The sequence below is a fragment of the Cytobacillus sp. Bva_UNVM-123 genome (assembly GCF_046351715.2).
Taxonomy (GTDB): Bacteria; Bacillota; Bacilli; order Bacillales; family Cytobacillaceae; genus Cytobacillus.
On the sequence record NZ_CM177772.1, the window covers coordinates 5124735 to 5182405 of the forward strand.

General features: G+C 36.6%; 56 protein-coding genes, 3 tRNA genes and 1 pseudogene (1 of these 60 only partly in view). 7 read left to right on the top strand and 53 right to left on the bottom strand.

The genetic code is table 11. The features are described from left to right. The 3 genes and pseudogenes from KDN24_RS25955 to KDN24_RS25965 all read right to left on the bottom strand — a co-directional run. On the bottom strand, positions 1 to 103 hold the start of the coding sequence (locus tag KDN24_RS25955; protein WP_409971059.1) for a DNA-3-methyladenine glycosylase family protein. Its footprint begins 815 nt before the window's first position; 103 of the gene's 918 nt are visible here — the first part of the coding sequence; the start codon lies at positions 101 to 103; the stop codon falls past the left edge of the window. Continuing rightward, positions 90 to 662 carry a bifunctional transcriptional activator/DNA repair enzyme AdaA gene (locus tag KDN24_RS25960; RefSeq protein ID WP_409971060.1) on the bottom strand — a complete coding sequence of 191 codons (573 nt, stop codon included), beginning with the start codon at positions 660 to 662 and terminating at the stop codon, positions 90 to 92. Before KDN24_RS25960 ends, KDN24_RS25955 begins: the two co-directional genes overlap by 14 nt. 23 nt (positions 663 to 685) lie before the next feature. After that, positions 686 to 925: pseudogene (locus KDN24_RS25965) on the bottom strand (isocitrate lyase/phosphoenolpyruvate mutase family protein); the annotation flags it as partial. 427 nt (positions 926 to 1352) lie between these two features. On the opposite strand from KDN24_RS25965, the gene KDN24_RS25970 reads away from it, so the two are divergent. Beyond that, positions 1353 to 1844, top strand: coding sequence for a hypothetical protein (locus KDN24_RS25970; protein ID WP_409971061.1), 492 nt, complete (start codon positions 1353 to 1355; stop codon positions 1842 to 1844). Between the two features lie 275 nt (positions 1845 to 2119). Here KDN24_RS25970 and KDN24_RS25975 read toward each other — a convergent pair whose 3' ends face one another. The 3 genes from KDN24_RS25975 to KDN24_RS25985 all read right to left on the bottom strand — a co-directional run bounded on the left by KDN24_RS25975 (position 2120) and on the right by KDN24_RS25985 (position 4253). Then, a complete protein-coding gene (locus KDN24_RS25975; RefSeq protein ID WP_409971132.1) occupies positions 2120 to 2992 on the bottom strand; it encodes a TRM11 family SAM-dependent methyltransferase in 873 nt (290 codons plus the stop codon). 170 nt (positions 2993 to 3162) lie between these two features. Then, positions 3163 to 3519, bottom strand: a complete 357-nt coding sequence (locus tag KDN24_RS25980; RefSeq protein WP_409971062.1) for a nucleotide excision repair endonuclease — start codon at positions 3517 to 3519, stop codon at positions 3163 to 3165. Positions 3520 to 3581: 62 nt separating this feature from the next. After that, positions 3582 to 4253, bottom strand: coding sequence for a transcriptional regulator YeiL (locus tag KDN24_RS25985; protein ID WP_409971063.1), 672 nt, complete (start codon positions 4251 to 4253; stop codon positions 3582 to 3584). Between the two features lie 80 nt (positions 4254 to 4333). Here KDN24_RS25985 and KDN24_RS25990 point away from each other — a divergent pair, with 80 nt between their 5' ends. Further along, positions 4334 to 5515: an MFS transporter gene (locus KDN24_RS25990; protein WP_409971064.1), complete on the top strand. Its 1182-nt coding sequence runs from the start codon at positions 4334 to 4336 to the stop codon at positions 5513 to 5515. A 137-nt stretch (positions 5516 to 5652) separates the two neighbouring features. Here the strand turns inward: KDN24_RS25990 and KDN24_RS25995 are convergent, their stop codons facing one another. From KDN24_RS25995 to KDN24_RS26015, 5 genes are all read right to left on the bottom strand, one after another. Further along, on the bottom strand, positions 5653 to 5805 hold the full coding sequence (locus tag KDN24_RS25995) for a hypothetical protein (RefSeq protein ID WP_409971065.1): 153 nt from the start codon (positions 5803 to 5805) through the stop codon (positions 5653 to 5655). Positions 5806 to 5874: 69 nt separating this feature from the next. Then, entirely contained in the window at positions 5875 to 6597 is a 723-nt protein-coding gene (locus KDN24_RS26000) for a sulfite exporter TauE/SafE family protein (protein WP_409971066.1), read from the bottom strand. Positions 6598 to 6903: 306 nt separating this feature from the next. Then, the gene (locus tag KDN24_RS26005; protein WP_409971067.1) at positions 6904 to 8028 is read right to left on the bottom strand and encodes a DHHW family protein; all 1125 of its coding nucleotides are present in this window, start codon (positions 8026 to 8028) and stop codon (positions 6904 to 6906) included. 18 nt (positions 8029 to 8046) lie between these two features. Further along, a complete protein-coding gene (locus KDN24_RS26010) occupies positions 8047 to 9438 on the bottom strand; it encodes an MBOAT family O-acyltransferase (protein WP_409971068.1) in 1392 nt (463 codons plus the stop codon). Continuing rightward, a complete protein-coding gene (locus tag KDN24_RS26015) occupies positions 9438 to 9986 on the bottom strand; it encodes a DUF4358 domain-containing protein (RefSeq protein ID WP_409971069.1) in 549 nt (182 codons plus the stop codon). The genes KDN24_RS26010 and KDN24_RS26015 overlap by 1 nt, the downstream gene beginning before the upstream one ends. Positions 9987 to 10199: 213 nt before the next feature. Here KDN24_RS26015 and KDN24_RS26020 point away from each other — a divergent pair, with 213 nt between their 5' ends. Further along, positions 10200 to 12521, top strand: a complete 2322-nt coding sequence (locus KDN24_RS26020; RefSeq protein WP_409971070.1) for a M20/M25/M40 family metallo-hydrolase — start codon at positions 10200 to 10202, stop codon at positions 12519 to 12521. Between the two features lie 69 nt (positions 12522 to 12590). On the opposite strand, the gene KDN24_RS26025 is transcribed toward KDN24_RS26020, so the two are convergent. The 5 genes from KDN24_RS26025 to KDN24_RS26045 all read right to left on the bottom strand — a co-directional run bounded on the left by KDN24_RS26025 (position 12591) and on the right by KDN24_RS26045 (position 17285). Then, the gene (locus tag KDN24_RS26025; protein ID WP_409971071.1) at positions 12591 to 13382 is read right to left on the bottom strand and encodes a CPBP family intramembrane glutamic endopeptidase; all 792 of its coding nucleotides are present in this window, start codon (positions 13380 to 13382) and stop codon (positions 12591 to 12593) included. A 108-nt stretch (positions 13383 to 13490) separates the two neighbouring features. Further along, a complete protein-coding gene (locus tag KDN24_RS26030) occupies positions 13491 to 14285 on the bottom strand; it encodes a MerR family transcriptional regulator (RefSeq protein ID WP_409971072.1) in 795 nt (264 codons plus the stop codon). 60 nt (positions 14286 to 14345) lie between these two features. Continuing rightward, positions 14346 to 15428, bottom strand: a complete 1083-nt coding sequence (locus tag KDN24_RS26035) for a helix-turn-helix domain-containing protein (RefSeq protein WP_409971073.1) — start codon at positions 15426 to 15428, stop codon at positions 14346 to 14348. 196 nt (positions 15429 to 15624) lie between these two features. Continuing rightward, complete coding sequence (locus KDN24_RS26040) at positions 15625 to 16122, bottom strand: LURP-one-related/scramblase family protein (protein ID WP_409971074.1); 498 nt, start codon at positions 16120 to 16122, stop codon at positions 15625 to 15627. A 200-nt stretch (positions 16123 to 16322) separates the two neighbouring features. After that, positions 16323 to 17285, bottom strand: coding sequence for a helix-turn-helix transcriptional regulator (locus KDN24_RS26045; RefSeq protein ID WP_409971075.1), 963 nt, complete (start codon positions 17283 to 17285; stop codon positions 16323 to 16325). 110 nt (positions 17286 to 17395) lie between these two features. Here KDN24_RS26045 and KDN24_RS26050 point away from each other — a divergent pair, with 110 nt between their 5' ends. Both KDN24_RS26050 and KDN24_RS26055 read left to right on the top strand, forming a co-directional pair. After that, complete coding sequence (locus tag KDN24_RS26050; RefSeq protein WP_409971076.1) at positions 17396 to 17881, top strand: GyrI-like domain-containing protein; 486 nt, start codon at positions 17396 to 17398, stop codon at positions 17879 to 17881. Positions 17882 to 17902: 21 nt separating this feature from the next. Beyond that, positions 17903 to 18367, top strand: a complete 465-nt coding sequence (locus KDN24_RS26055) for a DUF8821 family protein (RefSeq protein ID WP_409971077.1) — start codon at positions 17903 to 17905, stop codon at positions 18365 to 18367. Between the two features lie 179 nt (positions 18368 to 18546). Here the strand turns inward: KDN24_RS26055 and KDN24_RS26060 are convergent, their stop codons facing one another. The 11 genes from KDN24_RS26060 to KDN24_RS26110 all read right to left on the bottom strand — a co-directional run bounded on the left by KDN24_RS26060 (position 18547) and on the right by KDN24_RS26110 (position 28199). Then, positions 18547 to 19194 (bottom strand): helix-turn-helix domain-containing protein, encoded by a 648-nt coding sequence (locus tag KDN24_RS26060; protein WP_491348236.1) that lies wholly within the window; start codon positions 19192 to 19194, stop codon positions 18547 to 18549. A gap of 160 nt (positions 19195 to 19354) precedes the next feature. After that, entirely contained in the window at positions 19355 to 19990 is a 636-nt protein-coding gene (gene ytaF / locus KDN24_RS26065; RefSeq protein WP_409971079.1) for a sporulation membrane protein YtaF, read from the bottom strand. 112 nt (positions 19991 to 20102) lie between these two features. Further along, positions 20103 to 21185, bottom strand: coding sequence for a sensor histidine kinase (locus KDN24_RS26070; RefSeq protein WP_491348237.1), 1083 nt, complete (start codon positions 21183 to 21185; stop codon positions 20103 to 20105). Continuing rightward, positions 21182 to 21862, bottom strand: a complete 681-nt coding sequence (locus KDN24_RS26075; RefSeq protein WP_409971081.1) for a response regulator transcription factor — start codon at positions 21860 to 21862, stop codon at positions 21182 to 21184. Before KDN24_RS26075 ends, KDN24_RS26070 begins: the two co-directional genes overlap by 4 nt. Before the next feature lie 101 nt (positions 21863 to 21963). After that, complete coding sequence (locus tag KDN24_RS26080; protein ID WP_409971082.1) at positions 21964 to 22779, bottom strand: ABC transporter permease; 816 nt, start codon at positions 22777 to 22779, stop codon at positions 21964 to 21966. Beyond that, the gene (locus KDN24_RS26085; RefSeq protein WP_409971083.1) at positions 22776 to 23804 is read right to left on the bottom strand and encodes an efflux ABC transporter ATPase subunit, DrrA-related; all 1029 of its coding nucleotides are present in this window, start codon (positions 23802 to 23804) and stop codon (positions 22776 to 22778) included. The genes KDN24_RS26080 and KDN24_RS26085 overlap by 4 nt, the downstream gene beginning before the upstream one ends. Before the next feature lie 325 nt (positions 23805 to 24129). Further along, the gene (locus KDN24_RS26090; RefSeq protein ID WP_409971084.1) at positions 24130 to 24672 is read right to left on the bottom strand and encodes a GNAT family N-acetyltransferase; all 543 of its coding nucleotides are present in this window, start codon (positions 24670 to 24672) and stop codon (positions 24130 to 24132) included. A 214-nt stretch (positions 24673 to 24886) separates the two neighbouring features. Next, positions 24887 to 25666 (bottom strand): nitroreductase family protein, encoded by a 780-nt coding sequence (locus KDN24_RS26095; protein ID WP_409971085.1) that lies wholly within the window; start codon positions 25664 to 25666, stop codon positions 24887 to 24889. A gap of 131 nt (positions 25667 to 25797) precedes the next feature. After that, a complete protein-coding gene (locus tag KDN24_RS26100; RefSeq protein WP_409971133.1) occupies positions 25798 to 26646 on the bottom strand; it encodes an MBL fold metallo-hydrolase in 849 nt (282 codons plus the stop codon). Between the two features lie 69 nt (positions 26647 to 26715). Beyond that, entirely contained in the window at positions 26716 to 27123 is a 408-nt protein-coding gene (locus KDN24_RS26105; RefSeq protein ID WP_409971086.1) for a VOC family protein, read from the bottom strand. Between the two features lie 302 nt (positions 27124 to 27425). Continuing rightward, positions 27426 to 28199 carry a YheC/YheD family protein gene (locus KDN24_RS26110; RefSeq protein WP_409971087.1) on the bottom strand — a complete coding sequence of 258 codons (774 nt, stop codon included), beginning with the start codon at positions 28197 to 28199 and terminating at the stop codon, positions 27426 to 27428. Positions 28200 to 28581: 382 nt separating this feature from the next. Here KDN24_RS26110 and KDN24_RS26115 point away from each other — a divergent pair, with 382 nt between their 5' ends. Together KDN24_RS26115 and cuyB are read left to right on the top strand one after the other, a co-directional pair. Then, positions 28582 to 29916, top strand: coding sequence for a YheC/YheD family endospore coat-associated protein (locus KDN24_RS26115; protein WP_409971088.1), 1335 nt, complete (start codon positions 28582 to 28584; stop codon positions 29914 to 29916). 1 nt (position 29917) lies between these two features. After that, the gene (gene cuyB / locus KDN24_RS26120) at positions 29918 to 30616 is read left to right on the top strand and encodes a cysteate racemase (RefSeq protein ID WP_409971089.1); all 699 of its coding nucleotides are present in this window, start codon (positions 29918 to 29920) and stop codon (positions 30614 to 30616) included. A gap of 132 nt (positions 30617 to 30748) precedes the next feature. Here cuyB and rlmH read toward each other — a convergent pair whose 3' ends face one another. From rlmH to KDN24_RS26255, 26 genes are all read right to left on the bottom strand, one after another. After that, entirely contained in the window at positions 30749 to 31228 is a 480-nt protein-coding gene (gene rlmH, locus KDN24_RS26125) for a 23S rRNA (pseudouridine(1915)-N(3))-methyltransferase RlmH (RefSeq protein ID WP_409971090.1), read from the bottom strand. An 80-nt stretch (positions 31229 to 31308) separates the two neighbouring features. After that, complete coding sequence (locus KDN24_RS26130) at positions 31309 to 31470, bottom strand: CxxH/CxxC protein (RefSeq protein ID WP_409971091.1); 162 nt, start codon at positions 31468 to 31470, stop codon at positions 31309 to 31311. 175 nt (positions 31471 to 31645) lie between these two features. Then, positions 31646 to 32875: a S1C family serine protease gene (locus tag KDN24_RS26135; RefSeq protein ID WP_491348238.1), complete on the bottom strand. Its 1230-nt coding sequence runs from the start codon at positions 32873 to 32875 to the stop codon at positions 31646 to 31648. 302 nt (positions 32876 to 33177) lie between these two features. Further along, a complete protein-coding gene (locus KDN24_RS26140) occupies positions 33178 to 33972 on the bottom strand; it encodes an MBL fold metallo-hydrolase (protein WP_409971093.1) in 795 nt (264 codons plus the stop codon). Between the two features lie 6 nt (positions 33973 to 33978). Next, complete coding sequence (locus KDN24_RS26145; protein ID WP_491348239.1) at positions 33979 to 34782, bottom strand: two-component system regulatory protein YycI; 804 nt, start codon at positions 34780 to 34782, stop codon at positions 33979 to 33981. Beyond that, a complete protein-coding gene (locus KDN24_RS26150; RefSeq protein WP_491348240.1) occupies positions 34763 to 36106 on the bottom strand; it encodes a YycH family regulatory protein in 1344 nt (447 codons plus the stop codon). Before KDN24_RS26150 ends, KDN24_RS26145 begins: the two co-directional genes overlap by 20 nt. Then, positions 36103 to 37935 (bottom strand): cell wall metabolism sensor histidine kinase WalK, encoded by a 1833-nt coding sequence (gene walK / locus KDN24_RS26155; protein ID WP_409971096.1) that lies wholly within the window; start codon positions 37933 to 37935, stop codon positions 36103 to 36105. The genes KDN24_RS26150 and walK overlap by 4 nt, the downstream gene beginning before the upstream one ends. A 9-nt stretch (positions 37936 to 37944) precedes the next feature. Continuing rightward, complete coding sequence (gene vicR, locus KDN24_RS26160) at positions 37945 to 38655, bottom strand: cell wall metabolism response regulator VicR (RefSeq protein ID WP_491348241.1); 711 nt, start codon at positions 38653 to 38655, stop codon at positions 37945 to 37947. A gap of 363 nt (positions 38656 to 39018) precedes the next feature. Continuing rightward, entirely contained in the window at positions 39019 to 40494 is a 1476-nt protein-coding gene (locus KDN24_RS26165) for a peptidoglycan DD-metalloendopeptidase family protein (RefSeq protein WP_409971098.1), read from the bottom strand. A gap of 422 nt (positions 40495 to 40916) precedes the next feature. Further along, positions 40917 to 40989, bottom strand: a tRNA-Phe gene (locus KDN24_RS26170). Positions 40990 to 41226: 237 nt separating this feature from the next. Then, positions 41227 to 41298 (bottom strand) — tRNA-Glu (locus KDN24_RS26175). 8 nt (positions 41299 to 41306) lie between these two features. Continuing rightward, a tRNA-Lys gene (locus KDN24_RS26180) sits at positions 41307 to 41382 on the bottom strand. A gap of 600 nt (positions 41383 to 41982) precedes the next feature. Continuing rightward, complete coding sequence (locus KDN24_RS26185) at positions 41983 to 43275, bottom strand: adenylosuccinate synthase (protein ID WP_409971099.1); 1293 nt, start codon at positions 43273 to 43275, stop codon at positions 41983 to 41985. A gap of 187 nt (positions 43276 to 43462) precedes the next feature. Then, complete coding sequence (gene dnaB / locus KDN24_RS26190) at positions 43463 to 44827, bottom strand: replicative DNA helicase (protein ID WP_409971100.1); 1365 nt, start codon at positions 44825 to 44827, stop codon at positions 43463 to 43465. A gap of 136 nt (positions 44828 to 44963) precedes the next feature. Next, entirely contained in the window at positions 44964 to 45413 is a 450-nt protein-coding gene (rplI, locus tag KDN24_RS26195) for a 50S ribosomal protein L9 (protein WP_409971101.1), read from the bottom strand. After that, on the bottom strand, positions 45410 to 47383 hold the full coding sequence (locus KDN24_RS26200) for a DHH family phosphoesterase (RefSeq protein ID WP_409971102.1): 1974 nt from the start codon (positions 47381 to 47383) through the stop codon (positions 45410 to 45412). Before KDN24_RS26200 ends, rplI begins: the two co-directional genes overlap by 4 nt. 39 nt (positions 47384 to 47422) lie before the next feature. Then, positions 47423 to 48361 carry a YybS family protein gene (locus KDN24_RS26205; protein WP_409971103.1) on the bottom strand — a complete coding sequence of 313 codons (939 nt, stop codon included), beginning with the start codon at positions 48359 to 48361 and terminating at the stop codon, positions 47423 to 47425. A gap of 183 nt (positions 48362 to 48544) precedes the next feature. Continuing rightward, a complete protein-coding gene (locus KDN24_RS26395; protein ID WP_525931264.1) occupies positions 48545 to 50500 on the bottom strand; it encodes a methyl-accepting chemotaxis protein in 1956 nt (651 codons plus the stop codon). Positions 50501 to 50703: 203 nt separating this feature from the next. Further along, on the bottom strand, positions 50704 to 51792 hold the full coding sequence (locus KDN24_RS26220) for a GerAB/ArcD/ProY family transporter (RefSeq protein WP_409971104.1): 1089 nt from the start codon (positions 51790 to 51792) through the stop codon (positions 50704 to 50706). A gap of 5 nt (positions 51793 to 51797) precedes the next feature. After that, positions 51798 to 52976 (bottom strand): Ger(x)C family spore germination protein, encoded by a 1179-nt coding sequence (locus tag KDN24_RS26225; protein ID WP_409971105.1) that lies wholly within the window; start codon positions 52974 to 52976, stop codon positions 51798 to 51800. Further along, positions 52973 to 54556 (bottom strand): spore germination protein, encoded by a 1584-nt coding sequence (locus KDN24_RS26230; RefSeq protein WP_409971106.1) that lies wholly within the window; start codon positions 54554 to 54556, stop codon positions 52973 to 52975. The genes KDN24_RS26225 and KDN24_RS26230 overlap by 4 nt, the downstream gene beginning before the upstream one ends. Before the next feature lie 226 nt (positions 54557 to 54782). Further along, complete coding sequence (gene rpsR, locus KDN24_RS26235) at positions 54783 to 55019, bottom strand: 30S ribosomal protein S18 (RefSeq protein ID WP_409971107.1); 237 nt, start codon at positions 55017 to 55019, stop codon at positions 54783 to 54785. Between the two features lie 59 nt (positions 55020 to 55078). Further along, entirely contained in the window at positions 55079 to 55582 is a 504-nt protein-coding gene (locus tag KDN24_RS26240) for a single-stranded DNA-binding protein (protein WP_409971108.1), read from the bottom strand. Between the two features lie 68 nt (positions 55583 to 55650). After that, the gene (gene rpsF, locus KDN24_RS26245) at positions 55651 to 55938 is read right to left on the bottom strand and encodes a 30S ribosomal protein S6 (RefSeq protein ID WP_409971109.1); all 288 of its coding nucleotides are present in this window, start codon (positions 55936 to 55938) and stop codon (positions 55651 to 55653) included. 211 nt (positions 55939 to 56149) lie between these two features. Further along, positions 56150 to 57250 (bottom strand): redox-regulated ATPase YchF, encoded by a 1101-nt coding sequence (gene ychF, locus KDN24_RS26250; protein WP_409971110.1) that lies wholly within the window; start codon positions 57248 to 57250, stop codon positions 56150 to 56152. Positions 57251 to 57416: 166 nt separating this feature from the next. Further along, positions 57417 to 57614, bottom strand: a complete 198-nt coding sequence (locus KDN24_RS26255; RefSeq protein ID WP_409971111.1) for a DUF951 domain-containing protein — start codon at positions 57612 to 57614, stop codon at positions 57417 to 57419. Between the last annotated feature and the right edge of the window lie 57 nt (positions 57615 to 57671).

The following is a 57671-nucleotide window of genomic DNA, read 5'->3' on the forward strand; positions in this document are numbered from 1 at the left end:
GTACTTCCGTGTCTGACCTGCCTAAAAAAATTAAACACTCAGCAAAATTAAATTCCTTTGGTGGATAAATCTCGATATAAGATTCATGTTCAATCCAATTCATTTAAAAATTCCTTTCGATATTCACTTGGTGAACAGTTTTTTAAGCTTCGAAACACTTTATAAAAATTGGAAGGACTCTGAAATCCCACCTCATAGCATATCACTAGATTCGTCATAGCCGTGTATTTAAGAAGATAGGCTGCTTTATCGATGCGGATTTTTTCTAAATAAGTGCGCGGGGTTTCAGTGGTTTCCTGTTTAAATAATCGTTCCAAATAATAAGGACTTAAACCGACTTGTTCTGCTATATCTTTTAATATCAAATTTTGTTTATAATGATTGACTAAGAACGTAATGACATTTTTGACCACCCCAACATTTGGAGAATGCTCCACTTCTGGCTGACATCTTTTGCAAGCACGATAACCCGCTTTTTCAACTTCATTTATATCATAGTAAAATTCCACATTCACTTTTTTAGGCTTTCTTGATCTGCAGGAAGGACGGCAGTATATTTTAGTTGTTTTTACAGCAGTAAAAAATAGGCCATCATACTTTCGATCACAAGCCATTATTTTTTCCCACATTTCTTCAAACGAAAAATTTAAATTCGTCACCATTGTACTGCACTGTCCTTTCTACATTACTTCTCATATAAATGGGCTGTATCTTTATATGCTAATAATTCGCCAGCATTCTTTTCCAGAAAAGCAATCATTTTATCAGATAGGGCATTTAAGAAACTAAAACGTTTAACTCCTAATGTTTTTAGCTTATTACAATTTGTGAGAGTAGGTAAAGATAATACATTTAGTGGAGCATTACTATTCATTGCGATTTCTTTCATCTCATCATCTTCGCTCAAACTGGGAACAAATATCCCGCTGGCACCACTTTCTACATACGCCTTTGCTCGTTCTAATGTTTCTTGTAAAGGGTTTTGACCTTGTTCATTTTATTTCCTCCCAATGTTCATTGGACCCATTTTAACAAGTAATCATCCTCCATTTCGTCCTCATTCTTGCGCTTATGGTCTGTATATGAGACAAAAAAAGAAGCTGTATTGTGCTTCTCTTCTAGTCTTTTTGCGTATTTTGTTAATATCATCCACTTATGAATAAATCACCACTTAGGCGATAGTCACATAAATTGTTTAAAAGGATAGCACAAGCAATCCTAATAATTAGGCTCTGTTAAACGAAGCTGTTGATTTCCGCTCCAATCAACAGGTGTAAAAATCAATACTGTCCTTTAACAGAGAGTCAGTAATTAAAGGAAAATTGATCTCAGATAGGATTGGAGGGATGAAAATGATCAGATTTCTATCTTTTCGTGGCACAGTGACCATGATTAATGATTTTAATATCGGACAAAATGGTGAATCGGATGGTTGTTATAAATTAATGTCTGTTGAAAATGAAACTGGAGCATTAGTGAATTTCGTTGTATCGCCAAATACTTACTTTGTAGACCATGCTATGGTGACAACAGGTGATCAAGTAACTGGATATTATGATGGAAATGCACCTGTTCCTTTAATTTACCCTCCACAGTATCAAGCACTGGTCATCGTAAAAGAAAGCCCCTATCAAAATGTAAAAGTAGACTATTTTAACAGTCAGTTTGTGAGCAGTGATGGCCTATTAAAGTTAACTATTTCTCCCTATACTCCAATTGTTTTAAAAAATGGGCAACCCTTTACAAAAAATCCCGCAAACAGAAATTTAATTGTTACTTATGGACCAACTACAAAAAGTATTCCTGCTCAAACCACACCATATAAATTAATCGTTTGGTGTTAAGCATACAGAAGCTGCTAATTAATAAAGATAGTAGAGAGCGTCCTCTACTATCTTTTTATATTAAGTCTATTTTAAGGGCTCTGTTTAATCTTGCTTGTTGATTTCCGTTCCAGGCACCCGCTTTCCGCGGGCGGTCCGGGAGCCACCTCGGTGCTCTATCGCTCCTGTGGGGTCTCCCCTGTCCCTTCCTCCCGCAGGAGTCTCGTGCCTTCCACTCCAATCAACTTAGTAAAAAGACCAACATTAAGCTTTAACATAGCCATAATAAAAGGAATTTACATACATACAATCAATTCGCGAGCAAATGATCCTTTCTTAATGACAGATCGATCGATCATGACAAATCCCACTTTTAGGAGGATTTCATCGATTGGTTCAACCGTTACCACTACGACTTTTTTAGCAAACCTTCGGGCACTTTGGAGCATTTCGGTCTGCTCTTCAGGGGTGATAACAGAACATAAATTATAGGGCAAATCGATTATCGCTACATCATAATCATTTGTAATTTCACGGATGTCCTTTAATTTTACTTCTCCATTAAGCCCGAAATGGGCGATATTCTCTCTCGTTCCAGCAAGAATAAGAGGATTCTTATCGCTCCCTACTATATCAATCCCCATTGATAAAGCTTCCACTAATACAGTCCCAATTCCACAGCAAGGGTCAATTGCCTTTATTCCATTTGGATTAGGAATAGCGATATTCACAACCGCTCTAGCCACACGTGTGTTAAGCGCAGTGGAGTAACTATGCGGCCTTTGCTGATGTCGAAGCCAAACAGACTCACTTTTAACATAATCACCGAATACCCATCTTCCATTGACAACTATGACACCAAACAAGCGATCCGGATGTTGTAGATTAGCTACCCCATTCATATGTAAACCTATTTCCTTCTCTATTGCACGCCTTTCTCCAAATTCTACCTTTTCCGTTTTTGAAGGTCTTCCGTTTTTTACATAAATCACTTTAAACGTTTCACCGGTTATTTGTAGAGCTGTTACTTTTTTGAGAAGATTTTGCAGGCTTTCCTCCTCATACAAGACAGAAATTCTTTCCTTCATAAACGGACTTCGGCTTGGATCAATCTTTACATGGCTTTCCACAATGCCAGCTTGAGGCTCAACCCCAAATAATGAGCGCATTTCCAAAACACATAATGAACGCTCCTCCTCATAACAGTTGTAAGTATATAAATAGTTCGTTATTTTTTTATATTTACTATCCAACAATTGTCATCCTTTTTCTATCGAATTATAAAAGGCAATAGGTACGATCTCATTTGACTGTACCTATTGCCTCTCTTAATGAAATTTCACTTAAAAAACACCTTGTCTATATTGTACTTCGACTTGAGTTCATTAATAATATACGTTTCATAAATTTCTCTATGTACAGGGTCTTCAATCACACAAACTTCAATTTTAGTGACTTCATCTCTATACATTTTGATTGGAGATACAGTATCCTCAAAATGTTTTTTAATTCTTGGTCTCAACTTCCTTGCTTTACCAACGAATAATAGCTCTTTATTATTGTTATAAAACATAAAGATACCGCCCTTATCTCTAGGGATAAGATGAAAGTCTGTAAATCCATAAATATTACTTAGCTCAGGATTTTTCTGTTTTGTAATGGTAACAGATGGTTTTGGAATAGTTATATTTATCACTTACGTTCAAGTCCTCCTTCAATATCTCTTTAAATCCTATCATAAAATCAGTAAAGGATCTGTTATTCATTCTTCAATATGACCGAAAGCTCGTTTAATTTATGGGGCTGTTGAATACGATAGTGACGTCCTTCTTTTATCAAATAGCCTTTATCACAAAATTGTGCAAGGACATACAATAAATGGCGATATGATACGCCAAGAAAATCACATACGGTTACGTGTTTCTCTTTATATACTCCTTCATCAGCGGTTTGCAAAATAAAATCTGCTAGCCGGTTTTCAAGCGGAAAGGCGAGACTTTGTGAGTATTTTTCGGACATATATGTTGCTTTCATACTTAAAGATTTCGTTAGTTCACGAAGAAATGTCGTATCTTCGAGCATTTGTGTGCGACATTGATGAATCGATATCGCATAACAAACGGTCTTCGTAGAAGTCTGGATCCCTTTTGTGTAGTACACCTCATTTAATAGCTCCATTTCCCCAATATAATCATGTGCATTAATAAAATTGATTAAGGAAACTTTCCCATTTTGATACGTTACGTAAATTTTAGCCTTTCCCTCAATGACATAAAATAAGTAATCCGGCCGCATTCCTTCGCGAATAATCCATTCATCACGCTTATACTCACGGACTTCAATAAACGGTTCAATTGGAAAGGAAAATAAATGTGAAATGGAGTGTTCCTCCAAATATTGCTGCCTTTTCTGCTTTTTATATATTTCCATCGTCCCTCACCTTAAATATGAGATATCTCATATTATTGTATGTTTCTTCTTGTTAATATGCAATTATCGGGGGGATCAACTTGAATACACAACGATGGATGAACAGACAGTTCTTTAGCTTTTTTTTGACGTGGGGAGTTTTTCTGCCTTATTGGACGGGGTGGATGATTCATACAAAAGGAATTACAGTTCCAGAAGCAAGTTTGATTATGAGTTTAGGGTTAGTTGCACGCGGACTTTCTACCTTATTTGCATTTCCTTATTTGTCAGGGAAATTTAGTAGTAAGACCTTATTAAATGGAATGTCGATTGGCACGCTCATCGCTATTCTGTTATATATTCCAGTCAATTCTTTTGCGGGCTTACTTCTTGTGACATTATTTTTGAATTTCGTTTATCCTACTTTGATGCCTACATTAGACAGCTCAGCTAGCGTCCTTGTACAAAATAAGCAATTAAAACATTACGGAAAAAGCCGCTCATGGGGATCAATCGGATTTGTTGTGGCTGGCATGATTTTGACCTTCTTTACAGGAGCGCTTGGGGACGAAGTGATTTTATGGGCGATGTTACTTGGCACAATACTATTGATGTGTCTTGGTTTTATGCATGCACCTGTAGTTTTATCTGAAAAGCCACAAAAGAATGAAACAAAAAAAGGTGGCATGTTGACTTTATTTACGATCAAAAACTTTGGCATCGTGCTTATTATTGTAATCTTATTGCAAGCGGCACACGCCTCTTACTACAGCTATGGCTATATTTATTTACAGGAAATCAACGCACCTAAATATTTAATTGGTGTGATTCTTAATATTGCCGTGATCGCAGAAATTCTTTTCTTTTTCATTGCTGATCGAGCTTTCCGAAAATTCTCAGTTGGCTCCTTACTAACACTAGCAGCCCTCGGTTCAACCGTACGTTGGATCATTGTATTTGCTTTTCCTACTGTCATGATGTTCAGCTTCGCACAAATATTACATGCCTGCTCATTTGCGATGGCTCATTATGCCTTTATGAAATATTTAATTAAACATATTCCACACGAGCAAATTCCAAAAGCACAAGGAATCTATTCTGCCCTGGCATTGAGCTGGAGCACAGCGATATTTACTATTTTCGGCGGGTATTTATACGAAATGGAGCCAAGATATGCCTTTATCGGAATGATCATTTGCACAATACCTGCGATGTTGCTTGCACTCGTTTATCGAAAATTGGACGATAAAAAGGATGTTCAAACAAAAAGTCTCGTTAGCTAATTGTAAAAGGGATCTGAAATAGCATAATCTACTTAAAAAGGTGATACGAATTTGTATCGCCTTTCATGATGCCATCCTAATTTATTTTTCTTTGAAATTTAGCTTTTCACCTTATCTTGTTTAGCAAAAGGGAATGCCTAAAAAATATTAGCTAAATAGGATTGAATTGATTCAGGTAATAGTTGATAAAATAATCCTTCATATTTGATATCAAGTAGACCAGCAATGATAAAAACAATAATGAGTAAGAATATAAGGGGTTTCTTATTCTTTTTCGAAATCCAATTCAATAGACTCCCCTCCTCCAGAAAATAATATTGTAAGTAGTCCGTTAATAAAAGAAATATTGCCTTTAGTCATTACAATAATCCCAAACTTTCCACCAGCAAGTAAATCCCTGTAAACAATAAGATGATATATGTAAATATACGAAAAACATGTTGATTAATAAGCTTAAATAATTGTTGACCTAAATACAATCCTACAAATACTAAAGGTAAAGCCGATAAACTTGATACCCAGATTGTCTTATTTGTCCCAGCGAAAATCACTTGGATGAGTAAACTAACAAAGTATATAAATAAATAAAAGGCGAGTGCAGTAGCTCTCAATTTTTCTTTTTGCGTATTTGTTCCTGAAAAATATAATAATAATGGTGGTCCGGGCATGCCTATACTTGTTGTGAGTGAACCTGAGAGTCCACCTACAAGTAAATCTCTCTTCTTGTTTTGATTCATTCGAAACTGAAGAATAAGCATAATCGTTAATACTAAAATAATCAGGCTTACTCCTAACTTTAATCTATTTATATCCATTAACAAGAAGATTATTATTCCTATGGGCAGACCGATAATACTTCCTGCTACAAATCTTCTAATAATTTCAAAATCAATATCCTGTCTGATTTTCATTATTAAGGCACTAGAAATGATTAAAGACAATATTAAGTTTATTTGAATGGCCTCATGCGGTTCAAATAGAAAAAGAAGAAAAGGAGTAGCCAAAATAGAAAAGCCAAACCCTGTACTCGTTTGAAGGATGGAAGCAATTAAAATGATTGCAATAAATGCGATTATCTCCATAAAACACCTGCCCTTGTTAAAAACAAAAAAAGTGGGGTTTTAACTCATTCATCATCCCATTTTCTTATTTTAACAAACATCGCTAATTATTAAAGGGCAAACATTGTAACTTAAGATGGCATAGCTAAGCAAAACATATTGTTAATCTACCTAAAAACATACTAACATTAATAGCACAGACCAAGGCCATGGTTTGTTTTACTAATGTTAGTATGTTTTTTTATTGTTCTTATTAACCTGTCCGTTGATTTCCGTTCCAGACGCTTCGCTTTCCGCGGGGCAAACGGTGAGCCTCTTGTGTTTCCATTATGACTTTAACCATATTAGATTCGAATCGGCCATAAAATTTGGGATATTATACAGAAGTAAAACATCATCTAACTTGTTTTTCTCCAAATAGGAATTTAAGCCTGAATGGAAGTAGCGCAAATCAATTATATGAATTTCTTCGTAATGGTTTGCAAGAAAGGGAATGAACACATGAGCATAGGAGTCTTTAATAATAGCAAGCTTACGGCCATTTTTTACATGGGAGTGAATCGTTTGCAAGCTATGATTTCCATGTAAAAAGAAAGAATATTGATCTCGTTTCTGCAAGGAATCCCATTGATAGAGTGAATGAGTCACTTCTGTGGCTTCATCTGTTACCTTATAATTGACCGGAAAGCGTGGTTGAAATACTTCGATCACATCAGGCTTGACCGGAAACCCAACAAACTTTGAGGCATACGTACCAAGAAAATCAGTAGACACGTTCTTTGTAGAAAAATCAGCCATCGAATAAGATTCAAAACCAAGCGCTTCAGCCGCTTCGGCATATGCATAATAGGCGCCTCTCATCGTCCAGTGATGGTCTGTTTTAAAATAGATCCCCTCTTGCTTATGCGCATGTAAGGGCGGATAAATATTGATGAACTTAACACTGTCAGCTAGAAGCCCTTCTGCTTTTTCCAATACTGTTTTCTGTGAAGCGACTTTCGCAAATAAAGGCAGCTTATCTTTGTAAAATTCAACTGAAGTTGGAACGAGCATGAATGATACTTCTCTTGCTTTATTATTTCGAGAAAAATCTTTAACTTGCTCAATATTACGAGTGAATGTATCCTCTTCCTTTGCAAATTTCTCTAATAAAAAGCCATCCTTCGCAATAAAAACGCCATTTGTTTCACGCTTTCCTTGCCATTGCTCGGCCTTTGCCTTCAACGTTGTCCAGCCTATTTTTCCAGCAAACTGATCAGATAAGTAAGCTTCATAATCAGTCATATATTTCCCTGTGAGAATTCCCTTTATCGATAAAGATGGTCTTTGGGTGAGTACGCGGTTTTCCTGTTCAGAAAATGCTTGATCAGGAGTGAACATATTCCAAATACCGACTGCCAAAATAAAGAAAATAAATCCGCCCGTTATGAGCTTGTGATCAACAATTTTCACTCTCTACATGCTCACCTCCTAAAAGCGAAAATATAAAAAGGGGTTATATGTCGCCCCAACTAAATAAGCAGAGGAAAATAGAAACACGATTAAATAAAATAAAGGCTGAAGAAACGGTAATACAACGATACGTCTCACCAATCTTGATAGAGGTATAGAACCAATTAGCGCCATTAGCAATAAGATTAGGTTGGACAGCAATAAATATAGAAATGTTTGGTTTACGACTGCTTGTCCACTAAAGCCAAACATAATCACCAAATAGTGTAAGCCTACCGGCAAATCGTCAAATAGGAAGAATACCCAGCCTACTAATATAAAGAAAATAAAATACAAATGCTGAAAGATCGGGTGGAGCTTGAGCAAAGCTTTTTGCAAAAAGACCTTTTCAAGTAAAATAAGGACGCCGAAATAAAGCCCCCAAATGATAAAATTCCAGCTCGCCCCATGCCAAAATCCCGTCAACATCCATACGATAAGTAAGTTTATAGAGGTTCTCATCTTGCCTTTGCGATTGCCTCCGAGAGGAATGTATACATACTCACGGAACCAGCCGCCAAGTGTCATATGCCACCTTCGCCAAAATTCAGAAATGCTTCGAGAAATGTAAGGATAGTTAAAGTTTTGCGGAAACTGGAAACCAAGCATTTTCCCTAAACCCATTGCCATATCCGAATAACCACTGAAGTCAAAATATATTTGGAAGGAAAATGCGATGATCCCAAGCCATGCTGCTGCCATTGACAGTTCACCTGAAGGCAGCCCTTGAATTTCCTCCCAAAGTAAACCGATTTGGTTTGCAATAAGTACCTTTTTCCCAAGTCCAATTATAAAGAGCTTCACTCCATCAGAAAACAAGGAAAAAGTTACATGGCGCTGCGCAATTTCCTTCTCTATCCACTCATAACGCACAATCGGTCCTGCAATAAGCTGGGGAAACAGTGTAACATACATGGCAAACGAAATAAAATTCCGCTGTGCCTTCACCTTCCCACGGTAAACATCGATGATATAGGACATCGTTTGAAACGTATAAAAGGAAATTCCAATTGGCAAAGGCAAGTCCAAATTCGCAAGCTCCGTACCGAAAACATAATTAATGTTTTCGATAATAAAATCGACATATTTGAAAAAGAAAAGCACCGCCAAATTTGTCACAAGTGATAGGATAAGTACTAGTTTTGCGGCCCTTCGTTTACTTTTTTGAAATTTTGCAATGATCAGACCGTACCCATAATCCGCTAATGAAGAAAAAATAATCAAGCCGACATAAACTGGCTCACCCCATGCATAGAATATTAAACTCACGATGAGTAACACAATATTTTTCCCTTTAGCAGGACTAATAAAATAAAGAATCAAGGTGATAGGCAAAAATAAATAGAGAAATAGTAAACTACTAAAAACCATTACTTTGTTTTCGCGTCAAAAATTTCCGCCATTTTATCAGGGTGATCGTACGTAATATAAATTAACTTATTGCCATTTTGTTTAATTATATTGTTTTTTACTTTTTCAAATTGATCAGGCAAGTATTGGCTCCATGTTTGAGTTTGTGCGGCAAGCTCTTTTTCTAATGCTGTTTTTAACGAAGCAGCAGCTGTCTCGTCCTTTGCTTCAAGTAAAATGATTTCATCTGAATTGATATTCATCAGTGCTGCAATGACATAGCCAGCCTGCAATTGCTCCTCTTGAATGCCTAATTTCTCTAAGTAGAAATCACGGTCGGGATTTTCAGGATCCGTCAAGTCAATCTCGAGATAGGAAAGTAGTTTTCCGTCCACAACCGGCTCTGCAAATCCACCATTCTTTAAATCCTCCACAATCACATCTTTAATTTGCTTATGAACATCAGCCAATGATACTTCTTGCTTGTCATCATCCTTTTCCTTATTTCCACACGCAGCCAGCATCGCCACGCCCAGGATTAAACTCATGATAAGAACCCATTTTTTCATTCTGACATTCTCCTCGCTGTCCATATTTTTTAACTACTTTTTAGACGGAAAAATTTTTATAAGGTTACAACGAAGTTTGGTTTTTATCGAGCATTTAGGATCCTTTTTCTTCATAACAATGGTATTATTTATTCTTTACCATTCCAAAACCATATTTTACACTTTATACTTATTTTATATATTTTTTATTTTCAGTCTAAAGGAGCGAATGAATTGGAAATAATTAAGCCTACTGAAACGAAGCTACAAGCTCATGAAAACGTGAAAAAATCTGTACTTATTTTCATTTCGGTTGTTGTCATTATTTTCGGGGCGATTTTTATAAGTTTTTTACAACTACAATCACCTAAGGTTGTACCGGCTACTGATGCATCAACTACGTTTTCTGCCGAGAGAGCTTTCTCCTATTTAGAGAAATTTGCCACTGCACCACACCCGCTTGGCTCAAAGGAACATGATAAAGTTCGAGATTACTTGATTGGGGTTTTAGAAGATTTAGGTGTTGAACCCGAAATTCAGAAAGCTAATTCCCTTTATCCTCTTGGCTCATGGGTATTAGGAGGGACAGTCGAGAATATTATCGCCAAAATAGAAGGAACGAATTCTACGAATGCCATTATGCTTGTTGCTCACTATGATTCTGTTCCAGGAGGTCCAGGTGTATCTGATGATGGTGCTGGCGTTTCAGCGATTTTAGAGACTGTAAGAGCCTTAAAGGAAATGAAACCTCTTCAAAACGATGTCATCATCCTTTTATCAGATGGGGAAGAGAATGGCTTGCTTGGAGCAAAGGCGTTTGTTGAAGAACATCCATGGGTAAAAGATGTTGGGTTAGTGTTAAATTTTGAAGCACGTGGAAACAAAGGTCCCTCTTTTATGTTTGAAACGAGTGATAACAATGGCTGGATTGTGAAGGAGTTTGTGAAAGCTGCACCGACACCTGTTGCCCAGTCATTTATTTATAGCCTCTATAAGCTAATGCCAAATGACACGGATCTTACGATATTTAAAGCGGCAGGTCTTAATGGGCTAAACTTTGCGTTTGGTGAGGGTGTTGGCCATTACCATACAACAAGCGATAACCTTGAAGAACTAAGTAAAGAAAGTCTCCAGCATCACGGCGAATATATGTTAAGTCTTGTTCGGCATTTTGGGGATATGGATTTAAATCAAACTAAGGATGGAAATCAATTATTTTTTAATATTTTCGGTTCAACAATGATTACATACTCAGAAGATCTGGTAATTCCAATTACGATGTTTGTAGTTATTTTATTCGTACTAACAATGGTACATGGATATAGACGTAAGAAACTATCCATTCTTGGAACACTTGCTAGTCTTCTCGTTATGATTGGCGGAATGGCAGGAGCCTTTGCGATTGGACTCGGACTATGGAGATTACTTACTGCCATTTTTTCTGAGAAAGCATGGATACTGGAAACAAATATTACATTCGGAACGATCTACTTGATTAGTTTTTCAATTATTGTTTTTGCCTTTATCAATTTTCTATATATGTTGGCCCATAAAAAAATCAAAGTAGGCAGCTTAACGATGGGTGCCCTGCTCATTTGGTTAGTCCTTTTAATCATAACAAGTTTTCTATTAAAAGCAGGCAGCTATGTTTTTGCTTGGCCGTTATTATTTGGACTAATTGGTGTAAACATTGTTATTCTTTTAAAAGAAAACTCATGGAAGAGTTATTTTATCACAGCGGGATTTGCGATCCCAGCGTTCTTAATTCTCTCACCTGTTATCTATCTTATTCAAGCACTCGTATCTATGAATCTTGCAAATGTACTCATGATCCTTGTTTTCCTACTAGGGACATTGCTCATCCCCATTTTCAGCACATTAAAGCTGAAATCAAATTGGATGATGCCATCCTTCCTTTTCAGTGCAGGACTAGTGGTCATGATCTCAAACAGTATGAACATAAATAATACGCCAACGGCAGAACATCCAAAAGTAAGCGATATTACGTATTACATGAATGAAGATACGAGCAAAGCATATTGGGCTGCCTCATATGCTTTAGATGAATATACATCGAATTATATGAGTGAGGATGTTAAGGAAGGCAACACTTCTGAATTTTTTCCTTTGTTAAACTGGGATGTAGCCTATTCCGAGGCTGAATTATATGATATGAAAGCACCTAGTGTAACAGTACGATCAGACGAGCTAGAAGCCGAAAAGCGTACAATTGAATACGAAATAAAAACAAATCGTCAGGCTGAAGAAATAATAGTGAAGTCTTTGGCAAAGATGAATGTCTCACAACTAATCATCAACGGAAAAGAAGTAGAATTAGAACAACACGGATATACAAAAGAGCAGCCATTACAATTCACATATATTGTAGGTCAAGCAGGAGCGTTTCATGTAGAAGTAACGGTTGATGCGAATGATTCAATTGAATGGATTGTCGCGGATCGGTCTTATCGTATTCCTGAAGTCAGAGGTAATCGCCCACCCGAATTTAGTACGTATGGCGATCATTCCTTTGTGATGAAGACGATTCGAGATTGATTGCATTTTAAAACAAAGAGCTGCTTTAGTGGGCAGCTCTTATTATTTGCAAATAAGTATTAATGTTCATTAATCATATAATACTTTCTTTGGATTTATAACGATGATTAAAATCGCTACTAGTAAATAAAAAATGGCGTTATACATGATTAAATCGATTAAGTTTCCATTGATGATTCCAATAAAGAAATTAAAGGATTGATGGATGATGATCGGGACGATTAAATTCCGATTTATGTTATAAAATGTGGTCATGATGACTGTAGTGGATAGGATTGCAATCATAAAGAATAGCATATATTTGATTAAATCTATGCCAACGTACCCTGTAGTAAACCATATGGGTAGATGCCACATCCCCCACCAAAATCCGAGGATAATCGAAGATTTTAATGGCGAATGTCTCTTTTGGAGCTCCATTAGAGCAAAACCTCTCCACCCTATTTCTTCTCCTAGTGGCCCCGACAGAAGATTTTTCAAAAAGAAATAGATCAGCATTCCCCATGAAGATATCTTAAAAATGGAGTCTGCTTCACTGTTATTAGATACGAAAAACGTTACCATCAAAACTATGAAGACTTGAATCGCTATTACAGTAAGAATCACAGAAAATTTAAGTTTATTTTTGAATTTATCTTTTACAAATTGTATAAAACTCTCCCCAGGATAGATTTTCTTAAATAGCGCTGCAAAAGCAAAGGTTGAGGACCAAGCTGATATACAGAGCATTACATTAAAGGCCCATTCAGGAAACTCTAACATTTTTATGGCTCCTACAAGACAAAAAAGTGGAAAAAAAATGATATTGGTTAGCAGAATAAAACTTGCTACTGGTTTTTTTAGTTTCTTTTCACTATTCATGTATAATCCCCTATTCAAACTAAGTATTTCGTAAATACAATTTGCTCATATTTACGAATACATTCAGCTTAAACCTAGGAGTTACTCACAGGTCAATACATGTTTGCATTATTTTATAGGCACATACATTTCTAAAAATACACGTTCAAGTCCATCTTCATAAGTGGTAAGTAATAGATTTATATAAACTAGCCCCAACAGTTCATACCCATTTTCAATTGCTGCTTTTCTTAAACTAGCTTCCACGTTATGGTCAGTATTTTTTCCACCAGTTGACCATCTTCCATCTTCAATAACGGTATACATACATTTGGAATGAGATAGAATTTCACCTTCAAGTTCTTTATGAAAGTCTTCTACTTTTCTAACAATGATAAACTTATCTTCTAGAATACCATCGTCATTGAATTTTATGACTCTTCTTAAAGAGGTTAAAGTAACTGCTTTTTTCAAGCTGTCCATGTTCTCTTTAAGCGTTTCATATTCATCATACGCAGTGTAATGCTCTATTTCTCCTTTTATTTCTAAAGGCTTCATTTCTTTTACTGTGTATTTTCCTAAGAATTGTTTAATTTTTTCGCAATCTTCTTTTACGATCTGAAGCTTTTTTAAAAGAAGCTTTTTATATTCTATTTCTTCTAAAACCTCTTGTTCTTTCTCTTCTAATAATGATTTTATTCCCTCTATACTCTTGCTTTTTCTTAATTCCTGAATTTTTTTTATTTCAATATCCATTTCTCTATAGAAATTTACTGTGGTTATATCATATATATCAAAACGATTATATTTTCTATAACCATTCTCAATGTTTTGCTTAGGTTTTACTAATTCTTTTTCTTCATAAAATTTTATAGTATCTCTAGATACACCTAAAAACTTAGCAACTTGTCCAATCGTATACATTTTGCCTCCACCTGTTATTAACATAGAATTTTTATACTATATACATTAAATTTTTCTTTTCTAATTCCTTTTTGTTTTATTAATAAGTGTGACATATTGTGTATCACCATAACCTAATGTCGGAAAAATTTTGAATAACCGCTTCACTAATTCAGGGGTGGATACGTCCTTATTTTTTAAAATATATTTTACAACTGCATTATTTTCAGTCTGCATGTCTAAAAACAGGTCAATGGCTTGATACATGACAGGAAGTAATTCACTTGACGGCTTTTTATGATTGATTAACACCTCTTCGTACAAAGCACGATAGCTGCCTAATGTCAGCTCTGTTTGATTGACTTTAAATTCATCCTCTCGGAAATTGTTTAAAAACACTTTACCTGTATACTGCGCTTGTTCTAAATAAGCAAGGAGTGTGAGAAGGTTCATCTGACAAAACATGTCCTCACCAAACCATAAAACAATATATTGATAGTCTTTCTTAAACAGATTTTCTAATGGATTTATTACTTTATGAATATAATTTTCAACGGAATCATGATGGCCGGAAGCTCTAATTTCAATAAACTCGTCATCAAACACTTGTCTTGTGGTCGTATTAACACACATCGCTTCATTAAAAGGTACATAGTCAGAGTCTCCCATAAGTTTTTTCGCTTTGAACTCTTCATACATCATTTGCCCATTTAAGATGTTTAGCACATCTTTATCAAATAGTTCTTTGTTCACATTTTGTAACTGTTTAACTTCAATTTCCCGAGATAAAGCCATTTTGCATCCATCCTTACCTTGATTAATCGTAAGTTTAACAAATGATTGAACCGGCCTATTATTCATCTGAAATTCTCGCGGACTTATACCAAAAACCGTCTTAAAGGCTCGACTATACGCTTCTTGTGAGGAATAACCGTAATCAACAGCAATGTCAATGACCTTCCGATTGCATTTCAAATCTTCCAAAGACAAATACAATCTTCTAAGAAGTAGATAGCGCCGAATACTTATACCAGTTGCCTGATGGAATTTAAAAGAGCAGTAATAAGGAGAATATCCCATATAATTCGCTAATTCATCAAGTGAAAACTCAGTTTTTAAATTTTCTTCAATCCAATCAATCATAAGCTGCATATAATCATTCATTTGTCTCACTCCTGAATAAAATTATATGTTGTTTCCATTTTATTCTTATGATATTTCTTGTGGTTTTTAAAATAAATTACTGCACTTTATTCCAACTATCTATTCTATTCATTTATAAACAGTCTCTTTTCTAAAGAAAAGCCTATTCAAGATTTCTTTATCTTGAATAGGCTTTTGATATTGTATGTCACTATCATTAAGTCGTTGCTGCAGAGGAAGCAGCTGCATGATCAGCCTTCACACAATCAATGGCAACAACGAGCGCAATAATGATAGTCTCCATCTCTTCATTCAATATTTCAACCTTGTAGCTATCGCCCCAAGTGAACCACTCCTTATTCACTTTACCAACGACTTCACCGTGCTGTAATACTTGAAAATCCATATCCCACCAGTTGCCATGCACCTCTATGCCTGCCGCATCAATCGTATAGCGTGCTTTAAAGAAAGAAAACTCCTTCTTAATCGTTAGCACTTCTCGCCCATTCACCTCAACAAAAAACTTCGGTAAAAAGCTGAACACCTTTTTCGTAATAAGCGCAACTTCATCTCCTGTTGAATTCATAATGGAGAAAGTCTTTGGAATTTTCATAAAGCTGCCTTCTACGTAATAAACATCATTCTCCTGCTGATCCTTTACCGTAAATTTGCTACTTAGACTGAATACCTTCTGCTTTATATAAAGTTGCTTCATACTATGCCCCCTTTAACATTTCATATTACTAAATTACCGATTTTATCATAGACGTTAATCGTGACAGAAATGATTTTTTGTGTTTTCTTAATAAAATTATATTTATTATATATATTCAACGCAGTATATCAACATTAAAGAAGTTTCTGTTGAAGAAGTCCAAGATGTATTGAAGCAATTCCAGTTTTAACTGGTACAGCTTATGGGTAGAATAAGCATAATCTCTTTTGTAAAATTTCTAAGACTTCCTCTGGCACTTCCTTGACCTTGATATCCCCACCTAGGAAAAGTAGCCAGTTTGTTATTTCGGTCAATTCTTCGGAATTCGTAACATTAATATAAGTCTTTAAAATGGCTGTGGTTTGGTAAGGATTCGTATAGGAAATTGAAACGTTTAAAGGATGGTATTTTCTGAACTGGGCAATCGCCTTTGGACCAAGTTCAAGGACAAGGTTCATTACCTCCTCCTGCTTACTTAGTTTTTCTGAAATCTTCTTCCTGCTTAATCTTTTTTTCGGAGGATATGGTTTGATATCAGCGAGATTGTCGACAGGGAAAATTTGTCTTTTTTCAGTCTTTAAATCAAAACCTTCAATTAGCCAAATGCCTTTTTCATGATAAAGGTGCAAGAGATAAATTGGATAAGACTTTATTCCCCGCTCTTCTTTGGTCGTAATCAATAAATAGCTATCTAAAAGGAGAATTTGAATGAGTTTTTCTAACATAGGATGGGGTAGGTCTGATAGCTCAAGTAGGTCGGGATTATTAGGATTAGTCCCTTCAAAAAGCAAGATTTGATTTAAAAGAACAAGATCATCTTGCTGGTTTTCTGAAATGAGGCCTAGTAATTTTTCAGCTAAAGACTGTCGACTCTTAAGATAAGGGAGTTGTTGATTTCTTGTGGCCATAAAGGCAATAAAAAGAGCTTTAATCTCATTATCAGTAAAGTGTACAGTAGGAAGAACAGAGTTGTTCATGACAAAATAACCCCCGTCCCTTCCAACTTCAGCGACAAGTGGCATCCCCATGCCTTCAATTTCTCTAATATCTCTAATAGCTGTCGAACGAGAGATATTAAATTCTCGCATGATTTCAGAAATTGTAAAGTGGGCGCGGTTGTTAATATACCGCATGATAATATTAATCCGTTCAACTTTTTTCATCGGATTCTCCTAAACAGTATCATTTTTTGACATGGTTTAAAGTTATTATAAACTCATCAAATGAAAAGACAAATCATTTGATAAATTTAAAAAAGAGGATGGTTTTGAATATGGCAAATTATACTCTAGAAGAAAAAGACAGCTTTACCGTTTTTGGTATTGGAACTGAACTTAAGAGCAACTATACAGATTATGCAGGCATAAACAAGGAAAAGTCAGACTTTTGGCAAGCCGTCAGCCAAGATGGAACGCTTGACGCTTTGAAAGCTATGGCCAAAAACGATTACCTTTTTATCGTAAACGAAGCAGTAAATAACAAGATGATGCATTATGCTGGCGTTATGACAGAGGCATCAGCACCAGAACTAGGGGAATCTAGAGTGATCCAATTTCCTAAAGGAAATTACCTTGTTGTTAAAGGGGAAGGAAATACGGTTGAAGAAATGAGTAATAAAGTTACTGGCATTGCTTTTGGTCAAGCCTTATCAGAAGCAACGAATTTTGCCTATGTTGGTGGACCCAATACAGCGGTTGTGATGGGGCAGCGAGACGGCTTAGTTTATGGTGAAATGTGGATCCCTGTTGTGAGAAAATAAGAGATAAAAGGAGGGCTGAAAATGTCCTATATCGTTGATTTTAAAAATGTATCTACGGTTGGTTTAGAGTCTTCACCTTTAGCAGAAGCACTTGCTGGTTTACGTGCCAATGAAGCGCGTTACTTTATGAACAAATACAAGCATGAATTTACGGTAGTACCAGCTAGTGAGTCCTGTGAGACCCTTGAGTATGTGAACCGAATTTTGAAAGAAGAACGCGATATTGAGTTTGCAGCCAAACCTTTAGAAACGTCGCGTTTTCAAGTAGAAAATATTAAATTTGCCTATGTGATTTATGAGGATGGTCTTGTCCTCAATGTCATGTACACGGTTGACGGCCCTAAAAAGCGGGCCGTTGGTTTTAAGCTTTCCGAGGGGATGGAGGTACCGAAGGAGTTAGAAGAGAAGTTTAAGTTTGCTAGGCAGAAGTCTAAATTAGCTGGGACCATTCGGGGCTCGTTTTTTGTAATTAAGGGAGAATATTAAAGTAAGCAAAAGCGAACCAATTTTTGTATTTGAAAATACGTTTTCTTCATTTGAATCATTACTTTTAGCCATTAAAAATACTCCTCATTGGATAGACAGTTTTATTTTTTAATCTGTCTACCTAATGGGGAGCATGCCAAACTGTTCGCAGCATGCTCATAATCCCTTTATGTTTAGCCTCATGCTTTTTCTACTAATAAATTTGAAGCAAGTTTTACCGCGATCGCGTCGTCTAAATAGCCAAGTGGAAAAGTGTAATCCGGAATTACGTCTACCGAGATAATAAAATAAATGAGGGCACCGCCCATGATGGCAAGTTCAGCAGGAGTACCCTTTCTCGATCGAAACCTCTCAAACATCTCCTTCAACTGACTGATGAATGGACCGACACTGCCAACTTTCATTAGCTTTCTCTCAAAGCCATTAAGAACGAGCTCTTTTCCCTCTTCGGTTTGTGAATAATGTTGATAGTTTGCCAATTGCTGTTCCACACTGTTAATAGTAAACGTTTCATTATATAATTCAGAGGATTCAAGGTCACTCTGAATCATGTCTATAGAAGAATGAATATCTGAGTATTGCTGTTCCTGTGTTTGGTCAATAGGGTAACCAGCGGCTATAAATAAATCAGCAATTGGGACACCAAGATATTCAGCCATTTTTTGTAAATGTTCAGGATTTGCTTTTCGTTTACCATTCATAATCCGCGAAATGGTTGCTGTATCAATTTTAGTTAATTCACTAAGTTTTCTCATCGATAATGAATGTTCTTTCATTAATTCTCTTAATAACAAACAGAGTTTACTAGGTTTTGTTTGATCAGACATAATCTTTCCCTCCCCTTGAATATCAATATTTTTTTAATGATATCTATGTCAGTGAATTAATCAAGACCTACGATGGCAATATGAATCTATTTAAGCATTTAAGCAATTTTATATCTTGTTATTGACATTTTGTCAACGAACAATAACTGTTTGATCAACCTTAAAAGAATGTAGCAATCGCAATGATCAGTATAATAATACCACTTATGATTGTTCCGAATTCCCCCAATGTGAAAGAACCAATACGAATGGCTGCTAATTTATAACCTAAGGCAACTCCTGCCCAGACACTAATGAAACTGCCAATTGCGGCGGTTAAGGAAATTGCCAGCGGTGAAAATCCAAGCAGGCCAGCACCTAAACCGTTGGTAAGTGCGTTCGCTGATAAAGCTACTCCTAGAAGGACCGCCTCCCCCAAACCAATTTCTCCCGAGTTATCGACATCAGCTGCCTCAGGGTTCCTCAAAATTCCTTTCATATTTGGAGTTTCGTGATGACCATTCTCAGTACTCACAGCTAATTTTCCTTTTTTGCGAGGAAGCCCCAATAGAATGACCCTAATTCCAATAATAATGAGAAAAAATGCTCCGATGATCAAAGGAAACATGCCTGGAATCATTTTCGAAAGCCATATTCCAAAGGAAATCCCTGCTATACTCATCAGAAAACAAATGAAGCTTATCAATAAGTTAGCGCCTAAACCAATTCGAATTTCTCTTATTCCATATGAAATGCCTACTCCTAAATTATCGATGCTGGATGAAAAAGCAAAAGCCAAAATGATTAACCAGGACAATGTAAATCACTCCTATTTTTTTTACATTGTATTAATCAAATTGGCGAAAGTGCTTATTTATTTCTAAATCGTTGACAAAATATCAACATGTTTAAAATGGGTGCTCATTCTGTTAATGCAACAGAGGACTGTCCCAAAGCTTCACCGTTATTTCCGTTCCTTTTCCCGGTTCACTTCGGACCTGAATCTCACCTTTGTGCAATTCAATTATTTTTTTGACAATGGATAGACCAAGACCACTACCCCCAAATTGGCGATTTCTTGATTTGTCCGCTTTATAAAATCGCTCGAAGATATGCAGCTGTGCATCTTTGTTCATGCCAATTCCTGTATCCTTAATTTTGACGACCCGATGATTGTCAGCTGTTTTAACTGTCTCAACAGATATGGTGCCTGCTTTTGGTGTGAATTTAATACTATTATGAATTAAATTAATCCATGCTTGGTCCATTAGTTCCTCATCTGCCGTGATCGTTAATTTTTCAAGGGAAATATCGAAATTGATTTCCTTCTCTGCCCATTGCGGTTCATTGGCAATGATGACCCGGCGCAGCTGATGATCCAGCCGATAGTTTTTTAGTTCAAACGGATGATGATCAGAGTCTAATGAAGTAAGTTTTAAAAGATTTTCACTCAATTTTGATAGCCTGAGACTTTCCATTTCGATAATTTCAAGGTAATGTTTGCGTTCCTCAGCACTCAACTCATCGTTCTTCAGCGCATATGAAAATCCGCTGATCGATGTAAGTGGAGACTGGATTTCATGCGAGACATTTGAGATAAATTCCTGCCGCATTTCTTCCATTTCCCCTAGCTTATCTGCCATATGGGTAATACTTTCGATTAGCTTCTGATATGGATGATCATTTCGTCCGTGTAATTGATCCTTGTAATAAGAAAGATCGATATTAAAATTTCCTTCAGCCATCATCTTCATGGCATGAAGGACCGGATGCAAGAATTTATCTTGCTGTGATCTTACCCACTTAATTCTTGTAATAAAAAACATGAAACACCCAAATAGGAAAAATCCTAAAATCGAGTTGATTAACTGTCTGGTAAATTCAGAAGGAAAATATTGAACGGTCTCATAGAACGAAGTTGTCACCCAATAGGCACTCGACCAGCCGATAAGAAGAGAGAGGATAACAGCTATAAAACCTAACATTCGCTTCATCATTTCAGGAAGGTTCAATTCGGCACCTCCAGACGATAGCCGAGTCCACGGATTGTCGTGATGATAAACGGACAATCTGCCTGAGAGAATCGCTGCCGCAGCCGTTTAATGTGGACATCAACGGTTCGTTCATCCCCCTCATATTGAAACCCCCAAATGTCTTCAATTAATTGCTCTCTTGAAAACGTTTTTTGCTGATGGGTAGCAAGCTTAAACAACAGTTCAAATTCCTTAAGCGGTAAGGTCATGTCCTGCTCTCCGATGAATACTTTATAGGAAGCACGATCAATCACCATATTTCCAATTTCAATTCGATTAGAAGCCGTTATTTGATATCGTTTGAGCAGTGCTTTCACCCGCGCGGCCAACTCCGCTGCAGCAAACGGCTTCACCATATAATCATCCGCTCCAAGATCAAAACCCTTTACTTTTTGAGCTGTTTCCCCTTTTGCCGTCAGCATTAAGATCGGCAGCGTATCAGAATAATAGGTTCGGACCTCCTGGCAAAATGTCCAACCATCCATATTCGGCATCATAATATCAAGAATAATCAAATCAATTTTTTCCGTTTCGAGTATAGACAGGGCAGCTTCCCCATCTACCGCCTCCACAATCGATACACCTTCTTTCGAAAGAATGACGTGAATTAATTCCCGGATGTGAGGGTCATCATCTACGATTAATATTTTTGTCATCATATTCATTCCTTTTTAAAAAAGTACAGGGAAGCGCCAGTCTACATGCGGTTCCCTATAGGTCATTTATTTTATTTTACACCATTCAGAGCTTCTCATAACTATGTTCGGCGCATATAGGCACGAACCGTGATTGGTGCGAAGATGGCAACAATGAGGCCAGCACCGATCAGAGAGATGGTCAGGTCCCACCCAATAGTGCCTGAGTTGGTCAACTCTCTGACAGCTGTGACAAGATGTGAAATGGGATTGATTTTCACAAACCATTGAAGCCAGTTTGGCATCGTATCGGCTGGTACAAATGCATTCGAAAGAAACGTAAGTGGAAACAGCACCAGCATCGAAATCCCCTGTACACTTGACGCAGTACGGGCAATCACGCCAAAGAAGGCAAAGATCCAGCTTACACACCAAGAACATACAATAACAAGAAGAGCGGCGATGACAACAAAGCCTAGACCACCTTCGGGATGATAGCCCATAATATACCCCATGACGAAAGTGAGTACGGTCGCAATCGTATAACGAATCGTGTCAGCAAGCAACGCCCCCGCCAGCGGAGCAATCCGTGCAATCGGCAGCGACTTAAATCGGTCGAACACTCCCTTATCCATGTCCTCCCGCAGTTGGACTCCTGTGACAATCGAAGTTGAAATAACCGTCTGAACGAGGATGCCAGGAATGATTATAGGCAAATAGTTTTGCACATTTCCTGCAATCGCCCCGCCAAAGATATAAGTGAACATCAAAGTGAAGATAATCGGCTGAAGCGTGACGTCGAACAATTGCTCAGGTGTTCGACGTATCTTTAACAGGCCGCGGTAGGCCATCGTCAATGAATTTTTCACCGCTTGGCTAAAGCTCGATTTATTGCGCAGCTGTCTTTCAACAGCCGGCATCGTTGGATTATTTTTCATACTCGTACTTCCCCTTCCTGTTGCCATTTCTTAGAGGCTGTTGATCCCTCATCCTTCACATCATGGCCGGTAATTGTTAGAAACACTTCGTCCAGTGTTGGCTTCTGTACACTAAATTCAGCCAGTTGGATTCCTGCCTCCCTTAGTGCGATCAGCAGGTCCGCTACCCGATCGGCATCTTCTATTGGTGCCAAAACCTTCCCGCCTTCTGCCGAAACAGCTGACTGGACCTCAAGCACCCGTTCAACAATCCCTCTTGCGGCTTGCATATCCTGTGGATGCAGGATGCTCAAATGTAAGGAAGATGTACCAACTGACGCTTTCAGCTCATCCGCTGTACCCTCTGCGACCACACGACCGTGATCAATCACTGCAATTCGGTCAGCCAGTTCATCTGCCTCCTGAAGGTACTGAGTTGTTAAAAGTACTGTTGACCCGGACTTTACCAAGCTTCGGATCGTATCCCACATTTGATTTCGAGTCCGTGGGTCGAGTCCGGTGGTCGGTTCATCCAAAAAGATAAGCGGCGGCTGGGCAATAAGGCTCGCAGCCAGATCTAACCGGCGGCGCATCCCCCCTGAGAAATGTTTCAAGGGACGCTTCGCAGCTTCCGTTAAACCAAACTCCTCTAGCAATTCTGCTGTCTTACGCTTTGCCTCAGTGCGACCGAGACCTAGAAGCCGGGAGAAGATAATCAGATTCTCGGTCGCGCTGAGTGACTCATCGACAGAAGCGTACTGACCCGTTACCCCAATTAATTGACGGACAAGCTGCGGATCCTTTACTACATCTTGCCCGAAGATGCGTGCAGATCCCGCATCTGGCCGAAGTAGTGTAGCAAGCATTCTGATCGTAGTCGTTTTACCTGCTCCATTGGGACCTAACACACCGTAAATCGAACCGGTTTTGACATTAAGATTAACGCCGTCTACCGCCCGATTATCGCCAAACGTTTTGACAAGCCCACTTGCTTCAACAGCCCAATCATTATTTTGCGCGATTATCTTTGTATGTTGATTGTTCATTATCGTTGTTCCTCCTCATTTATTAATCAATAAACTTCTATAAAAGTGTTTTTTTCAGCAACTCCTTTTTAAACAAGACGTTCATCTGATACTTTCCAGATTATTTATGGATTATAAATCAACACTATGAACTGAATATGAACAATACGTGGGGAAATCGTTTTTGTAAAAAACACAAGTTTGTATTTGGGGCAAGAGGCAAAACGAAAAAAACTATTAAAAAACGTTAAAAAAGCTTTGTTTCCAAAAGGAGAACAAAGCTAGTTATTCTTAATAAAAACTGCCTCTATTTATGGTACGCTCCACCTCTTGTCTATGTGTGGCATTAATTTGATAAAATATATCCCATTTCTAGACGCACTTCATTTTTATGTACATCGTCATTCGAGTAAGAAATCGTATTAAAGCCGACAATTTCAAAACCATTTTTTAGATAAAATTGGATGGCAGGGTAATTGGATGTCTGTGTTTCTAATACAATGGCTCGTACGCCCAATTCAACTGCTCTTTGTTTAGCTGTTTCTATTAATCTTCTTCCAATTCCATGCTTTTGAAACTGAGGCCATACATGTAAATCATGGATTAATAATGTATGATTCCAGTCCATAGCTTGAATCACCATAATAGCAGCCTCTTTCCCATCTAATTCTGCCATATAGGCTTCAGAACCTTCTTTATATTCTTCAAAAACCTCTTCTTCTAATCTTTTCACAAATGGGATATCAAAGCTTTCTTCTTTTAAAGTAAAATTCCATCCATTGTCTATTTTTCCAGAGAATACCTTATAGTATTTCTTCGACGTATAGCTATATATCACTTTTTTTCCTGCTGGGAAATTTTCTTTATAGATTCGTTGAATTGTTAACATTACCATTCCTCCTTACTTTCCATATTCAGCATTTGATTTTCTTAAGTTTGTTAAACATGGCTGTTGATTTCTGCTCCAATCAACAGGTGCAAAAATCAACATTGTCCTTTAACAGAGGGCTGCATGCCTTATTAATCTATTTAACTCATTAAAGACCATTCTGACTTATAACATGGTTCACCATTACATTTCTAAACGAGGATTTCCCAAAAGATCAATCATTATTCATAAAGTTCTGCTTCTCTAAGTAATTCAGCACAGTCTGTGAAAACTCGATGTGCGATTCCTTCGTATATTTCGCAATGGTATAAACTTGAGCTAGATTCTTTAATCCTAGTCTTTCTGTCATTTCTTTTAATCTAGGGATGTCCATATAGCGTTTCCACCCCTTTTCATTTCTTTCTTTATAGATTTCGAGAATTTGCTCATCTGAATAATCACGATACTGGTCATAGTGAACGATTCCATGCCTTGGCAATCGATCACGTGGCTCAGGGTTTTCCGCGGGATATCCTAATGAATAACCGACAACTGGGATAACATTTGGTGGTAAGTTAAGCAGTTCACCAATTTGATTACAATTTGCAAGCGTTGATCCCATATAACAAATGCCCAGCCCAGCATTCTCTGCTGCTAAAGCACAGTTCTGTGCTACCAAAGTAGCATCAATAGCCCCGATCATAAAGCTCATATAATTATCAAAATGTATAGGTGCATCATTGAGCGAAAGCCATTTTCTCATTCTATTAAAATCAGCACAAAAAGTTACTAGTATAGGTGCATCAACAACCATCGATTGTTCCATATGTGCATTGTATAATTTTTGCTTAAGTTCTTTGTCTTTTGTGACAATAATTGAATAAGATTGCATATTCCCGCTTGATGAGGCACGTATACCTGCATCTAATATTTGCTCTAGCAGCTCTTGACTTACTTCCCTGTCTTCATATTCTCGTATGGATCTGTGTCCAAATATAACATCATTTAATTCCAAAACACTTACTCCTCGCTATGTAAAGTAATTTAATTATAGCTCTAATCAAAAAAACTTTTTCAAAATGATTACGCTATTTATTCACGTTTTACTTTTTTAATGCCTTGATAAAAACACAAAAAATACCTTCTTTAATAACCATTAACAAATTCGTCTATTACTTCTAATTCGTCATCAGTCAGTTCCCTTTTTACATATTTCTTATAATTTTCTATTATTCTTTGTTTTTTACCTTTAAAAACATCAGTATATGTTGCAATGGTTCTAAGCATTGTAATTTCCTGATTAAATTCCTCTTTTGAAATTGGTTTCCAATGAGAGAGAATATATGTTTCGGCATCAAATGTTTCTAGTTTATCTAAAAGTTGAAGCGTTTCGTTGATTTTGTAATTCCTCTTTTTAGAAAAAATATCACAATAAATACAATCTCCTAAAAATAGAATCTTTTCTTCTTTGATGTACACAACGACAGAATCTGAAGCATGACTTCCTCCCACATGTTGTAGGACACAAGTCACTTCTCCAAGATCTATTTCCAATTGTTTTTCAAAGATTAAATATGGCAACACAATCGTGATATTCCGTTGATCAGCAAATTCTTTTTTTATTGCATTTGCACAAAATTCAATTTCCTTTCCTTCTTTAACTCGCAAATCTAAAGCTTCATCCGACCACAAGAGATGCTTTAATTTTTCTATTTCCGCTTTTGTTTCTTTTGAGGAAATGGATAATGCATTTGTTAGAGTAGAGAGACCAAAAATATGATCCCAATGCCAATGTGTAAGGACAACCATATCTGGATATGAAACGTTTCTTTTTAATAGTTCATCCAGAAAATACTTGGCATGTTTTTCCGAGTTGCCTGCATCAATCATTACTGTTTTATTCCTGCCAACAACCATCCCAAGTATGGGACGATCGGTCTCCGATACTGGTGTGATATACCAAAAACAGTTACCTATTTGCTCTATCGAATGCATATTAAATTTTCCCTCCTCAACCTCAATTTTACTCATATACGGTTCTCCCTAACTAGCGTAAATGCTGTTCTATTTTAAGGATTGTTTAAAAGAAGGACTTAATTCACTCCATACATCAAACATATTGTTATCTAGATCATAAAAAATGAAGTTATTTCCTGCATGTCCTCGATCTTCAATTTCTCCCACCTTTATTCCCTTTTGTACAAATTCCTGATGTAGAATCAATAGATTATTTAAACCATCCACTTCAAAGGTAACTGGAAAACACATATTATCATTTACATCTTGGAAGGAATTTACTTGATTTTCTAAAGCTTTCACTAAAAATACGCTAACATTTGCTAAATTGATAATCCCCTTGTCTTCATCCTCATACGTTAAAATGGCATCTAAATTTTCTACATACCAGTTTACTGATTTTTTAACGTCAAGCACTGGAATATAAATTGTACCAACTCGAACTAACTTCCCCATCCATCACACTCTCCCTCCACAAAAAATTAATTCTATATTAAATTCAATTTTTCACTTCAATTTCCTTTACTTAATGAAACAAAAACACCCAAACGTTCTACTTAAACGGTTGGGCTACATTTTCTAATAAACTGCATTTACTTGTGATACGGTTCTCCGTAACGCATCTAAATGAGGTTTATAGGCGAAACTATCGACTAAACTTGTTAAAGCTGTTCCAATTGATGCTTTTACATGGATTAGTTTATCGATCCTCTTTTTTAAATTATCACCTTTTACAGCTTCCATTCATAAAAAGCAAATCAGCCCTTCTTTTCTAATCTTCGAATTTCCATAATTCGTTTCAAGAGGACTTTATTTTCAATCTTGGCAAATGCTGCGACCCCTGGATTTTTATTCACTTCATATAAGATGGGTTTTCCTTGTGGATTTATGCCAAAGTCAATGCCATATTCCTTGTTAGGAAAATGTAAGTCCATAATTTTAGCTGCTGAGATAGTAAGCTTCTCTAAATCATCAATTACTTGTTTCTTCTTTCTATCATCCAATTTTAAATGTATTGTCAAAAGCTCATCAATCGATATGACTTTAGCACCCCTTGAGAAATTAAGAATACCACTATTGATTGTTGCTGGCGTTCCAATCTTTGCATTCATTCCACTAATTAGCCATTTTCCTTTATGTTTTTGTACATGAACCCGAATGCCAAACGGCAGTCTATGACGAGTAACACTTTGGATGCCTTCCTGAATAATATATTTCCCTAATCTCCCGAATTTCTCATACGGGCGCAAGATTCGGTGAAATTCCTTAATCGTATCAACACACTGTTTTAGTGGCTTTCCTGAGATTGAAAAGCCACTAAAACAATATCTTCCATCTTTTCCTACGTAAACTTTGAAAACCCCTCTTCCTTGTCCTGATGTATCGTGTTTAACATAGACATTGTCAAAGCGGCTGAGGAAATCTGATAGGTTTTCAATACTATATTTTTTCGTTTTTGGAATTCTATTTGCTATTAAGCGATTTTGTTTCAAAAGTAAATTTTGATTCCATTTTCCAAAATCCTTGTTCATAAAATACACCTCATTTCAGTTTATTAATGAAAAACTATAAGATTAGGGATATAATTGCCTTCTATATTCCAGAAATCTCCTGATGTGTAATCCCAATGTCAAAGTTGATTATATTTATTTCTAAATTGTTCTCTTCAAACATTAACCAAAACACCCATTCATTATTCCTCCCTTCAATGGGACTACTTAAATATATTGCTCTAATTAGCAAAGTGGCACTGTGATTGTCCTATTTAAATGCATATTTCTACTATTTACCCAACTTTTATAGAAAGTATCGGAGCCGACTTTCGAAAATTGGGATTAAGCTAAGGGGAAATCGTTTATACATATCTTTTTGATTAAACATATTATGCACAATAGCTATGTAGGGGGTGAACGTTTGAGAAATCTTATTAAAGTAATAGCCGTAAATCATCAAAGTCATTGTCTTTTTGTCCATCCTAATCAAAGTAAATTAATAGACAAAACAACGACTATTCACTTCGGTTTTCAAAAAATGAAGGTTGCTTGCAAACAGTTAAATACGTTAAAAGAAAATGAAATCGGGTTATCCAAGACGGTTATAGACAAATTACGGCTTCCTTTAGAAGCTGAATATGAACTATTCATTGAAAACAATCGAATCATCATAGGGCCATTTATTGGACTGTTAATAGCAAACTACCAATCTGAACTTAGAGAAAAAGTAAAATATCTTAAGTTTATCATTCGACAATATCCGTTAGTGAGGGGAGTTATAGCAGCATTCTCGTTGGAAGGTATGGATGAAAAAAATGCAAAGATAAATGGTCTTTTTTACAATCCAACTTCAAGAAGATGGGAAAAAAGAACTTTCCCTTTTCCTACAGTCATCATAAAGCGAATGCTCTTGTCCACAAAAAGACAAAATGATTTAAAAAACCTTTATGGTTCACGTTTTTTCAATTCAGCTTATATTAATAAATGGAAAATGTATCAATTGCTTAGTTTAAATAAAGATTTGATTCCCCATCTCCCCAAAACATATTTATATAATAAGCCAGAAGATATCCTACATTATTTGAAAAACTTTCGAACCATTTATGTAAAGCCATTATCAGGATTAAAGGGAATGGGTGTAGAAAAGTTTATAGCAAAGCCAAATAAATATTGTGTTAAATTTCGAAGCAAGAAAGAAAATAAGACAATCGATTTTTTCTCTGAAAACGAGCTGCTTCATTATGTTAAAGCTAAATTTAAAAGTAAGAAGTATGTTATACAGCAAGAAATTGATTTAGAAATTGAAAAAAAACATCTCATTGATTATCGAATTGTTCTTATAAAAAATGAAAATGGACAATGGGAAGATGTTGGTATGGTAGGAAGAAGAGGTGTGGAAGGTAGTATTGTGAGCAACCGTTCAAGTGGAGGAAAAGTGGAACGAGGAGAAACAATACTTTTATCATCTTTTAATCTAACCAATGCGGAGATGCTAAGTTATCGCCAAAAAATGTCTGAAATTGCGATTAAAGCTGCTAAAGAGTTGGATAAATATGAGAGCATCTATAAATACGGGGTTGATATCGGTATTGACCGCCATCATCACATTTGGCTAATTGAAATAAACAACCATGCCCCGAATGATCGTATTTTTTCACATGTTGGCGATTATGATACGGTTTCTAAAATCAAAGACTCAAGTATGCTTTATGCAAAATATTTGGCCGGGTTCCCGGGCAATCGGAATTCTCAATAATATGGTAAAGACAATAGGAATTCTTGGTGGAATGGGCCCGTATGCAACGATAGATTTATTTCAAAAAATAGTTTCCAATACACCTGCCAAATTTGAACAGGATCACCACCAAATCATCATTTACAATAATCCAAAAATTCCTTCTAGAATAGAAGCTTTCAACAAAGGAGCCAAAAGTCCGTTACAAGAATTAATTCGATCAGCTTTTGTTTTAAAGCGTGCTGGGGCTGATTTTATAATTATTGCCTGTAATTCAGCCCATATTTGGATAGATGAAATTAGAAGAAATGTTACCGTACCTTTTTATAGTATGATTGAAAATACAGTTCAACATGTATTGGAGTGTAATTCAAATGTAAGTGAAAAAATACTCCTTTTTGCTACTGAATCAACCATTCAGCAGCAATTATATCAAAATGCATTTAATAGCAGCACTTATAAAATTGTTTTACCGAATGAAGAGGAACAAAAGTTAGTAAACCTTGCAATTAATGATGTGAAAATAGGGAAAATTCATACAAACTCTTATGTAGAGGAATTAAATGAAATGATAGAAACATATCAATCAGAAGGTATTTCAAGGATTATTGGCGGTTGTACTGAGATTCCTCTTCTTTTTCCGTACTTTGATACGGATATAAATCTGGTCGATCCAACTTTTTTGTTAGCCAAGTTGGCAATCAAAAAAGCAATTGAATAAAAATCGTCAACCACAGATCATTCTTTACAAAATGGTTTGTGGTTTTTACTATCGAGAAAACAATAGAAGGACAAGACTTGCGCATCCTAAAGGAAGATCAAGACCCGTCCCTTTTCTTTTCAAAAACCTCACTTACTTATGATACGGCTCCCCCCGATTAATCCGAAACGCCCGATAAACCTGCTCCACCAATATCAGCCTCATCAACTGATGTGGAAACGTCATCCTCGAAAAACTGAGCATTTCATCCGCTCGCTCCAATACGTCCTTACTTAATCCTAGTGACCCACCAATGACGAACGCTACTTTGCTTTTCCCATATGTCGCTAGCTTATCAAGACTATCAGCCAATTCCTCTGAGGATTTCAGCTTTCCTTCAATCGCGAGTGCGATAACATACGCATCCGAGTTAATTTTTGCGAGGATTCGTTCTGCTTCTTTTTGCTTAACAATTCCCATTTCGGTTTCGCTTAGTTCTTCTGGTGCTTTTTCATCAGGAACTTCGATGATTTCGATTTTGGCGTAGGCCGAAAGTCTTTTCACATATTCCTCGATTCCTTGTTTTAAATATTTTTCTTTCAGTTTACCGACGGTTATAATGGAGATATTCACATGTAATCCTCACTTTACGAACAAGTTATTCACAATAGTTATCCACATATCCACATTTTCTATCCACATATTGTGGGGGATCATTTGTTTGCCACAATATATATCGCTTGATTTTGACAATATTCACAGGTTGTTGATAACTTTTCTTCCTCTGTTACCTTTGTTAATTGTGGGAATGTTTCGTACTCATCCACAATTGTATCGATTGCTATATCAATATGTTCCTCACAAGAATAAATCATTTAACCATATCCTTTCATTTCAATTAAAGACTGTTCACTTATATACATTGTGGATAGTTTGCATTCTATCCATACTATTCATTTATCCACAATTCATATTATCATATTAAAAGCGCAAGCGCTCAAAACAAAAAAGTAGGAAAGCCCTATTTCGCTTTCCTACTTTTTGATTTTATTAAAATGTTTCACCTGTTAGCTTTAAAGAAGCCTCTTGTAGTTTCCCATTGCGGTAGTATTTCACGTTCATTTCTTCGCCGATTTTCTTTTTATTGTAAAGATGTTTTCTCAAATCGACTATATCACGAATCTTTTCTCCGTCCATTTCAACGATTACATCAAGCTCTTTCATTCCAGCTTGTGCAGCTGGTGAATTCGGTCTTACTTGCCTTAATGCTACCCCATAGTTTATGTCTGAAGGAAGCTTTAATGTTTCTTGCTGATGATATTTTGACACTTCATTCACGGATACTAAATCAATGCCCATATAAGGTCTTTTGACATTGCCATATTTTTCGAGATCATCAATAATCGGCTGGGCAGAATTAATCGGGATGGCTAATCCAATCCCTTCTACTGCACTTTGTGCAATTTTCATGGAGTTAATTCCAATAACCTGGCCTTTAATATTGATTAACGCGCCTCCACTGTTTCCAGGGTTAATGGCCGCATCTGTTTGTAAAACCTCTGCATTCCAATCAACAATTCCATCATTATTAATGTCGACAGGAATTGTACGCTCTAATCCAGAAATAATTCCTTGTGTCACAGAGCCTGAAAAAGTAGGGCCAAGTGGATTTCCGATAGCAATGACTGGTTCACCAGGCTTTAAGGCATCAGAATTACCAAACTCAGCTACCTTTTTAACATCTTTTGCATCAATTTCAAGTACAGCAAGATCTGTCCAGATGTCACTGCCTCTTAATTCGGCTGGGATTTTTGTTCCATCTGCCAATGTCACTTCTAGCTTACTAAAATTCTCAATGACATGATGATTTGTAACAACATATGCTTTGTTTCCCGCTTTTTTATAAATAACACCTGACCCAGTACCAGCTGGTTCCTCAACACTATTTGCTTCTCCCCAAAAGCTGACAGACTGAATGTTTGAAACTCCAACAACCGCATCCGCGGCTTTATCAACCGCTTTTGTCACATCTGTTACGACATTTACAGATACATTTTGGGTTGGAATATTTGCGTTACCATTCGTGCTGGCACTCTCTTGAGGCTGCTCCTCTTGCTGGCCTGTAAAAGGTAATACATCTAAATTAGAAAGCTTAGGAACAGCAGCTATCACAAGAATTGCACCTAAAATCGCACCAACTAGGCTTGCTAAAAAATATCCACCTTTGTTCCCTTTTTGTCGCTGTGAACGATTTTGATAATCTTGATCATAGTAACCCATTCTGAACCAATCCTTTCCCTAATACTCACTCTTTCTCAGAATAAATACTGCACATGAGTCCTAAGATTTATTCTTCCTTGTTATACATAATTATACTCATGTATTTTCAATAATCTATTGAAAAGGTGTCAGAAATAGGAATCTTACGACTTTGTTCATAAGTTAGAACCATTTTTTTAATAAAAATAACTGTAATGCTTAATAAAAAAATGAGGCTGCCAAAGATAAACTTTGGAACAACCTCAACTGTCATTTAAGTCTTTATTATCATAATTATTTCTATACGGACAACTTATGTAATCTCAAACTGCTGTTAATGGGGTTGGGATTTTCGGATCGGTATCGTGGAGATCGAACTGTTCACCAACAATAATTCCTCTTGTTTCAAGCGTTTGGGTTACAGACATTCTTGCTAGTTCTTTAATATTATTGTCTAAGCTTAAATGAGCTAAGTAAATTCGCTTCGTTCGATCACCCGCTACTTCACTCATTGCGATGGCTGCATCCTCATTCGAAACATGGCCTACATCGCTTAAAATTCGTCTTTTAATGCTCCATGGATAACGACCCATCCGAAGCATTTGTACGTCATGATTACTTTCGAACACATAGGCGTCAGCATTCGAGATTAAACCCTTCATTCGATCACTTACATAGCCTGTATCGGTAATAACGACTAGCTTTTTATCCTGCTGATGGAAGCAATAGAACATCGGCTCAACCGCATCATGGGAAACACCAAATGATTCAATGTTTAATGAGCCGAATGTTTTGACGGTTTCCATATCAAATGTAAACTTCTGTTCTACAGGAACTTGTCCAATTAATCCGTCCATGGCCTGCCATGTTTTTGCATTTGCATAAACAGGCAATTTATATTTTCGTGCAAGCACACCTACACCTTTAATATGATCGGAATGCTCATGTGTAACGAGGATTCCAGACAAATTCCCCATGTCTCGGTCTATTTTTTGAAACAAAGCTTCCATTTGCTTCCCGCTCAAGCCTGCATCAATTAAAAAGGAATGATCCTCCGTTTCGACAAAGATGGCATTCCCTGTACTTCCGCTTGCGAGAACGCTAAATTGGAAAGACATATTTTCTCACTCCACTATATTTTTATCTTCGTTGTTTAATCGAATAATCTGCCCTTCGAAGGCATGAACATAAATATTTTCTTTGTCATTGATAACAAGACGCCACGCTGGTGTCAACACTTGTGATGTACTTGTATTAACTAAAGTAAAATAACCAAGCTCCACTTTTGTAATTTTACTCTTTGGCTTTAATGTACCATTCTCATACAATGTTTCGATTACTTTCATTGGCTGTATTATTTTATCTTCTTCGGAGAGCTTTTTAATATCTTCGAGAAATGTTTGTTGATACGTAACGATATTATTATCATCATTCAAATAAATCGTTAGTTTTCCACTAATATTTTTATAGAAAACCTTATCTCCATATTGTTGATAAAATGTAATTTCCTTGCCTTCGATATTCCAAAAGCGATATTTGTCTCCATTTATAACATTATTTCTGACAAAGGCATTAAGCTCATTCAGATCAAGTTTCTCGCTTAATGGAAACTGTTTATCTAAAGTTGATCTTAATACGGTTCCTTCACTAATCGTTATGTGCTGCCCTTTCAGCTTCGCTGCTTCTAATTCTTTCATTTCTTCTTCAAGAAAGCTTTTTGGTTTCGCGCTTAAGTACATATCTTTTTGATTATTTTTCGGAAGCTCAACGATTTCAATTTCATCTGCCTTCAACCGTTTTTCATAGGATGTTTCCGTACTATATTCATATTGACTTGAATCCTTCAGCTTAAAAAACTCATACATTAAATAAATATCAAGAACGAGGAACGTTAAGATAAAGATTGTCTTAATTCTGCTCCAATCCATACTCAAGTCCCCCTCCAATATCGTCGATAGAAATTTGATTCCATTGATTATTGTATTGATAATACCATGAAGGCTCTAAATAAACGCTCCTTGTTTGCGCATCCTTCTTCATGGAGTATCCAATCACAATATTTTGCAACTTCCCAATCTCAATCTCCTGCATTTGTTTTAATGCCTCGATAACATCCTCTCCAGAGCTAAGTACGGTTTCCATTGTTTCCGTATTTATATTTAATCCAAGCAAGAAATTACTGCGCAAATATTGCTTAATCTGGCTTTGACCCCATGTTTCGCTAATTTCCGAAATACCGCTGCCTTCACTGAAAATAGGATAGCCCTTATCATCATATAGTCGGAATAATACACTATGGTTGGATTCATTCATATCAGCGAATCGATAGCTGCCAGTCCACCCTCCATGTTCATTCACGAAATCTATACTTCTTTTCAACAGATTTTTTGACATGAAATGACTCTCATTCATTTCCGCTGGATTTATATACGAAAGAATATTTTTATCATTGTACACTCGCATTAAGCTTGAACCATTCGTATATTCCACTCCCGCCGAGAAGGTAGTCTTCTGTACAACGGTTGGATCTTTAAACAAAGCCTTTTTGAACTTTTCGAAATCTAAAGGTGTTGAATAATATTGATGGCGTAGCATCTTACTTTCGTCCTGCGGTAAAAAAAATGTCAGTTCATTATTTACCTTAAATGGAACATAATTAGCAAAGTTCGAATTGAATTCTGCATTCTTAAAGGTTCCATTCTGGAAATTATGCACAAATGATGCGGGAACACGACTCCTATATGCCACACGATTTTCCATGGAAATAAAGTACACGAAGCCAACTTCCTTCTGAATATTTTCCACATCGATGACAATGCGATCAAAATCAAAATTAGGCAGCTTTGAATCCTTTACATCAATTACTGTTTTATAGAGCTCAATAGGAATTGAATCGGGAAATAAAATGACGGCATTTCCTTCATTATGAATAAAATTTGAATAGTTTCTAATTTGGGTGGAGATATCTTCAAAATCCTTAAAATTCCATTTCCGTATCTCGCTCAATATTTTATCAATTTCGGTTGGATCAATCGCCCCTAAATGTTTATCATCTTTATAATGATAAAGAATTCGGTCTGGCTTTATGATTTGGTCCACTTCTTTTCTTGCACTTATCGCTACTTTTTCGATTGTATTTGGTTTTTCCATCAATTCATAGTTTGGCTGGTACGTCCAAATACTCCAAGTTAATAGAACACTGAAGCAGACTAATAGAACTAATATGATTGATTTAATATTTTCATATGTCATTCCCAATCATCCTCTTCAGTAGGAATATAAGGCAGACTGAAAGAAATGGTTGTTCCCTTGCCTTCAATGCTATTCGCCCATATTTTCCCGCCATGAGCATCGACCATTTCCTTTGCAATGGCAAGTCCAAGACCTGTTCCGCCAAGCTTTCTCGTTCTTGCTTTATCAACTCGATAAAAACGATCAAATATTCTATGAACATTTTCCTTCGGGATTCCCATTCCTTCATCAGACACACTAACAATGACAAAGTCCGCCTTTTCTTCAACACGGAATGTTATTTTTCCACCTTCAGGAGAGTATTTAAGCGCATTCGAAATAATATTATCGAGAACCTGAGTTAATTTATCACCATCAATTTCGACAAATGCAGAATTAGTTGACAGTTTTCGTTCAAAGGTTACATTTTGGTGCTTCGTAAACTCAAACCGATCAATGATGCGGTTATAAAAAGGAATAATATCAATCCATTCTTTCTTAAACTGATAGTCTTTACTGTCCATTTTTGATAATTTCAATAAATCGTTTACAAGGCGAATCATGCGCTCTGTTTCAGTCTGTGTTACTTCTAAGAAGTTTGGAGCGATTTCTTCATCCTTCCATGCCCCATCTGCTAATGCTTCTAAATAGCTTCTCATTGTTGTTAATGGCGTGCGCAGCTCATGAGACACATTCGCAACAAATTCTCGACGTTCCATATCAATTTTTTCTTGTTCGGTAATATCATGCAAAACAGCAATAAGACCATTCACAAAGCCTGTTTCTTTTTGAATAACAGAAAAATTAGCGCGTAAAATTAATGTCTTATTTTGCTCGCTATAATCTAAAATAAGTGAGTCACCCTCAGACAATAATTCTTCGAATGTATACTCTTCTTCCAGTTCAAGAAGACTTACAAGTGGCAAGGAAAGGACTGTTTCACGTGAAACATTTAGCATTTCTGCTGCTGGTTCATTAATTAGAATGACTCTGCCTTTTCGATCAGTCGCGATAACACCGTCTGTCATATGGGATAGAACAGAAGAAAGCTTCCGCCGCTCTCCTTCGGTCGTCGCCTGAGCCTCTTGGAGCTTCTTCGTTAAATTATTAAAAGTCATCGCCAACTGGCCAATTTCATCATTCCCGTACACTTTAACCTTTCGCGAGAAATTTCCTTTCGCCATCGCTAAAGCTTGCTTTCTCATATCAGACATCGGGCGTGTGATCGTTTGTGCAAGCAGGACACCTAAAGCAGCTGTAACGGCAAGGGCAATCGCTGTCCCAGAAATGAAGATTTGGTTAATTTGATCCATTTGTTCATAGACGTTCTCAATTTTTGCAACTAAATAAATGGCCCCGATTACTTCCCCTTTATGTTTTATAGGGGTGACTAATACCCATATCCGATTACCTGTATGTGAATCAATTAAATCCTCGCTCGTCTGTTGAGAGGTCGCAATTGTCATTACAGTTAATGTTTCTGTCGTTCTTTTGCCAACAACCCCTTGACTATCTGGGTCAGACGTTCCAAGAATTTTTAACGTATCTCCTTCAATCACTCTTACTTCTGTAATATCAGGCGAATAATAGTCACGCAATAATTTATATACGTCTTCATCTAATGTAGGACCCTCTTCATCTGGCAACCGCTCTTTCACCATCTGTTCTTCAAGATAGTAAGCAAGTAAATTAACCCGGTCTTGGATCGTCGTTTTAAAATTGTCCTTCAAAGTAAATTCCAATTGTCTCACAAAATAAACGCCAATAATTTGCATGGCAACTAAAATAAGCAAGACATAAATAATGACAAATTTTAGATGAATGGACCGAAAAAAGCCAACTTTATTCATTAATGATCGTTACTCCTGTTCAGGATTTCGCAAGTAGTACCCAACACCTCTTCGTGTCACGATCCATGTTGGATGACTTGGGTTGTCTTCGATTTTTTCTCGCAGTCGTCGAACTGTAACATCAACCGTACGAACATCCCCATAATAATCATAACCCCATACTGTTTGCAATAAATGCTCTCTCGTCATAACTTGTCCAATATGTTTAGCTAAATAGTGGAGAAGTTCAAACTCGCGGTGAGTCAGCTCAATCATTTCTCCTCGTTTTGAGACGACATACGCATCAGGATGAATAATTAATGAACCAACTGTAATTTCATTTGTTTCTTCCTCTTCAGCTACATTGGCAGCAACTTGCTGGTGACGCCGTAAATTCGCCTTAACACGTGCAATTAGTTCTCGTGTGCTAAACGGCTTTGTCACATAATCATCAGCACCGAGCTCAAGACCAATAACTTTATCAATTTCCGAGTCTTTTGCTGTCAGCATAATGATCGGCATATCATATTTTTTTCTCACTTCTCGACAAACTTCTATTCCATCTCGTTGTGGGAGCATTATATCAAGAAGGATAAGATCTGGTTTTATCTCTTCGACCTTTTCCAATGCATCATTGCCATCATAGGAACAAAATACTTCAAATCCCTCTTTTTTTAAGTTAAATTGTAAAATATCTGCAATTGGCTTCTCATCATCTACAACTAAAATTTTTCTCTCCATTTTGTTCTCCTTTTTTCATAGGTTTTCTATCGGGAGTAGTAAAATTATGTTCATTTTCTATTAAATTTAATTTAACTTTAACATTTTATTAATGTGAATTCATCTATATAATGCTAAAGTAACTGAATTGGCATTATTTTACACTCTTTTCTTTATTGCTAAAAGTCGCTATCGAAGAATAAAAGTCTCCAGCAAAAAGCTAGAGACTTTTATTTTGATAGTTATGTTAAATATTATTGATTTACACTGCAATCAACAAAGTTGAAAAATCATAGTGAAATTTTAACATAGTCATTTTTAATAAAGCGGTTCATTAGTATTCATTTATGTAAGCTCATACTTGTTACTATGGGGGTTACGATTTTAACGAATGTATTTTAACGGGTTTTCAATATTTCCGTTTTTATGAATTTCAAAATGTAAGTGGACACCTGTTGAATCGCCAGTAGAACCCATCACACCAATTTTTGTACCTTTTGAAACAACTTGTCCAACACTTACTTCAATGGAAGCAAGATGTCCATAAACCGTTTGGAAACCATTTTGATGGTTAATCACAATTTTATTTCCAAAGCCGCCGTCATAGCCTGCTGATACGACAACTCCATTATCAGCTGCTTTAATCGTTCTATTGCTCGGTCTTGCGATATCGATTCCTTTATGCATTCTTCCCCAACGGTAACCAACATGGCTCGATACATAACCACCTACTGTTGGCCATGCAAAATTGCCATCGCCACGGGAAGGAATAACTTTCGTACCTTTAATAACAATATGTTTAACAGGCTCTTGGATAACTTCTTCTTTCGTTAAATCCTTTGCAATTACTTTTCCATTTTGTTCAGAAATACGATACGTTGCTGCACGTATTCCATCTTTTCCTTCTTGTTTTACTTTCGTATCACCTTTAGGCATAGAAGAATCTTCTTCTACTTCATTTTCAAATGGAATAGCTTCCTTTGTAAAATATTCCTTATCAATAATTACTTGAACAAATGGTTTTAAAATAGTTACATTTAATTCTTGATCAATTTGCAAAACGGAATCTTCTGTTAAACCAGGATTTATTGATAGCAACTCATTTAACTTCAGATTATGGGCATGAGCAATTCCCCCTAGCACATCTCCATTTTTTACTTTATATTTAACTTCCTCTAGTGAGCCTTTTTCAAGAAGCTTAACGACATCTTCAACTGGCATGATTTGATCTGGTAAAACTTTTTCTTTCGAAACCGAAACTTCTTTAGATAGTCGAACGTCTAATATGCGAGATTCATTTTCCTTAAGTTGCGGCAAAGCTGCATTGTCGGCAGTTTGCTGTGTTTCAAGTACGTTTAATTCTTCTTCAGAAACGTATTTTAATTTAATTTGCTTTAATACTTCTTTCGCTTTTTCTTCATTTTCAACAAATGCTACTGGTTTACCGTCAATTACAAGGACTGACGCGTCAGCTTGTACATTTATTTCTTTACTAATTTCCTGTCCTACTTCTGAGTTTTTCGTCACCGATTTTGAACGAAAGACTTGCTCAGGCACATAAGTAATCTCAGAATCTAGTGATAAATGAAGATTCTTATAAATAGCCTGAGATTCTTTTAATTTTTGGTTCACAATATTTTCAATTACATGTTTATCAGAAACGGTTCCAATATATTGATGATCTAAATAAACATAATAAACGGTCGTTAATTTCTCAGTGCTTGCAGATGTTGATGTACTCCCAGCGAAAGTAATCGCTGCTACTGCAACTGCTGTCATAGCCGTTTTCTTCATGATCGATTTTATATTATATGTATGTTTTTTACTTTTTTTTAATAAAGTATTTATCGACTCTTGCACGGTTACATCCTCCTAGACTACGGTAAAAGAAACTTTCATATAGTGCTATGTAACTATTTTTATCATTTTCACACCCCTATACTTTAACATAAAACCCTCTTACTTAGTTTAGTAGTATTCATAATGTAACAGAAATGTATAATAATTGACATTTTATTACCATTTAAAGAATAAAGTATAAATGGTTATTTTGGAATTTGTCGGATTCTGACATACATAAAAAAGCCAGTATATCTTACGATTACTGGATAAATTACCTATTTATTAAGAAGTAGATGCGGATTAATACGTTGCAAAGAAATACGAATAGGAGAATATGATTAATTTCATATATTACATTTATATTACAAAAAAAGCGTGATAAATATCACGCTTTTTTTGTAATAAATAGATTTACATCTAGATATTTCCTTTTTTTTAGATGGCTCAGGACGGAATCGAACCGCCGACACAAGGATTTTCAGTCCTTTGCTCTACCGACTGAGCTACTGAGCCATTATAGTATTTTTCCCTAAAGATTGATTGCAGCGAAAAGGACGCTTCTGAAATATGTATTTGATGTTAGGCAAGGTAGAAGCCGTCCTTGCCAGCTCTTTCCTCATCTGTCATGTCCAGCTGCGGTGCCTAGCCCCTAGAGGTCATAAGCCAATCCCTGACAGAAGGAAAAGACACCTTCTGTTAGGGCTCGACTTATGCTTGTTGGGGCTGGACAAGGCACCTTCGCTTTTCAGATGACCCGTACGGGATTCGAACCCGTGTTACCGCCGTGAAAGGGCGGTGTCTTAACCGCTTGACCAACGGGCCTAAAAAAATGGTGAGCCATGCAGGATTCGAACCTGCGACCCTCTGATTAAAAGTCAGATGCTCTACCGACTGAGCTAATGGCTCATATAAAATATTGTCACCAAGCTTTAATCGCGACAATAATTGTGATCTAAATCCCTTTAGGATTTGTTGCAGATTTTAAAAGCTTACCATTTTAGAAGATTTGCTTCGTTGCTGTAATCTTTTAATTTCCTCTATTTATACATTTGGACGACGTTTTTTATAATATCATAAAAAGAATTTATAATGCAATAGTTTTCTCAAAAAAAGAACCTTTTTTACATAGTCTTGTATTCTTTCTGCAGAATTGCTTGAAATTAGTTTGTTTCCTAACTAAAATATCTTTTTGCAATCGTTTTTTTAGATTTTGGCAAAGATATGAGTAACTTTGTAATTATATCGTTGGTTTTCCTATTTTATCAGCCGCTTCTCTACTTTTATTGGCGATTTCCCCGGTTTATCGGTTACTTCTGCGTTTTTATCGGCCGCTTTCCCTCTTTTATCGGTCAATCGCCCTTTTTTATCAAACTTATTAAATTTTCGCAGCTGCTAATCTTTTTATTACTCAAACCTCATCTATTCACAACAAATCTGAAAGTGCCCAACCCCCCACCTCCTATAAGCAGGAGTGCTAGGCACTTTCAGAGCTACTCGTTCCAAGAATCAGCTTTGCCTCCAAGGGCTTCGGACAATATTTGTTTGTGTACGATCAGGGCCAACCGAGAAGGTGGATAATGGAACACCTACTAATTGGGAAACACGTTCAACGTAATGACGGGCATTCGCTGGAAGTTCATCTAATGATCGACAGCCGGTAATATCCTCTGTCCAGCCTTGGAGTTCTTCATAGATCGGCTCACATTCGGACAGCACTTTTAGGCTTGCTGGGTATTCTTCAATGACTTCCTCTTTGTAACGATAGGCGACACAAATTTTTAATTTTTGTATTCCTGTTAGGACGTCTATCGAATTCAATGATAGGTCTGTCAATCCACTTACTCTGCGAGCATGACGAACAACTACACTGTCAAACCAACCAACACGTCGGGCACGACCAGTTGTTGTTCCATATTCACGGCCAACTTCGCGAATTTGATTGCCAATTTCATCATGAAGCTCTGTAGGGAAAGGGCCGTCTCCTACCCGGGATGTGTAGGCTTTCGAAACACCAACGACATGGGTGATTTTTGTTGGGCCGACTCCTGACCCTATTGTAACGCCGCCTGCGACAGGATTTGAAGACGTAACAAATGGGTAGGTTCCTTGATCAATATCAAGCATAACCCCTTGTGCACCTTCGAATAACACTCGCTTTCCTTCATCAAGTGCCCCGTTCAGTGTAACGGATGTATCACATACGTATTGTCTTATTTTCTGCCCATATTCAAAATATTCATTAAGAATGTCTTCAACCGCAAATCCTTTTGTATCATAAATTCGTTCTAATAAGCGGTTTTTTTCTTCTAAATTTCGTGTAAGCTTTTCTGCAAATACTTCCCGCTCTAATAAATCGGCGATTCTTATGCCATTGCGTGCAGCCTTATCCATATAGGCTGGACCAATTCCTTTTTTTGTCGTGCCGATTTTATTCGCACCCTTGCTTTCTTCTTCAACCTCATCCAGTTTAATATGATAAGGCAAAATGACATGAGCTCGATTGCTTATCCGAAGATTATCTGTTGTAACCCCCTTTTCGTGAAGGTATGCAAGCTCTTGAATGAGTGCTTTCGGATCTACGACCATTCCGTTTCCAATGACACAAATTTTATTTTTATAAAAAATTCCTGAAGGGATTAGATGGAGCTTGTATGTCTCTCCATTAAACTTAATGGTATGACCTGCATTGTTCCCACCTTGATACCTTGCAACAACTTCAGCATTTTCAGAAAGAAAATCGGTAATTTTCCCTTTTCCTTCGTCCCCCCACTGTGTACCGACAACAACGACTGATGACATTTAAGCAAGCACCTCCAGAATTTTAAATCCATCTGATTTGCTAACAAACACCCTCATTTTAACAATAACAAAAGAATAAAGTCAATAAAACACGAATGTTTTATTAAACTTTATACTTCATTGTTCGTAAATATATGAAAATATGAAAATAGTAAAAGGACCAGCTTTTTAGCTGCTCCTTTTTCTTTTACGCACCAGGAGGCGCAAATGAATCATCATATCGTCTCTCTAAGTTTACGAATTTATTATATTCTTTAACAAAAGCTAGCTGAACAGTGCCAACAGGGCCGTTACGCTGCTTAGCAATTATAATTTCGATAATATTTTTATCCTCTGATTCTTTGTCATAATAGTCATCACGGTAAAGGAAGGCGACAATATCGGCATCTTGCTCAATACTTCCTGATTCACGAATATCTGACATCATTGGCCGTTTATCCTGCCGCTGTTCCACTCCACGGGAAAGCTGTGAAAGGGCAATAACTGGAACTTTTAATTCACGAGCTAGCGCCTTTAAAGAGCGCGAAATCTCAGAAACCTCCTGTTGACGGTTTTCTCCTGCTCGCCCACTTCCGACGATTAGCTGTAAATAATCGATTAATATCATTCCAAGCCCATGCTCTTGCTTTAAACGGCGGCATTTTGAGCGAATATCCGTAATCCGCACGCCTGGTGTATCATCAATAAAGATTCCCGCATTTGATAGACTTCCCATCGCCATCGTCAGTTTTCCCCAGTCATCATCTGTTAATGAACCAGTACGAAGTCTTTGCGCATCGATATTCCCTTCAGCACAGAGCATCCGCATGACAAGCTGCTCTGCCCCCATCTCAAGACTAAAGATGGCCACATTCTCTTCTGTTTTTGTTGCTACATTTTGAGCAATATTAAGGGCAAAGGCTGTTTTACCAACAGAGGGACGAGCACCAACAATAATTAAATCATTGCGTTGGAAGCCAGCAGTCATCTTATCAAGCTCTGTGAAACCAGTAGCAATTCCTGTGATATCCCCTTTACGGTTATGCATGATTTCGATATTATCGTAAGTGCGAACGAGAACATCTTTAATATTATGAAATGCACCTGCATTTTTACGCTGTGCTACCTCAAGAATACTTTTCTCAGCTTCTCCTAGAACATTTTCTACTTCATCCTCGCGTGTATAACCGTCTTGAGCAATGCTTGTAGCTGTTCGAATAAGTCTTCGGAGTAAGGATTTCTCTTCAACAATTCTTGTATAATATTCGATATTTGCAGCGGTTGGGACTGAGCCGGCAAGCTCACTTAAATAACTAACACCGCCAATATCTTCAATAAGCTTTGCCGCACTTAATTCTTCCGTAACCGTTACTAAATCGACGGCTTTTCCATGATCACTTAAAGTGAGCATACAATTGAAAATCTTTTGGTGGGCCGCTCGATAAAAATCTTCAGGGATTAATACTTCAGAAACTAAGGTGAGAGAAGAGGGTTCAAGAAAAATAGCACCAAGAACCGCCTGCTCCGCTTCAATATTTTGCGGTGGAAGACGATCTGCAAATAAATCACTCACCTCTAAAACCTCCTTCATGTAAAAGCGGAAATGCTTGGCTTCTATTCCTAGAAAAAAAGTGACCAGTGTATACCGATCACATTTTTTATGAACGAATCTATTTTATCATGTTTCTTCCAAAATTAAATTTCCAAATTTAGTTTGCTTCTTTCACATGGACATTTAATGTAGCCGTTACTTCTGTATGTAGCTTTACAGGTACTTTTGTATAACCTAATGAACGGATGGCATCAGACAATTCTATTTTACGCTTATCAATTTTAATATTATGAATTTTTTGAAGCTCGTCCGCAATTTGCTTGCTCGTAATCGAGCCGAATAAACGGCCGCCTTCACCAGCTTTTGTTGAAAATTCCACGGTGATTTTATCCATTTTTTCTTTCAACTTCTTTGCGTCCGCTAGTTCTTCTGCTGCAAGCTTTTCTTCCTTCTTCTTCTGTGCATTAAGCTGACTAATATTTCCTTGGCTTGCCTCAACAGCAAGTCCTTGTTTTATTAAAAAGTTTTGTGCATAACCATCGGCTACATTTTTGACTTCGCCTTTTTTACCTTTTCCTTTAACATCTTTTAAAAATATAACTTTCATTCCTTTATTCTCCCTTCCATATATTCATCAATTGCCATTTGTAATCGCTCTTCAACCTCATCGAGCGAAACATCCGCAAGCTGGGTAGCCGCATTTGTTAAGTGTCCGCCACCTTCAAGATTTTCCATGATGACTTGAACATTCACATCACCTAATGAACGAGCACTTACACCAACTAAATGCTCTGAACGGTGCGAAATAACGAAGGATGCAATCACTCCATCCATCGTTAGTAATGTATCAGCTGTTTGCGCAATGAGCACTTGATTATATTCATCGTCTGGATTCGCTTTTGAAATCGCAATTCCTTCACGATAAAAATACACATTTCCAATTAATTTTGCACGCTTCATGTACGTATTAATATCCTCTTTTAAAAACTTCTGAACGAGAACTGTATCCGCGCCTAAAGCTCTTAAATATGAGGCAGCATCAAATGTTCTTGAGCCCGTTCTTAATGAGAAGCTTTTTGTGTCTACAATGATTCCGGCTAACAGTGCAGTTGCCTCAAGCATTTCAATTTTCCCATGTTTAGGCTGATACTCAAGAAGCTCTGTGACAAGCTCTGCCGTTGAGGAGGCATAAGGCTCCATATAAACAAGCAACGGATTATAAATGAATTCCTCTGCACGACGATGGTGGTCTATCACAACGACATGGTCGATTTTATGCATTAATTTTTCATCAATAACCATTGAAGGCTTATGCGTATCAACAATAACTAATAATGTATCCTCTGTTGCCATTTCCAAAGCTTGAGCGGGGCTAATAAACTTAGAATACAAGCCTTCATTCTTCTTGATTTCATGCATGAGTCTTTGAATTCCTGTATCCACTTCTTGAGGATTGATGATAATATAGCCTTCACGCTGATTCATTTGGGCAATTTTTCGAATCCCAATCGCTGCACCAATGGCATCCATATCAGGGTTTTTATGCCCCATTATCATCACTTGATCACTTTCTGAGATGAGCTCTTTTAGAGCATGTGCAATAACACGAGCTCTAACTCTAGTTCTTTTCTCAACTGGATTCGTTTTTCCACCGAAAAATTTCACTTTTCCATTCGTCTGTTTAATCGCAACTTGATCTCCACCCCGACCAAGTGCTAAATCTAAGCTTGATTGAGCAAGCACCCCAAGCTCAGGTAATGAGGAAAGACCTGTCCCAACCCCAACACTTAAAGTGAGTGGCACATTTCGCTTCGCTGTAATCTCCCTCACTTCATCAAGGATCGCAAATTTTCCTTTTTCGAGTTGTTGAAGAATTTGCTCATTGAAAACAGCAATAAATCGTTCGGATGAGACTCTTTTTAAGAATATGCCATTATCTGTCGCCCATTTATTTAAAATAGAAGTGACGATATTATTTAAACTGCTTCTTGTTTGATCTTCCATTCCTTGTGTCAATTCATCGTAATTATCTAGATAGATAATCGAAATGACTGTTCTTTCTTCCTCATACATTTTTTCAATTTCGGCTTGCTCTGTCACATCGAAAAAGTAAAGCAGTCGTTCTTCATGCTTAATGACGACACGAAATTTCCGGTCATGAAGTGTAACTGTTTCTGTTTCGACTTCCCTTTTTATTAAAGGAATAAGTGTATCTCCAACATCATAAAGCGATCTTCCCACTAACGTATCTTCATCAAAGCATGAGGCTAAAAAGGAGTTTGTCCATTCGATATAATAATCATCATTAATGAGCATGATTCCAATCGGCATCCCCATTAAAGCTTCTTCACCGACTTTTTTCACGCGGTAAGATAAAGTGGATATATACTTTTCTGCTTCCATTTTCCGTAAATAATCCGTTTTTATGAGATGATAAAATGGAATCATGATAAGCAAAAATCCAACCGTGCTCATCACCCAGTTATAATACGCCAGTATTCCGAGAAGCACCACTGTTATGCCCATCAATCCTAAGACTGGATAGCGAAGCGAACGCTTTTCTAAATAAGATGGCATTTTCTCAGCTCCTTAACAGTAGTGTTTGTCATTAACTAATTAATGATTTTCTAGCCTTTTTTTTAATTCAAACCCTAAGTCAATTATACCTAATATCCTTACAATGGAAAGAAAAAGTGGCCATATAAATATTAGGATTGTTGCCAAAATCGGCACTGCTTTTGAAATCCCTTTCTTGTAACAAAGATAAAAAATAAAGGATAATCCTTGAACAACCATAAATAGTTGAATTAAAAATCCGATATTTACCAACGCCATAAACCAGTAGCTGCCTTCAGCTGGTTTAAAAATAAATGTCGCAAAAATCGTAAATAAATAATACCAAAGAATGCTTTTTGGAAGTGACAATTCCCTAAATGGCTGCCATGAAGCTATAGTAATTCCAAATCTTTTTACAATCGGAAAAGAGATGACCTCAATTAATAGTACAATCATTAAAGCAGTTGTTACGAATAAACTCGGAGTTAAAGTTTCCATTAACTGAAAGCTTTCTAACATTTGCTTTAATGGTGTTACATCAATATTTTGTCCTAATTCTTCAACCATAGTAATCGAACGATTGAACATTTCCTCTGTTGATGCCATTATTTCCTTAATAAAATTAATTTGAAAAAAGGCAATAGCTGCTACATACTGCATGATTATCGTTGCAAGAAAAACAAGAGTAGCCGCGATAAATGAAGAAAGTCTGCTTTGCTTTTCTTGAATAAAATAGCCGATGACAAGACCTGTTAATCCATAAGAAAGAGTAAGTGGAATTGCTAAAACGGCTCCAACAATGATTGAAATTAAACAAGCACCGATAAAAAAGACGAATGAATTCATTCTTGTATTCTTCGCACCGAATAGAATAAATGGTACGGCCAAAAATAAACTTGTGACAATTCCAAGTCCAGGAACAAAAACAGTCACTAAGATTAAAACAGCATATACGGCTAACAGGACAGCCCCTTCTGTTAACTTATGTACATTTTTCATTTTCACACCCCTTTAACTGGGTAATCCCATAAGGACTATTTTAGCTAGTATTAAAGCTAGGTTCAACAAGAAAAGCGTAAGCGCCTTGGTCAGCGACGTAGCTAGACAGTTCTCTAACCTCAAAAATTTTATGCTTTCTTATCCGATTAAAAAGGGGATACCGTCGTGATATCCCTTTTCTCGTTACGATAGCTTAAATTTATCAATTACTTCTTTAAGCTCATTACTTAATTCTGTTAATTGTTCTGCAGAGTGGGCAACCGTATGAAGAGCATTAACTTGCTCATCAGTAGAAGAACTGACCTCCTCACATGCTGCAGCTGCCTCTTCAGCCATCGAAGCCATACTATGTATGCCCTGAACGACTTCCTCTTTACTTTCTCCAATATAGTCAATCTCACGATGAATATGAAAGATTGATTGCTTCATCTGTTCAACAAGTTCAGAAATAGATCGGAAATTTGTTTCTGTTTCATTTACTACATCTGATTGTTGATCAAAATTTTCCTTCGTCTTGTTCATTGACTCTACTGCTAATAACGCACCATTTTGTATTTCATTAATCGTTGCTTTTACTTCTTCTGTTGCCATAACAGATTGCTCAGCTAGCTTTCTCACTTCTTCAGCAACGACTGCAAAACCTTTACCATGCTCACCAGCACGAGCCGCCTCAATACTTGCATTTAACGCTAATAAATTTGTTTGCGAGCTAATTTGGGTAATGGTTGTCATTACGTTTTCTATTTTACTAATTTTGTTCTCTAGGTCATAAATAACTTCTTCCATCGTTCGAAGAAAGGTAACCGAATTCGCAAAAGAATCTTTTAAATGATTCATTTGTTTAATCCCAGAGTGATTCTTATCATTAGCTGTTTCTGCTAATGATGATAACTCAGCAGCCTTACGGCTAACATCATTAATTTGACTGCTTAAACGAGTAGATAATTGATTCGCTGTCTCAGCTTCTGCTGCAGATTGGGATGCTCCTTTGGCAATTTCATTTATGGCAGCTGCCATTTCCTCACTTGTTGCACTAGTCTCTTCAGATACAGCACTCAAACTTTCTGCTGATATTTTTACATTCTCAACAGAAGCATTCATAACTGATAAGATCGATTTCATATGGTCAACCATATCATTAAAATGTCTACCTAAATCACCAATCTCATCTTTAGAGTCTATTATTACCTTCTCTCTTAAATCTCCTGTCGCTACTTCATTCACAGCATGTTTCAAACGTGCAATTGGCTTTATCATCTTAGAAGTAACAACATACACGATCGTGACAGCAATAATGAGGGATACGAAAGAAATAATGATAATTTTTACTCCTGCTTCATTTGCACTCTTTAATAAATCTTTATAGGAGTAAGTAGAACCAATCTTCCATGACGTACTTGGAACCGTATTATAAACGAGTAGTTTATCTTCTCCATCCTCTTTATATTCAGTGACTCCTGTCCCTTTTTCATTGTCATACATCGCTTTAATATATGGGAGGTTTAACAAGTTTTCACTGCTCATTGTAGGATGAACGATGGCTGTCCCATCTTTTGATAATACGTATGAGAATCCGTTATAGCCAATATCAACATCATTAATCATTTCAGTAATATCAGTTAGCTTAATATCTAAGCCGATGACACCGATGATAGCAGTGCCTTCTTTAATTGCATAAGAAACGGTTACAACATATTTCTTCGTTGCTTCATCAATATATGGTTCACTCCAAATAACTTCATTTGGATTTTCAACTGCATGTTTATACCATTCTCTTGAAGTCGGATCAAAACCAGCAGGTAAATCAACCTCTGGTATAATTAAAAGGTTTTTTGGACTTGCTGCGTAAATAGATGTTACATCATCATATGTATTCAAGTAATTATTAAAGTCTATTGCTAATTCATTGTTTTCTTTCCCATCTTCATCATTTGAACTAGTATCTGCATGTATATATTTTGATACTATTTTTGATTCAGCCATATACTTCGTACTCAAAGTATATTTATCAATGAATAATTGAAGAGATTTATCCATTTCTGACACAATAGTTTTTGTTTGACTGATAACACTCTCTTTAATTTGGCTTCTAATCTGTAAGCTAACAAAGACTGCTACGACTAACAATGTCATCGTCATTAACGATACAAATAATAAGATTAATTTACTTTTAATTGATTTAACTATAATCCTTTCCCCTCTATTTTTCAGCGAATAATTAGTATTTTCTCACTATGATAACATCAAGCAGAGAAGTTTCCTATTAAAAAAACAACTTTGAATTTTCATAATATATACATATAATAAGATAAATCCTATTTCTGTTAAAAATAGGATTTATCTTAGTTGCTCCTTCGTTTTCTAATGCTCCCAACGAGCCATAATAATATAGGAATTCCAATAAGATTGACTGGTATTATATATGGGTTCCAAATTTTGTTCGTATATTTCACACCAAATAATGTATCAACTGGATAAATGAGTGATACTACATATGTAAATATAACGACAAACAAAATGGTTTTTCGCCAATCCTTAATGTTCAACCATTTAGCTGTTCCATAGCAGGCTAGAAAAAAGTATACCGATAATTTAATAAAGACACTTAATATCCATATAACAACAGCAAGTATTTCAAGGTTTTGAATAAAATTCATGACAGAAATATAACTAATCGTGTCAAAGGCAGGATATCTTAGTTTTGCCGCAACTGAAGGACCAAAAACAGTAATGACAATAAAAACTGCGAAGCTTATCATTATAGAGGAAATGGCGACTCCCCATACCGCACTTTTCGGCCCTTTTTCAGGTTGTTCCATGAATGAAATAAGCATTAACATAATAACGGATTCTCCTATAAAGGAATAAGGCATTACAGTACCTTTTACAATTGGAAAAAAACCTGAATCATAAAAAATCGGCAATATTTTTTGGATATCCATGTTTGGAATGGAAAGGAGCGTTAATAAAAGAAGCATCATAAAAACAATTGGCCCAAAAACTTCGGCACATCTTCCAATTCCTTCAATACCTCCAACATAGAGTACATAAATGATCAAAAGAATCATGGACAAATTTAATACCCACATTGGGGTTGTATAAAGCAAAATGGTAATGGTGAAATCTGAGAATTCGCTTAAAATTACACCAACAGCTGAATACCATTGGAATAAATAGAACAAAACAACGAGATTCCCAAGCCACTTGCCTAAAATCGTTTTGCTAAATTCAATTAATGTTTGTCTTGGATACAAAAGACCAACCCTAGAAGAAACAAAAACAAGCATGACTCCTAATGCACTTGCAATTAAATAGGAAATCCAAGCATCTTGCTTAGCAATTTTGATCGTGTCACTTACAGTAAGGAGAAGAGTATTACCTGCTTCTAATGTAAAGATGAGCCAAAAAATTTGTATTCCAGAGATTTTCATTTTATTTATCTCTCACTTTCCTTAAAAAGCAAGGAAGGCCCTGAAAGTCCAACCCGTTTAATTGTCAAGTCTACTTTCACAGACACATCTACTTCCGCAAATTTTTCATCCCAATCTTTTTTTATTTTTTTCCATTGCTGTGGATATTTTCGATGAACCGCTTCTCCAAAACCAAAAATATCTGCACCATATTTCGTTTTTACTTTAGCAATTGTTTTTTTTACTTCCTCTCTTACATATTGTTCCATATCCTTCTCCATATATTTCACATTTTTCAACTTTAGTAAATCTAATTTTGTATTATTTTCAATCAAGGCTCCATTTCCAGTTAACTTTACTGTGATTTTTAATTGATTTTTATTATTTATTTCTGGAATAATTTTACTATTCATCTTTTCTAATTTTAAACTAGCATTGCCTTCTTTCAGTGAAATGGAAACAATATGATTCTTTAAACTCCCTTTAATCCAATAGACTATTCTACTTTCTTTTAAATTTAAAAAACCAATCAGCTTTAATTTTTTATCAAACATAGCTAATCCAGCTATTTTAATTGAAGCATTAGCTGGACTATCTTGTTTTCCATCTAGAAATTTACCCGTTTCTACCGCTGGTAATACAGGACGAATCCCATCACTATTTGCATCGATAAGAAAACTTAAAAATGTATCATCTCCATTTTTACTTATTTGTTCATATTCTCTTAATGCGGTTAAAGAGGGAACTTTTTCTAATGGATATGTAAGATTAAGTACTTCATTAGCCGTACCTTGCTTCACGACGAAAGCACCTGTCCGTATATTAACCTCTGAAGAACGGATAATAGGCTCAAAATATTTTTTAATCCCCCCCTTTGCAAATTCTTCTCCAAAAAAAGTAACCCGCCTTTGTCCCATAAAGGATTGCCTCGAGAGCTTTGCCTGTAAATTTTGTAACGAATCTTCTACATTCTTCCCACTTGCAGATACGATAAAATAAGGATTCCCGGCACTTCCCCCACCTTGAGGCTGCATATTAGAAGGAATAACAATTTGGCCACTCGCGAGAAGTCTATCTTTCTTCTCTATATCCCATCCTGTCGCTGCCCAAATAGCCCGATCATTTAATTCTTTGCGGTCCCAACAACCTGAAAGAAAAATAAGAGAGAGAATAAATATTGCGATAAGAGTGCCCACTTTATTCATGGCTTTTTCTCCCCTCTACTTGGACCAGGCTTTTGTTTTTGGGGGATGCGTTTTTTATCTTCCCCTGCAAAGAAAACTGGCCGTAAATTAAAATTCCACCTTGGAGCTCGAATGAATACATCTTTCAAGTTTTTTGGTATTTGTGGTGCAACAGGACTAAAAAATGGAACACCAAATGAACGAAGATTAACTAGATGAATCGTTAGTCCAATAAATCCAATAACGATTCCGTATAGACCAAATATCCCTGCTAATCCTAAGAAAACAAACCGAATCATTCGAAAAGCAGTTCCAAGATTATACCGTGGAACGGCAAACGATGCGATACCTGTAGTAGCCACAACAATAACCATTGGGGTAGAAACAATGCCTGCTTGCACAGCTGCTTGACCAATGACGAGGGCTCCGACAATACTTACAGCAGGGCCGATTGGCTTTGGCAATCTGAGACCTGCTTCCCGAAGGCTTTCAAACATAAATTCCATAATGGTTGCCTCAACAATAGCTGGAAACGGGACATTTTCTCGCGCTGCAGCGATGCTAATTAAAAGTGGAGATGGAATAAGCTTCGGATGATAAGTTGTTAATGCTACATATAAAGATGGTAGAAATAAAGAAACACCAAATAAGATATAGCGAATCCAGCGAATAAACGTTGTATAAATAAACCGTTCGTAGTAATCTTCAGCTGCTTGCAGCCCACTCCAAAAAGTAAAAGGAACAATAAGGGTAAAGGGCGTATTATCCACCATAATCGCAACTTTTCCCTCTAAAAGGCTGGATGACACAATATCAGGCCTTTCCGTGTTTTGAATTTGCGGAACTGGGGAGAACGGAACGTCTTCAATAAATTCTTCAATAAAAAGAGAGCCAAGTACCGCATCAATTTGGATCCGCCCGATTCTAGTTCGGACTTCTTCTAATAGTGATTGAGGGGCAATTCCCTCTACGTATGCGATTAAAACATCTGTTTGTGTCAGTTCTCCAACTGTAAATGCTTCAAATTTCAATCTTGTACTTCTGATTCTTCTTCGCAAAAGAGTCGTATTCGTCCGCAAGTTTTCTGTAAATCCATCTCTAGGGCCTCTTATTGTAGTTTCTATCTGTGGTTCTTCAATAGCCCGCTTTTCAAAATCCTTCAAGTCCACAAGTAAAGCCTTTTCTTCCCCCTCAACAAGTATTCCAATATTCGCTTTTAAAATGCCATTTACTAGATCACTCATTTTCGTAACCGTTTTAATGGGAGTATCTGCGATTACTTTCTCTTTAATAATCTGGCCAATTGCTTGAGTCTTCCCCCTCTCTTGAGCAATTCCTTCAAACATCATCGGCTTCAATAGTGCTTCATCAAGAGTCTTAGTATCACATAACCCATCGAAATATATTAATAATATATTAGCTTCTCCATTTACAAAAATAGGACGAAAGACGATATCTGAGCAGTTTTTGAAGCTGTCTCTTAATACTTGCTCATTTAATAAAATTCTCGAACTCAATTTATCTTCCTGATTCGTTGAAGTTAACGAGTCTTTTAGCTGCTGATCTTTCTTTTTTTTTCGTTTTTGTAACCGAAACATCATAGAGTACCCCCTTGATCGTATGTGTATATTTTTCCAATCAAATGGAGTTGTATACGTATTATCGTTTCTGGCATGTTAATTTAATTTTGTTGCGGAGAATTTATAAAGGAATAAAACAATGCGGGGTGATCGAGGAATTATTAAGATGTAGGTTCTACTAACAGAGGAAAAACAAAAAAAATAGCACAGCAAGTTAAAATTTTAACTTGCTGTGCTAGAAAAATAATTATTCACCTGCAACGAATGGTAGTAAAGCCATTGTACGAGCACGCTTAATCGCAATCGTTAATTTACGTTGGTATTTAGCGTTTGTACCTGTTACACGACGTGGTAAAATTTTACCGCGCTCAGAGATGAATTTTTTTAGAAGATCCACATCTTTATAGTCGATGTGTGTAATTCCGTTTGCTGTGAAAAAGCAAACTTTACGACGCTTAGCACGTCCACCTCTACGTCCTCCCATAGCCATGGTTATTTCCCTCCTCTATTTTTTTATAATTGATCGCTCAATAATCGTTCATATTAAAATGGTAGATCATCATCTGAAATATCAATTTGACCGCCATCATTTGCGAATGGATCATTGTCTACACGAGTGTAGCCTTGATTATTTCGATTGTTTTGTTGATTCTGATTGTTGTTATTTCCGAATGGGAAATCCTGTTCTCTTGGTGCACCGTAATTTGCATTTTCGCCTTTGGAGCTATTCCGTGGCTCAAGAAATTGAACACTTTCGGCCAAAATCTCTGTTACATATACGCGCTTTCCATCCTGACCATCATAGCTGCGAGTTTGAACTCTTCCATCAACACCAGCAAGACTGCCTTTTTTCAAGAAATTCGCCACATTTTCAGCAGCTTTCCTCCAAACAACACAGTTGATAAAGTCAGCTTCCCGTTCACCTTGTTGATTCGTAAACGTACGATTGACAGCAAGAGTGAATGAAGCAACCGCTACTCCATTTGGTGTATATCGCAATTCAGGATCCTTTGTCAAACGTCCGACAAGAACAACGCGGTTCATCATCAGAATCAACTCCTTCCCTTGACTATTAATGTTTCACGTGAAACATCATAATCAAAAGTTTTTATCTATTACTTTTCATCTTTAATAACGATATGACGGATAATATCTTCACTGATTTTTGCTAAACGAGAAAACTCATCAACAGCAACAGCTTCAGCAGAAACATTAATTAATTGATAGTAACCATCACGGAAATCATTGATTTCGTAAGCTAGGCGACGTTTACCCCAATCTTTTGTCTCATTCAATTCCGCACCATTATCAGTTAAGATTGTGTTAAAACGCTCAATTAGAGCCTTTTTAGCCTCATCTTCAATATTTGGGCGGATGATGTACATAATTTCGTACTTTCTCATCACATTCACCTCCTTTTGGTCTAAGCGGCCCTTTATAAGGGCAAGGAGCAATTGTACATTACTCACAAGAAGAAAGTATAACATATTCTAGCTGTTATTGCAATGCCATGGATTGGCAGTCTTAGAAAAAATCCTTTAGTAACTTAATATACTTACACTTTCCTATGAGCCAAAAAAGCTCTACAGATTTTCCTCTGCAGAGCTAATCAAATTAAACGTTAAAACGGAAGTGAATGACATCCCCGTCCTGAACAATATATTCTTTTCCTTCTAAACGGACCTTCCCTGCTTCACGAGCTGCAACCATATTGCCAGCTGTTAATAAATCATCATATGATACTGTTTCAGCACGGATAAAGCCTCTTTCGAAATCAGAGTGAATGATGCCTGCACACTGTGGTGCTTTCATCCCTTTTTTAAATGTCCAAGCACGAACTTCCTGTACACCAGCAGTAAAATAAGTTGCTAAACCTAACAGCTGATAAGCAGAACGAATTAACTGATCAAGACCAGATTCTTCAATTCCAAGCTCTTCTAGGAACATCGCTTTTTCTTCACCATCCAGCTCAGCAATTTCAGACTCAATCTTAGCACAAATAACGATTACTTCTGCATTGTCTTGGGCTGCAAATTCTTTCACTTTTTGAACATATTCATTTTCATCAGGATTTGCAACTTCATCCTCACTAACATTTGCAACATAAAGAACAGGTTTTATTGTTAACAGGTGAAGCCCTTTGGCAATTTTCATTTGTTCTTCCGTAAATTCAACTGTCCGTGCAGGCTTCTCTTCCTCAAATGCTTCTTTTAATTTTTCAAGAATCTCAATTTCGATTAATGCTTCTTTATCTTTTTGCTTTGCCATTTTTCCAACTCTGCCAATTCGTTTCTCAACAGATTCAAGGTCAGCTAAGATTAATTCTAAATTAATCGTTTCTATATCGGAAATGGGATCTACCTTCCCGGCAACATGTGTAATATTTTCATCAGCAAAACAGCGAACAACTTGACAAATTGCGTCCACTTCACGAATATGAGATAAAAATTTATTTCCTAGTCCTTCACCTTTACTTGCACCTTTAACAATTCCAGCAATATCTGTAAATTCAAATGCTGTTGGAACAGTCTTCTTCGGTTGAACAAGCTCCGTTAACTTTGTCAATCGATGGTCAGGCACTTCTACAATCCCGACATTCGGATCGATCGTACAGAACGGATAGTTTGCAGACTCCGCTCCAGCCTGTGTAATTGCATTAAATAATGTAGATTTCCCAACGTTTGGCAAACCTACAATCCCAGCTGTTAATGCCATTTATTGCCACTCCTCTATTTATATAAGCTCTTTATTTTTATAACCTCATGAATTGCTAAAGAATATATACTTTTTCATGTCACTTCAATAAAAGAAGTCCCTCACAATTATAGTGATTTAGCCTTCAAATGACAAGAGCACCCCTTTTGAAGGAATGCTATCATCTTTATTCTTCATTTTTCACAAGAATTTTTTTCATTTTTCTCGTGAATTCTCTTCTCGGTATTAAGACACTATGGGCGCAGCCTTCACATTTAATTCGGATATCTGCACCCATACGGATAATTTTCCACCGATTTGTCCCACATGGATGAGCTTTTTTCATTTCGACAATATCATTTAACTCAAACTGCTTCTGCTCCACTCTTATCCCTCCACATCAATTCCAATTTCTTCATTATTCTATTAAGCCCATTTTATC

What these genes read in the sequence shown, in the direction of transcription:
- KDN24_RS25960 (WP_409971060.1), bottom strand. Translation starts at nt 662, where the DNA reads ATGGTGACGAATTTAAATTTTTCGTTTGAAGAAATGTGGGAAAAAATA.
- KDN24_RS25970 (WP_409971061.1), top strand. Translation starts at nt 1,353, where the DNA reads ATGATCAGATTTCTATCTTTTCGTGGCACAGTGACCATGATTAATGAT.
- KDN24_RS25975 (WP_409971132.1), bottom strand. Translation starts at nt 2,992, where the DNA reads ATGCGCTCATTATTTGGGGTTGAGCCTCAAGCTGGCATTGTGGAAAGC.
- KDN24_RS25985 (WP_409971063.1), bottom strand. Translation starts at nt 4,253, where the DNA reads ATGGAAATATATAAAAAGCAGAAAAGGCAGCAATATTTGGAGGAACAC.
- KDN24_RS26000 (WP_409971066.1), bottom strand. Translation starts at nt 6,597, where the DNA reads ATGGAGATAATCGCATTTATTGCAATCATTTTAATTGCTTCCATCCTT.
- KDN24_RS26010 (WP_409971068.1), bottom strand. Translation starts at nt 9,438, where the DNA reads ATGGTTTTTAGTAGTTTACTATTTCTCTATTTATTTTTGCCTATCACC.
- KDN24_RS26015 (WP_409971069.1), bottom strand. Translation starts at nt 9,986, where the DNA reads ATGAAAAAATGGGTTCTTATCATGAGTTTAATCCTGGGCGTGGCGATG.
- KDN24_RS26025 (WP_409971071.1), bottom strand. Translation starts at nt 13,382, where the DNA reads ATGAATAGTGAAAAGAAACTAAAAAAACCAGTAGCAAGTTTTATTCTG.
- KDN24_RS26030 (WP_409971072.1), bottom strand. Translation starts at nt 14,285, where the DNA reads ATGTATACGATTGGACAAGTTGCTAAGTTTTTAGGTGTATCTAGAGAT.
- KDN24_RS26035 (WP_409971073.1), bottom strand. Translation starts at nt 15,428, where the DNA reads ATGAATGATTATATGCAGCTTATGATTGATTGGATTGAAGAAAATTTA.
- KDN24_RS26040 (WP_409971074.1), bottom strand. Translation starts at nt 16,122, where the DNA reads ATGAAGCAACTTTATATAAAGCAGAAGGTATTCAGTCTAAGTAGCAAA.
- KDN24_RS26045 (WP_409971075.1), bottom strand. Translation starts at nt 17,285, where the DNA reads ATGAAAAAAGTTGAACGGATTAATATTATCATGCGGTATATTAACAAC.
- KDN24_RS26050 (WP_409971076.1), top strand. Translation starts at nt 17,396, where the DNA reads ATGGCAAATTATACTCTAGAAGAAAAAGACAGCTTTACCGTTTTTGGT.
- KDN24_RS26055 (WP_409971077.1), top strand. Translation starts at nt 17,903, where the DNA reads ATGTCCTATATCGTTGATTTTAAAAATGTATCTACGGTTGGTTTAGAG.
- KDN24_RS26060 (WP_491348236.1), bottom strand. Translation starts at nt 19,194, where the DNA reads ATGTCTGATCAAACAAAACCTAGTAAACTCTGTTTGTTATTAAGAGAA.
- KDN24_RS26075 (WP_409971081.1), bottom strand. Translation starts at nt 21,862, where the DNA reads ATGACAAAAATATTAATCGTAGATGATGACCCTCACATCCGGGAATTA.
- KDN24_RS26080 (WP_409971082.1), bottom strand. Translation starts at nt 22,779, where the DNA reads ATGAAAAATAATCCAACGATGCCGGCTGTTGAAAGACAGCTGCGCAAT.
- KDN24_RS26085 (WP_409971083.1), bottom strand. Translation starts at nt 23,804, where the DNA reads ATGAACAATCAACATACAAAGATAATCGCGCAAAATAATGATTGGGCT.
- KDN24_RS26090 (WP_409971084.1), bottom strand. Translation starts at nt 24,672, where the DNA reads ATGTTAACAATTCAACGAATCTATAAAGAAAATTTCCCAGCAGGAAAA.
- KDN24_RS26100 (WP_409971133.1), bottom strand. Translation starts at nt 26,646, where the DNA reads ATGCATTCGATAGAGCAAATAGGTAACTGTTTTTGGTATATCACACCA.
- KDN24_RS26105 (WP_409971086.1), bottom strand. Translation starts at nt 27,123, where the DNA reads ATGGGGAAGTTAGTTCGAGTTGGTACAATTTATATTCCAGTGCTTGAC.
- KDN24_RS26110 (WP_409971087.1), bottom strand. Translation starts at nt 28,199, where the DNA reads ATGAACAAGGATTTTGGAAAATGGAATCAAAATTTACTTTTGAAACAA.
- cuyB (WP_409971089.1), top strand. Translation starts at nt 29,918, where the DNA reads ATGGTAAAGACAATAGGAATTCTTGGTGGAATGGGCCCGTATGCAACG.
- KDN24_RS26130 (WP_409971091.1), bottom strand. Translation starts at nt 31,470, where the DNA reads ATGATTTATTCTTGTGAGGAACATATTGATATAGCAATCGATACAATT.
- KDN24_RS26135 (WP_491348238.1), bottom strand. Translation starts at nt 32,875, where the DNA reads ATGGGTTACTATGATCAAGATTATCAAAATCGTTCACAGCGACAAAAA.
- KDN24_RS26140 (WP_409971093.1), bottom strand. Translation starts at nt 33,972, where the DNA reads ATGTCTTTCCAATTTAGCGTTCTCGCAAGCGGAAGTACAGGGAATGCC.
- KDN24_RS26145 (WP_491348239.1), bottom strand. Translation starts at nt 34,782, where the DNA reads ATGGATTGGAGCAGAATTAAGACAATCTTTATCTTAACGTTCCTCGTT.
- KDN24_RS26150 (WP_491348240.1), bottom strand. Translation starts at nt 36,106, where the DNA reads ATGACATATGAAAATATTAAATCAATCATATTAGTTCTATTAGTCTGC.
- walK (WP_409971096.1), bottom strand. Translation starts at nt 37,935, where the DNA reads ATGAATAAAGTTGGCTTTTTTCGGTCCATTCATCTAAAATTTGTCATT.
- vicR (WP_491348241.1), bottom strand. Translation starts at nt 38,655, where the DNA reads ATGGAGAGAAAAATTTTAGTTGTAGATGATGAGAAGCCAATTGCAGAT.
- KDN24_RS26185 (WP_409971099.1), bottom strand. Translation starts at nt 43,275, where the DNA reads ATGTCATCAGTCGTTGTTGTCGGTACACAGTGGGGGGACGAAGGAAAA.
- rplI (WP_409971101.1), bottom strand. Translation starts at nt 45,413, where the DNA reads ATGAAAGTTATATTTTTAAAAGATGTTAAAGGAAAAGGTAAAAAAGGC.
- KDN24_RS26200 (WP_409971102.1), bottom strand. Translation starts at nt 47,383, where the DNA reads ATGCCATCTTATTTAGAAAAGCGTTCGCTTCGCTATCCAGTCTTAGGA.
- KDN24_RS26205 (WP_409971103.1), bottom strand. Translation starts at nt 48,361, where the DNA reads ATGAAAAATGTACATAAGTTAACAGAAGGGGCTGTCCTGTTAGCCGTA.
- KDN24_RS26395 (WP_525931264.1), bottom strand. Translation starts at nt 50,500, where the DNA reads ATGACGATGACATTGTTAGTCGTAGCAGTCTTTGTTAGCTTACAGATT.
- KDN24_RS26220 (WP_409971104.1), bottom strand. Translation starts at nt 51,792, where the DNA reads ATGAAAATCTCTGGAATACAAATTTTTTGGCTCATCTTTACATTAGAA.
- KDN24_RS26225 (WP_409971105.1), bottom strand. Translation starts at nt 52,976, where the DNA reads ATGAATAAAGTGGGCACTCTTATCGCAATATTTATTCTCTCTCTTATT.
- KDN24_RS26230 (WP_409971106.1), bottom strand. Translation starts at nt 54,556, where the DNA reads ATGATGTTTCGGTTACAAAAACGAAAAAAAAAGAAAGATCAGCAGCTA.
- rpsR (WP_409971107.1), bottom strand. Translation starts at nt 55,019, where the DNA reads ATGGGAGGACGTAGAGGTGGACGTGCTAAGCGTCGTAAAGTTTGCTTT.
- KDN24_RS26240 (WP_409971108.1), bottom strand. Translation starts at nt 55,582, where the DNA reads ATGATGAACCGCGTTGTTCTTGTCGGACGTTTGACAAAGGATCCTGAA.
- rpsF (WP_409971109.1), bottom strand. Translation starts at nt 55,938, where the DNA reads ATGAGAAAGTACGAAATTATGTACATCATCCGCCCAAATATTGAAGAT.
- ychF (WP_409971110.1), bottom strand. Translation starts at nt 57,250, where the DNA reads ATGGCATTAACAGCTGGGATTGTAGGTTTGCCAAACGTTGGGAAATCT.